The organism is Calorimonas adulescens (assembly GCF_008274215.1).
GTDB lineage: Bacteria > Bacillota > Thermoanaerobacteria > Thermoanaerobacterales > UBA4877 > Calorimonas > Calorimonas adulescens.
The window spans coordinates 115,344-173,014 of sequence record NZ_VTPS01000003.1 but is presented as its reverse complement, the minus strand read 5'-3'; the positions used below and the strand labels follow the sequence as shown (position 1 = coordinate 173,014).

General features: G+C 42.0%; 62 protein-coding genes (2 of these 62 cut by a window edge). 4 read left to right on the top strand and 58 right to left on the bottom strand.

Annotated features, from left to right (window positions below):
* Positions 1-535, bottom strand: the 5' portion of a protein-coding gene (locus FWJ32_RS03475; protein WP_149544578.1) for a radical SAM/SPASM domain-containing protein. The gene continues 812 nt to the left of window position 1, outside the view; only the first 535 of its 1,347 coding nucleotides appear in the window; its start codon is at positions 533-535; its stop codon lies beyond the left edge, outside the window.
* Positions 536-683: 148 nt separating this feature from the next.
* Positions 684-1,322, bottom strand: coding sequence for a methyltransferase domain-containing protein (locus tag FWJ32_RS03470; protein WP_149544577.1), 639 nt, complete (start codon positions 1,320-1,322; stop codon positions 684-686).
* A gap of 223 nt (positions 1,323-1,545) precedes the next feature.
* Here FWJ32_RS03470 and FWJ32_RS03465 point away from each other — a divergent pair, with 223 nt between their 5' ends.
* A complete protein-coding gene (locus FWJ32_RS03465) occupies positions 1,546-2,235 on the top strand; it encodes a rhomboid family intramembrane serine protease (protein ID WP_149544576.1) in 690 nt (229 codons plus the stop codon).
* 310 nt (positions 2,236-2,545) lie between these two features.
* Here the strand turns inward: FWJ32_RS03465 and dhaM are convergent, their stop codons facing one another.
* The 26 genes from dhaM to eutM all read right to left on the bottom strand — a co-directional run bounded on the left by dhaM (position 2,546) and on the right by eutM (position 26,787).
* Positions 2,546-2,944 carry a dihydroxyacetone kinase phosphoryl donor subunit DhaM gene (gene dhaM, locus FWJ32_RS03460; RefSeq protein ID WP_149544575.1) on the bottom strand — a complete coding sequence of 133 codons (399 nt, stop codon included), beginning with the start codon at positions 2,942-2,944 and terminating at the stop codon, positions 2,546-2,548.
* 10 nt (positions 2,945-2,954) lie between these two features.
* Complete coding sequence (gene dhaL, locus FWJ32_RS03455; protein WP_149544574.1) at positions 2,955-3,590, bottom strand: dihydroxyacetone kinase subunit DhaL; 636 nt, start codon at positions 3,588-3,590, stop codon at positions 2,955-2,957.
* A gap of 6 nt (positions 3,591-3,596) precedes the next feature.
* Entirely contained in the window at positions 3,597-4,601 is a 1,005-nt protein-coding gene (gene dhaK / locus FWJ32_RS03450) for a dihydroxyacetone kinase subunit DhaK (protein ID WP_149544573.1), read from the bottom strand.
* Positions 4,602-4,714: 113 nt separating this feature from the next.
* The gene (locus FWJ32_RS03445) at positions 4,715-6,754 is read right to left on the bottom strand and encodes a sigma 54-interacting transcriptional regulator (protein WP_149544593.1); all 2,040 of its coding nucleotides are present in this window, start codon (positions 6,752-6,754) and stop codon (positions 4,715-4,717) included.
* Positions 6,755-6,772: 18 nt separating this feature from the next.
* Positions 6,773-7,132, bottom strand: a complete 360-nt coding sequence (locus tag FWJ32_RS03440; protein WP_149544572.1) for a DUF1667 domain-containing protein — start codon at positions 7,130-7,132, stop codon at positions 6,773-6,775.
* Between the two features lie 5 nt (positions 7,133-7,137).
* The gene (locus FWJ32_RS03435) at positions 7,138-8,397 is read right to left on the bottom strand and encodes an NAD(P)/FAD-dependent oxidoreductase (RefSeq protein WP_149544571.1); all 1,260 of its coding nucleotides are present in this window, start codon (positions 8,395-8,397) and stop codon (positions 7,138-7,140) included.
* Complete coding sequence (locus FWJ32_RS03430) at positions 8,390-9,853, bottom strand: NAD(P)/FAD-dependent oxidoreductase (protein WP_149544570.1); 1,464 nt, start codon at positions 9,851-9,853, stop codon at positions 8,390-8,392. The genes FWJ32_RS03435 and FWJ32_RS03430 overlap by 8 nt, the downstream gene beginning before the upstream one ends.
* 130 nt (positions 9,854-9,983) lie before the next feature.
* Positions 9,984-11,477, bottom strand: a complete 1,494-nt coding sequence (gene glpK / locus FWJ32_RS03425; RefSeq protein WP_149544569.1) for a glycerol kinase GlpK — start codon at positions 11,475-11,477, stop codon at positions 9,984-9,986.
* 23 nt (positions 11,478-11,500) lie between these two features.
* Complete coding sequence (locus FWJ32_RS03420) at positions 11,501-12,220, bottom strand: MIP/aquaporin family protein (protein WP_149544568.1); 720 nt, start codon at positions 12,218-12,220, stop codon at positions 11,501-11,503.
* Positions 12,221-12,312: 92 nt separating this feature from the next.
* Complete coding sequence (locus FWJ32_RS03415) at positions 12,313-12,879, bottom strand: glycerol-3-phosphate responsive antiterminator (RefSeq protein ID WP_149544567.1); 567 nt, start codon at positions 12,877-12,879, stop codon at positions 12,313-12,315.
* 204 nt (positions 12,880-13,083) lie between these two features.
* Entirely contained in the window at positions 13,084-13,632 is a 549-nt protein-coding gene (locus tag FWJ32_RS03410) for a BMC domain-containing protein (RefSeq protein ID WP_149544566.1), read from the bottom strand.
* The gene (locus tag FWJ32_RS03405; RefSeq protein ID WP_162523483.1) at positions 13,629-14,978 is read right to left on the bottom strand and encodes a 4Fe-4S dicluster domain-containing protein; all 1,350 of its coding nucleotides are present in this window, start codon (positions 14,976-14,978) and stop codon (positions 13,629-13,631) included. The genes FWJ32_RS03410 and FWJ32_RS03405 overlap by 4 nt, the downstream gene beginning before the upstream one ends.
* Before the next feature lie 14 nt (positions 14,979-14,992).
* A complete protein-coding gene (locus FWJ32_RS03400) occupies positions 14,993-16,435 on the bottom strand; it encodes an aldehyde dehydrogenase family protein (RefSeq protein WP_149544564.1) in 1,443 nt (480 codons plus the stop codon).
* A complete protein-coding gene (locus FWJ32_RS03395; RefSeq protein WP_149544563.1) occupies positions 16,419-17,393 on the bottom strand; it encodes a cob(I)yrinic acid a,c-diamide adenosyltransferase in 975 nt (324 codons plus the stop codon). Before FWJ32_RS03395 ends, FWJ32_RS03400 begins: the two co-directional genes overlap by 17 nt.
* Positions 17,394-17,409: 16 nt before the next feature.
* Positions 17,410-17,694 carry a EutN/CcmL family microcompartment protein gene (locus tag FWJ32_RS03390; protein WP_149544562.1) on the bottom strand — a complete coding sequence of 95 codons (285 nt, stop codon included), beginning with the start codon at positions 17,692-17,694 and terminating at the stop codon, positions 17,410-17,412.
* Between the two features lie 12 nt (positions 17,695-17,706).
* Positions 17,707-18,450: a flavoprotein gene (locus tag FWJ32_RS03385; protein ID WP_162523482.1), complete on the bottom strand. Its 744-nt coding sequence runs from the start codon at positions 18,448-18,450 to the stop codon at positions 17,707-17,709.
* 14 nt (positions 18,451-18,464) lie between these two features.
* Entirely contained in the window at positions 18,465-19,277 is an 813-nt protein-coding gene (gene eutJ / locus FWJ32_RS03380; protein WP_203227561.1) for an ethanolamine utilization protein EutJ, read from the bottom strand.
* A 5-nt stretch (positions 19,278-19,282) separates the two neighbouring features.
* Positions 19,283-19,933: a phosphate propanoyltransferase gene (locus FWJ32_RS03375; RefSeq protein ID WP_149544560.1), complete on the bottom strand. Its 651-nt coding sequence runs from the start codon at positions 19,931-19,933 to the stop codon at positions 19,283-19,285.
* Positions 19,933-20,550, bottom strand: a complete 618-nt coding sequence (locus FWJ32_RS13825) for a BMC domain-containing protein (protein ID WP_149544559.1) — start codon at positions 20,548-20,550, stop codon at positions 19,933-19,935. Before FWJ32_RS13825 ends, FWJ32_RS03375 begins: the two co-directional genes overlap by 1 nt.
* A gap of 12 nt (positions 20,551-20,562) precedes the next feature.
* Entirely contained in the window at positions 20,563-20,982 is a 420-nt protein-coding gene (locus tag FWJ32_RS03365) for a glycerol dehydratase reactivase beta/small subunit family protein (protein WP_149544558.1), read from the bottom strand.
* Positions 20,982-22,805: a diol dehydratase reactivase subunit alpha gene (locus tag FWJ32_RS03360; RefSeq protein WP_149544557.1), complete on the bottom strand. Its 1,824-nt coding sequence runs from the start codon at positions 22,803-22,805 to the stop codon at positions 20,982-20,984. The genes FWJ32_RS03365 and FWJ32_RS03360 overlap by 1 nt, the downstream gene beginning before the upstream one ends.
* Positions 22,806-22,817: 12 nt before the next feature.
* Positions 22,818-23,339 (bottom strand): diol dehydratase small subunit, encoded by a 522-nt coding sequence (locus FWJ32_RS03355; protein WP_149544556.1) that lies wholly within the window; start codon positions 23,337-23,339, stop codon positions 22,818-22,820.
* 11 nt (positions 23,340-23,350) lie between these two features.
* Positions 23,351-23,998 (bottom strand): propanediol/glycerol family dehydratase medium subunit, encoded by a 648-nt coding sequence (locus tag FWJ32_RS03350; RefSeq protein ID WP_149544555.1) that lies wholly within the window; start codon positions 23,996-23,998, stop codon positions 23,351-23,353.
* A gap of 14 nt (positions 23,999-24,012) precedes the next feature.
* The gene (locus FWJ32_RS03345; RefSeq protein ID WP_149544554.1) at positions 24,013-25,680 is read right to left on the bottom strand and encodes a propanediol/glycerol family dehydratase large subunit; all 1,668 of its coding nucleotides are present in this window, start codon (positions 25,678-25,680) and stop codon (positions 24,013-24,015) included.
* A gap of 18 nt (positions 25,681-25,698) precedes the next feature.
* Complete coding sequence (gene pduB, locus FWJ32_RS03340) at positions 25,699-26,490, bottom strand: propanediol utilization microcompartment protein PduB (protein WP_149544553.1); 792 nt, start codon at positions 26,488-26,490, stop codon at positions 25,699-25,701.
* A gap of 18 nt (positions 26,491-26,508) precedes the next feature.
* Positions 26,509-26,787 carry an ethanolamine utilization microcompartment protein EutM gene (gene eutM / locus FWJ32_RS03335; protein ID WP_149544552.1) on the bottom strand — a complete coding sequence of 93 codons (279 nt, stop codon included), beginning with the start codon at positions 26,785-26,787 and terminating at the stop codon, positions 26,509-26,511.
* A 218-nt stretch (positions 26,788-27,005) separates the two neighbouring features.
* On the opposite strand from eutM, the gene FWJ32_RS03330 reads away from it, so the two are divergent.
* The gene (locus tag FWJ32_RS03330) at positions 27,006-28,241 is read left to right on the top strand and encodes a sensor histidine kinase (RefSeq protein WP_149544551.1); all 1,236 of its coding nucleotides are present in this window, start codon (positions 27,006-27,008) and stop codon (positions 28,239-28,241) included.
* A gap of 2 nt (positions 28,242-28,243) precedes the next feature.
* Positions 28,244-28,990 (top strand): response regulator transcription factor, encoded by a 747-nt coding sequence (locus tag FWJ32_RS03325; protein ID WP_149544550.1) that lies wholly within the window; start codon positions 28,244-28,246, stop codon positions 28,988-28,990.
* 171 nt (positions 28,991-29,161) lie between these two features.
* On the opposite strand, the gene FWJ32_RS03320 is transcribed toward FWJ32_RS03325, so the two are convergent.
* The 14 genes from FWJ32_RS03320 to FWJ32_RS03255 all read right to left on the bottom strand — a co-directional run bounded on the left by FWJ32_RS03320 (position 29,162) and on the right by FWJ32_RS03255 (position 40,853).
* Complete coding sequence (locus FWJ32_RS03320) at positions 29,162-29,314, bottom strand: stalk domain-containing protein (RefSeq protein WP_149544549.1); 153 nt, start codon at positions 29,312-29,314, stop codon at positions 29,162-29,164.
* Complete coding sequence (locus FWJ32_RS03315; protein WP_149544548.1) at positions 29,302-29,439, bottom strand: PTS sugar transporter subunit IIA; 138 nt, start codon at positions 29,437-29,439, stop codon at positions 29,302-29,304. Before FWJ32_RS03315 ends, FWJ32_RS03320 begins: the two co-directional genes overlap by 13 nt.
* Positions 29,439-30,350, bottom strand: coding sequence for a 1-phosphofructokinase (pfkB, locus tag FWJ32_RS03310; RefSeq protein ID WP_203227559.1), 912 nt, complete (start codon positions 30,348-30,350; stop codon positions 29,439-29,441). Before pfkB ends, FWJ32_RS03315 begins: the two co-directional genes overlap by 1 nt.
* Before the next feature lie 12 nt (positions 30,351-30,362).
* The gene (locus tag FWJ32_RS03305; RefSeq protein ID WP_238988777.1) at positions 30,363-31,118 is read right to left on the bottom strand and encodes a DeoR/GlpR family DNA-binding transcription regulator; all 756 of its coding nucleotides are present in this window, start codon (positions 31,116-31,118) and stop codon (positions 30,363-30,365) included.
* Between the two features lie 116 nt (positions 31,119-31,234).
* Positions 31,235-33,142, bottom strand: coding sequence for a BglG family transcription antiterminator (locus tag FWJ32_RS03300; RefSeq protein WP_149544546.1), 1,908 nt, complete (start codon positions 33,140-33,142; stop codon positions 31,235-31,237).
* 220 nt (positions 33,143-33,362) lie between these two features.
* Positions 33,363-33,623: an HPr family phosphocarrier protein gene (locus FWJ32_RS03295; protein ID WP_149544545.1), complete on the bottom strand. Its 261-nt coding sequence runs from the start codon at positions 33,621-33,623 to the stop codon at positions 33,363-33,365.
* Between the two features lie 107 nt (positions 33,624-33,730).
* Positions 33,731-34,816 (bottom strand): DUF871 domain-containing protein, encoded by a 1,086-nt coding sequence (locus tag FWJ32_RS03290; RefSeq protein WP_238988776.1) that lies wholly within the window; start codon positions 34,814-34,816, stop codon positions 33,731-33,733.
* A gap of 299 nt (positions 34,817-35,115) precedes the next feature.
* Complete coding sequence (locus FWJ32_RS03285) at positions 35,116-35,640, bottom strand: GrdB-related putative oxidoreductase (RefSeq protein WP_203227558.1); 525 nt, start codon at positions 35,638-35,640, stop codon at positions 35,116-35,118.
* Positions 35,641-35,659: 19 nt separating this feature from the next.
* Positions 35,660-37,018, bottom strand: coding sequence for a PTS sugar transporter subunit IIC (locus FWJ32_RS03280; protein WP_203227557.1), 1,359 nt, complete (start codon positions 37,016-37,018; stop codon positions 35,660-35,662).
* 63 nt (positions 37,019-37,081) lie between these two features.
* Positions 37,082-37,402, bottom strand: a complete 321-nt coding sequence (locus FWJ32_RS03275) for a PTS sugar transporter subunit IIB (protein WP_149544544.1) — start codon at positions 37,400-37,402, stop codon at positions 37,082-37,084.
* Positions 37,403-37,460: 58 nt separating this feature from the next.
* A complete protein-coding gene (locus FWJ32_RS03270; protein ID WP_149544543.1) occupies positions 37,461-37,790 on the bottom strand; it encodes a PTS sugar transporter subunit IIA in 330 nt (109 codons plus the stop codon).
* 573 nt (positions 37,791-38,363) lie between these two features.
* Entirely contained in the window at positions 38,364-39,029 is a 666-nt protein-coding gene (locus FWJ32_RS03265) for an MgtC/SapB family protein (protein ID WP_149544542.1), read from the bottom strand.
* Between the two features lie 77 nt (positions 39,030-39,106).
* On the bottom strand, positions 39,107-40,015 hold the full coding sequence (locus FWJ32_RS03260; protein ID WP_238988775.1) for a DUF7916 family protein: 909 nt from the start codon (positions 40,013-40,015) through the stop codon (positions 39,107-39,109).
* A 13-nt stretch (positions 40,016-40,028) separates the two neighbouring features.
* A complete protein-coding gene (locus FWJ32_RS03255; protein WP_149544540.1) occupies positions 40,029-40,853 on the bottom strand; it encodes a Cof-type HAD-IIB family hydrolase in 825 nt (274 codons plus the stop codon).
* Between the two features lie 428 nt (positions 40,854-41,281).
* On the opposite strand from FWJ32_RS03255, the gene FWJ32_RS03250 reads away from it, so the two are divergent.
* Entirely contained in the window at positions 41,282-42,034 is a 753-nt protein-coding gene (locus tag FWJ32_RS03250; RefSeq protein WP_149544539.1) for an arginase family protein, read from the top strand.
* 44 nt (positions 42,035-42,078) lie between these two features.
* Here FWJ32_RS03250 and pyrE read toward each other — a convergent pair whose 3' ends face one another.
* The 16 genes from pyrE to FWJ32_RS13820 all read right to left on the bottom strand — a co-directional run.
* Entirely contained in the window at positions 42,079-42,648 is a 570-nt protein-coding gene (pyrE, locus tag FWJ32_RS03245) for an orotate phosphoribosyltransferase (RefSeq protein ID WP_238988774.1), read from the bottom strand.
* 2 nt (positions 42,649-42,650) lie between these two features.
* The gene (locus FWJ32_RS03240; protein ID WP_149544537.1) at positions 42,651-43,400 is read right to left on the bottom strand and encodes a dihydroorotate dehydrogenase electron transfer subunit; all 750 of its coding nucleotides are present in this window, start codon (positions 43,398-43,400) and stop codon (positions 42,651-42,653) included.
* Positions 43,375-44,214, bottom strand: a complete 840-nt coding sequence (pyrF, locus tag FWJ32_RS03235; protein WP_149544536.1) for an orotidine-5'-phosphate decarboxylase — start codon at positions 44,212-44,214, stop codon at positions 43,375-43,377. The genes FWJ32_RS03240 and pyrF overlap by 26 nt, the downstream gene beginning before the upstream one ends.
* Complete coding sequence (locus FWJ32_RS03230) at positions 44,180-45,439, bottom strand: dihydroorotase (protein WP_149544535.1); 1,260 nt, start codon at positions 45,437-45,439, stop codon at positions 44,180-44,182. The genes pyrF and FWJ32_RS03230 overlap by 35 nt, the downstream gene beginning before the upstream one ends.
* Complete coding sequence (locus FWJ32_RS03225) at positions 45,402-46,349, bottom strand: aspartate carbamoyltransferase catalytic subunit (protein ID WP_203227565.1); 948 nt, start codon at positions 46,347-46,349, stop codon at positions 45,402-45,404. The genes FWJ32_RS03230 and FWJ32_RS03225 overlap by 38 nt, the downstream gene beginning before the upstream one ends.
* Before the next feature lie 362 nt (positions 46,350-46,711).
* Entirely contained in the window at positions 46,712-47,926 is a 1,215-nt protein-coding gene (locus FWJ32_RS03220; protein ID WP_149544533.1) for a family 4 glycosyl hydrolase, read from the bottom strand.
* 205 nt (positions 47,927-48,131) lie between these two features.
* Entirely contained in the window at positions 48,132-49,322 is a 1,191-nt protein-coding gene (locus tag FWJ32_RS03215; protein ID WP_149544532.1) for an anhydro-N-acetylmuramic acid kinase, read from the bottom strand.
* A gap of 139 nt (positions 49,323-49,461) precedes the next feature.
* On the bottom strand, positions 49,462-50,763 hold the full coding sequence (locus tag FWJ32_RS03210) for a 6-phospho-beta-glucosidase (protein WP_149544531.1): 1,302 nt from the start codon (positions 50,761-50,763) through the stop codon (positions 49,462-49,464).
* The gene (locus tag FWJ32_RS03205) at positions 50,764-51,081 is read right to left on the bottom strand and encodes a PTS sugar transporter subunit IIA (protein ID WP_149544530.1); all 318 of its coding nucleotides are present in this window, start codon (positions 51,079-51,081) and stop codon (positions 50,764-50,766) included.
* 8 nt (positions 51,082-51,089) lie between these two features.
* The gene (locus tag FWJ32_RS03200) at positions 51,090-51,401 is read right to left on the bottom strand and encodes a PTS sugar transporter subunit IIB (protein WP_149544529.1); all 312 of its coding nucleotides are present in this window, start codon (positions 51,399-51,401) and stop codon (positions 51,090-51,092) included.
* A gap of 20 nt (positions 51,402-51,421) precedes the next feature.
* On the bottom strand, positions 51,422-52,174 hold the full coding sequence (locus FWJ32_RS03195) for a carbohydrate deacetylase (protein WP_149544528.1): 753 nt from the start codon (positions 52,172-52,174) through the stop codon (positions 51,422-51,424).
* Between the two features lie 17 nt (positions 52,175-52,191).
* Positions 52,192-53,460 (bottom strand): PTS sugar transporter subunit IIC, encoded by a 1,269-nt coding sequence (locus FWJ32_RS03190; RefSeq protein WP_238988773.1) that lies wholly within the window; start codon positions 53,458-53,460, stop codon positions 52,192-52,194.
* A 156-nt stretch (positions 53,461-53,616) separates the two neighbouring features.
* Positions 53,617-56,370, bottom strand: coding sequence for a sigma-54-dependent transcriptional regulator (locus FWJ32_RS03185; RefSeq protein WP_149544527.1), 2,754 nt, complete (start codon positions 56,368-56,370; stop codon positions 53,617-53,619).
* A gap of 606 nt (positions 56,371-56,976) precedes the next feature.
* The gene (locus FWJ32_RS03180) at positions 56,977-57,378 is read right to left on the bottom strand and encodes a type II toxin-antitoxin system HicB family antitoxin (protein ID WP_149544526.1); all 402 of its coding nucleotides are present in this window, start codon (positions 57,376-57,378) and stop codon (positions 56,977-56,979) included.
* Between the two features lie 46 nt (positions 57,379-57,424).
* Entirely contained in the window at positions 57,425-57,607 is a 183-nt protein-coding gene (locus tag FWJ32_RS03175; protein ID WP_149544525.1) for a type II toxin-antitoxin system HicA family toxin, read from the bottom strand.
* A 35-nt stretch (positions 57,608-57,642) separates the two neighbouring features.
* Positions 57,643-57,671 carry the 3' end of a DsbA family protein gene (locus FWJ32_RS13820; protein ID WP_149544524.1) on the bottom strand. 106 nt of this gene lie beyond the right edge of the window, so the window shows 29 of its 135 coding nt (coding positions 107-135); the start codon falls outside the window, past its right edge — the gene reads right to left on this strand; the stop codon is at positions 57,643-57,645.

The following is a 57,671-nucleotide window of genomic DNA, read 5'->3' as shown; positions in this document are numbered from 1 at the left end:
AGCCGTTTGTCACTGCGGCTATTTCATATCCCTTTTTGGCAGCATTATACACTATATATGATATGGCCTCCTTCTGATGTGCCGAGTTAATAAAAGGTTCTCCGCCAAAAAGGGTGATATATGGCCTTACCTTTTCATCCCTCAGTCTTTCCTCGATATCATAAAAAAAGGCATCCACAGCCTCTTTTGATATGACATCATGCCTTCCTGGTATTCCTCTCTCATAGCAGTATATACATGAGAAGTTGCAGCCATAGGTTGGTATAAGCAGTATCTGCGTCTGACTTGTCTCCATTATATTCAGAAATTCCCTATACGCATCTTCTACCCTTACATCTTCATCCTCTTTACTCTCATAGATATACCCCCGGGATATGCCATAGTCCAGCAGGTCAAGATCGTCCATCAGCTTACCTGGTTTTCTAAGCCTCTCTATCTCATTTTGTGATGCCACATCAAAACTGCCCGAAAGTGGATTTATTATGGCATATTTATCCTCAAAAGGCACTATAATATTGTATCTGCTAAAATACATCAAATCCCCCCATGGATGTGGCGGTATACCCGCCACATTGGTTAATCATGACATCCAACAACCAGTTTGGAAGTCTTGGAGCAGCACTGAGCTACTCCCTTAGACTGTACGTTGCAGCAATCATTTTTCTTTTTTGTCACTGCCTTCATCAATGTTCACCTCCTTTACAGGCTCTTATAGTTATGCTCGCCACCATATATCCCTTTTTCAGATACTCTCTCCTCTTTAAATACTCAATGTCCTCAAATCCCGCATCTCTTATGATGCTTATATACCTATCCCCTGGTATGGCACCCCCAAAGCAGTCTGCCCATTCTTCAGGGTCATTCACTATCTCATCGGGAAGTTCTTCCAAAGAGACCACATCGGATATGACAATCCTGCCCCCTGGTTTTAAAACTCTGTAAATCTCTCGATACACCCTATCCTTATCCCTTGAATGATTTATGACACAGTCACTTATAACCACGTCAAACCTCTCATCTTCAAATGGTAAATTTTCTGCCTCAGCCAGTATAAATGAAACATTCCTAACCCCGCTTTTCTTCATGTTCTCACTGGCCGCTTTCACCATGGCCGGGGTAACGTCTATGCCGACAGCATAACCACTTTCACCTATTGCCCTCGCCGCATTCAGAATATCCATACCCCTGCCACACCCTATGTCAAGGATAGATTCACCCTTTTTAAGCTCTGCCAGTTCTATGTTTTTCCCTCCACAGCTCAGGTTATCGTTGCCTTCAGCCTCTTTTTCGTATCTTCCAATTACACTGTATTTCAGATCCAAGCTATCACCTCACTTACACCCCTATGGTATAGGGGGTATGTTATAAAAAAATAATACCACACCCTCATTGATTTGTAAATATCCATTGAAGGTTAACATCGTTAAATTACTTGTTAAATGGAATGTCTTCAAATTTCTTGTCCAAGGCCCATAATTATATGTATAACAGGGTAAACCCATGTTATAATTAATATATGTTAACTAATATAAAGGCGGTGCTTAAATGTTACCATTGAGAGATGAAATCCGAAGCAGGAGATGGCCTTTTGTCACTGTATTGTTGATATTTATAAATACTGCAGTATTTCTCTATTCCATACTCTCACCTGATGTTCAGTTTAATGAATTTGTCTACCAGTATGGTATGATACCCGCATATTACTCAAAGCTGCTCAGGAATGGGGGACCTATAGCCCTCAACGATTTCTATCCTTTCATCACCAGTATATTTCTGCACGGTGGATTTTTTCATCTGATAAGTAACATGTGGGTACTGTGGCTCTTTGGAGATAATGTAGAAGACAGGATGGGACATTTTAAGTTTCTCTTATTTTATATTTTGAGCGGCGTTATAGCTGGAATCATCCATTTTTTATTCAATCCCCTGTCACCTTATCCAACTGTTGGTGCATCAGGTGCCATTGCCGGGGTCATGGGGGCATATTTTATACTTTATCCTGGTGCAAGGATATTGACTTTAGTGCCATCCATATTTATTATACCCATCATCGTCCACATACCTGCTGTTGTATATCTTTTGTTCTGGTTCCTCTCCCAGCTATACTCAGGTACAATCCAGACACTGGCTGGAGGAGGGGCCGTATCCGGAGTGGCATGGTGGGCACATGTAGGTGGTTTTATCTTTGGTGCTGTATGTCATGGTTACTTTGAGAATAAACGGTACTGGAGATAATATACAGGTCTTGTATGTGACAGCTATAGAAAAATATAAAAACCTATTGCTTTATATAAAACCGGATGATTAACAAAAGGAGAATTGATTACAGACATTTGTTAGCGTATAACTCTTGTAGGCAGAAAAGACAGTAGATACAGCCTATTTGGTTAAAAAGCAAAGAAAACTATATTGATGGAAGTGTAATGAAAGCCGGGATATATATTAAAGGAAAATGGTGCTGCCGGGGCTATACAGCGTATAGAGTTTGCAATTTAACTCTAACCAGTTAAAAATAGATATGAGAGGTCCTATGGACCTCCCATGTCTATTTAAATATCTTTTTTAATTCTTTTGCACCTTCAGCTGCCTCTTTGACTTTATTGAGGTCACTTCCCAGAGAGGCCTCTACAGCTGCGGCTACTCCACCTTCCACAAATGGGGCATCGGCAATTACTATCTTGCTTTTCTTATTTTCATCCAGCATCTCGATGGCCATATCTGAACTCAGTATGGCACTCCCCAGGTCTGCAATGATAAGGACACCATCGCCGCTGTCAGCCTCCTGTATTGCATCCATTATTCTCGTGGCATCAGTGCCCAGACTGCCGTCTTCCATTCCTCCAGCCGGCAATATTTTTACTTTTCCTTGAGAAAGTTGATTTGTAAGCTCACACAGACCTTCAGCCAGTTTTCTGCTGTGTGAAACAATAACCAATCCTATCATATATTGCCTCCTAAAGCGAGTTCACTACCCTTGCTGCTGCCTGCAGCAAAAGATAGCTGGATGTGGCACCGGGGTCCTGATGACCTATACTCCTCTCACCCAAGTAGCTGGCCCTACCCTTTGTGGCGATTATATTCTTAGTATATTCCATGCCCTCCTTGGCTGCGTCTACAGCCCTGTTCAAGGCCTCGGCCAGGCCGATATTGTTATCTACAGCATCCCTGTATGATTTCAAAGCCGGCTCTAAGGCATCTATCATGGTCTTTTCCCCGGCTACCGCCTTGCCGCGCTCTTTTATGCCCTGCAGTGCGGCCTCAAATATGGTGAGAATATCTTTCTCATCTATCTCATTTTTCCCAGCAACGGCCTGGCCAGCCCGCATGAACGCCGTACCATATAGTGGTCCTGAAGCACCGCCCACTGTGGATACCAAGGTCATACCCACTGTTTTCAATATTGTGCCAATATCCTTACCCTCCAAAGACGGTAATTTTGTCAACACAGTATTAAAACCCCTGTCCATGTTTATCCCATGGTCCGCATCACCTATGGCGGAATCCAGTTCTGTAAGATATTCTTTATTCTCTGCCAGTGTTTTTGCTATAGATTTTATTATGTCGATAACAATGGCGCTATTAATAGTCATTTAAACTTACCTCCCAAAGTCTTTAAATGCAATCGTATCACTTGGAGCATCAAGAAGTCCCTTTAATTCATCATCCAGTTTCAAGAGTGTGATAGAAGCTCCCTGCATCTCTAAAGAAGTCATATATTCCCCAACAAATGTCCTGTAGACCTTGATACCCTTTTCCTTTAAAACCGATGCCACATGCCTGTTAATGACAAAAAGCTCCATAAGAGGTGTGCCACCCATACCGTTTACCATCACAGCCACTTCGTCGCCTGACTCATATGGCAGATCCGCTAAAATTTTATTTAATAGCTCATCTGCTATCTCATCTGCCGCTTTAACACTTTCCCTATGGGTGCCAGGTTCCCCGTGGATACCTATGCCTATCTCCATCTCATTCTCTGCCAGGGTAAAGCTGGGTTTCCCTGCAGCTGGAACTGTACAAGGGGTGAGTGCCATACCCATAGACCTGACGTTGGCAATAACCTTTTCCCCAACTCTCTTAACCTCTTCTAATGTCATCCCTTTGTCTGCAGCAGCGCCGGCTATCTTGTGTACAAATACAGTACCTGCTATGCCCCTCCTGCCAGTGGTCCAGGTGCTGTTTTCAACCGCCACGTCGTCATTTACCACTACACTGTCAACCTTTATTCCATCCATCTCTGCCATCTCTTTGGCCATATCAAAGTTCATTACGTCTCCGGTATAGTTCTTCACCACAAGAAGTACACCTGCTCCACCATTCACGGCTTTAATAGCCTCATAAATGGCATCCGGAGTTGGTGATGTAAACACAGCACCTGCCACTGCTCCGTCCAGCATACCTTTGCCCACATAGCCGCCGTGAGCCGGTTCATGGCCACTGCCTCCGCCACTCACCAGTGCTACTTTCCCGTTCACCGGGGCATCGGCTCTTACAAGTACGTTAAAGCCTTCCAATTTTCTTACATACTGAGGATACGCCTGCACTATACCCTCCATCATTTCTTCAACAACCGTATTTGGATCATTGATTAACTTTTTCATGGTTGACCTCCTTCGTTTATATTTTTCACCCTATATATTAGCAAAATTCATACCAACTCCAAAATAGAAAAACAGGCTTTTTTAAAAAAAGCCTGTTGATAAAAAGTATCAAGCTATTTCAAATCCTGCTCATTACTATCTACAATACCATATTTTCTGGCCTTTGCGGCAACGGTCTTATGTGTAAGCCCCAGAGCCTTACCAGCTTTGTTAAAACTTCCATATTTTTTCAGGGCTAACCTGATTATCTCTTCCTCATATTCCTCCATTGTAGCCAGATCACCACCATCAAAATTAATCAGCGTACTGTTTTCAGGTTTATAACCAACTATATACATGGGCAGGTCATCCATATCTATAAAGTCTTTATCTGTCATTATAATGCATCTCTCCATAATATTTTGAAGCTCCCGGATGTTTCCAGGCCATTCATATCTTACAAGCGCTTTCATGGCCTCATTTGTTACATATTTGATGTTTTTCCCCATCTTCTTATTCATTTCGTTTAAAAAATGTTCTACAAGAACAGGTATGTCATCCTTTCTCTCCCGAAGCGACGGGAGAAAAATAGGGACAACATTAAGCCTGTAATACAGGTCCTCCCTAAAGGTATTGTTCTTTATCATGTCCTCCAGATGTCGGTTAGTAGCAGCTATTATCCTGACATTTACCTTTATAGTTGTTATGCCCCCAACCCTTTCAAACTCCTTTTCCTCTATAACCCTTAAAAGCTTTACCTGCATGTCCGGCGGGAGATCCCCAATCTCATCCAAGAATATTGTTCCACCATTAGCCAGTTCAAATTTCCCCGGTTTTTGATTTACCGCACCTGTAAAGGCGCCACGCTCATAACCAAAGAGTTCACTCTCAAGAAGATTGGACGGTATGGCAGCACAGTTTACCCTAATAAAAGGCTTATCCTTTCGTTTACTGGCAAAGTGTATGGCCCTAGCAACCAGTTCCTTACCCGTACCGCTCTCTCCTCTTATGAGTACCGTCGCATCAGCTGCTGCAGCCTTTGATGCAATAGACAGTGCCTCCTTTAATTTTCCGTTTTTTCCAACGATGATATTAAAGGCTTCATCCAGCTTCTGACTCCTTTTTAATTCCTGTTCAAGATACTCTGCCCTTGCCTTTTCCTCGTTTAATCTATTGGTAAGATCCTGTATCTCAGTCACCTCTTTAATGACTGAAACAACACCCATAAATCTATCCCCATAAAAAATCGGGTTAAGGTCCGCCACATATCTCACACCATTAGGCTTTGTCCCAATCACCCCAAGGATCGGCTTTCTTAACCTCAATGCGGTCGCCCTGGCACCCCCAGGTGAAACATCGTAAACTGACTTCCCAATAAGCTCATCATACCTTTCCCCTGTTATACGTTCATATGCAGGGTTTACGTAAGCAATTATTCCATCACTATCTACCAGACATATCCCATCATGCACAGACTCCAGCATGTTATGATACCTGTTTTCCATCTCCTTGACGGAGTCGAGCTCATTGGACAGCTTATCTATCTCCCGCATATCCTGTAAAATGGACACTATGCCTATCATCCTGCTCGTTGAAAATATAGGTGAAATATTAACAAGGACAGCAGCGCCATTCAGTTCCAATCTCATCCCCATATATGTCTTTCCCTCGGCATAAACCTCCTCCAGGGGCCAGTTGGGAAGTACAGTCTTATAGCTCATACCTATAACCATGTCAGCAGATAAGCCAGATATCCTCTCTGCTGCCTTATTGAATAATGTAATCACCCCATTCATATCCAATACAACTATACCGCTGGGCACATTCTCAAATATCCTTTCATAGGTTACCGAGGCCTCCTGCAAAAGGCTGTCTATCTGCATGGCATCTTCGGCCTCAAAACAGGATTCAATAAATTTAGTCATCTCATCCAGCACCTTTTCAGGTTCGTCGCCATCTACCATGACCTCAATCCTGTCTCCATCTCTGACGGGCGTAGAAAGCATGGCCAAAAAGCTGGACATGGGCAGACGATTGCCGCTGCCCTCAAGGCTTATATATAGCCTGGCCCCATACGTCCTTTCCATTTGACCGGCCTTCTGTGAAATCATTGCTGCCGCTCTTGTATGAAACCCAAGAGGATTTTTAATCTGAATATATCTGGAGGAATACATATATCTCACCACTTTTTATTAATTCATATCTCTTGTTGCAACCACGTCAACACCTGTGTCCAATATATTTGAGTATATCACCTGCCCAACAGTCACCGGTGCTTCAACCTCTATCCCTGCAAGAACCTTCATCGCCTCAAAAATCTTTCCCTTCGGTATAGGTCTCTTTGTTCTTACAGGGAGGAGCGGCAGCTTAGCTTTCCTTATCCTTACTGTCGTAGTGAGGACCCTTGTAGGATGAAACACCTCGTCGTTTGCGTATCCCGGCCCTTTCTCGCATCCGTTATTTTTTACTGAGACTATCTTCCCGTCATCGATCTGGACCTTCAGGTTGCACCCCTGAGGGCAGAGAATACATGTAATATACCTTTCCTGCATTGGTCCTACCCCCTTTCGACCTTTATAGTAATCTCTCTGATATCAGGGAAGCGGTTTAAAAGCCTCTGTGTCACATTTATATACTCCATCTCACCTGGAGACAACCGCCTTTTATTTATTGCAAAAAGCCTTCCCTTGTCGGAGTCAACCACCAGCTTTGCATTTTCATATACATCCGTTACCCTTAAAAACATCTTGAAGGCACCCTCTACCCTGCTCTTTTTCACTCTCTGTGGCACAACATACCTTACACCATCACCAGGATTTATATTTATGGGCTGGGGTTCGGTCTTTTCACCCTCTTTTAAAAACCTGACTGCACCGTGGGCTGCTATGCGGCTCTCATCTGTGACGTTATCCACTAAGTCGTGTACCTGAAGCACATTGCCACATGCAAAGATGCCTGGTGTTGTGGTCTCCCTGTCATCCCATACATAAGCGCCGCCTGTATTTTTATCCAATATTACACCAGCCTTTTTTGAAAGCTCGTTTTCTGGAATAAGGCCCACCGAAAGCAACAGAGTATCACATGGGATATACTTTTCCGTACCGGGTATGGGTTCTTTTTTGTCATCTACCTCAGCAATGGTAACGCCTTCAACCCTATCCTTCCCATGAATCCTGACTACAGTGTGGCGAAGCAGCAGAGGTATCCCAAAATCGTCAAGGCACTGGACTATATTTCTTTTAAGACCGCTGGAATATGGCATTATCTCGCATACGGCCTTTACCTTGGCCCCTTCCAGCGTAAACCGCCTGGCCATAATAAGCCCTATATCGCCGGAGCCAAGGATAACCACCTCCTTACCAGGAAGATAACCCTCCATGTTGGCAAACCTCTGGGCTGTCCCTGCGGTAAATATTCCTGCAGGCCTGCTCCCAGGTATGTTTATTGCACCCCTTGGCCTTTCCCTGCAGCCCATGGCCAGTATTACAGCACCTGCCTCTATCTCAATAAGGCCATCGTGGCTGTTTACAGCCGTAATCTTTCTGTCTGGAGTGATATCCAGTACCATTGTATCCAGTTTATACTCAATGCCCAGCTCTTTTACCTGTTTTATAAACCTGTCGGCATACTCTGGGCCTGTAAGCTCCTCATTGAACTCTTGAAGGCCAAATCCATTGTGTATGCACTGGTTTAAAATACCGCCCAGTTCCCTATCCCTCTCCAGTATAAGCACATCATCTATACCAAGTTTCTTTGCCTCTACTGCAGCTCCAAGACCAGCCGGGCCGCCGCCTATCACAACGATGCTCCTATACATTTTTTTCACCATCCTCTTTTAAAAGCTCCTTAACTCTGTAAAGGAGCAGTTTAGAATTGCCCCCAAATTTAGTCACGTCACTCAGTGTCATATTGAGTTCTCTTGCCAGTATTTCCGCAACCCTGGGGGTGCAAAAACCGGCCTGACATCTTCCCGTCTGAGCCCTGGTCCTGCGTTTTATACCGTCTAAGGAGCGCGCTCCCACAGGCCTCCTTATGGCATCAATTATCTCACCCTCTGTTATGGTCTCACAACGGCATATAACATGGCCGTAGGCAGGGTTTTGCTTTATGACCTCTTTTTTCTCTTCATCAGTAAGTTCATTAAACCTTATGACCGGTCTCCTTTTCGGGTTAAAGTCCGGCTTTTCTTCCATATGAAGTCCAGCTTCTTTTACTATGTCCACTACCATCTCAGCTATTGCAGGGGCCGATGTAAGACCTGGAGATTCAATACCGGAAGCATTTATAAACCCGGGCACAAGTTTTGACTCACCTATTATAAAGTCTTCTGTATCCGGCACCGGCCGCACACCTGTAAATGTAGTTATTACATTTCTTAGGTTAAATGCCCTGGTAGTCTTCATAGCACCCTCTATTGCCTTTTGAATTCCCTCTGGAGTAGTTTCCCTGAACTCCTTATCTTCAATATCCTCGGCAGTAGGGCCAAGCATGAGGTTGCCGTGGACTGTCGGGGTCACAAGTATACCCTTGCCCATCTTTGTAGGCACCTGAAAGATCACTGTATGGGCAACATCCCCCTCAACCTTATCCAGTATAAGATACTCTCCCTTGCGGGGGCGAATCTTAAATGGTTCTCCACCAACCATATTGTTTATCTCATCGGCATATAGACCTGCAGCATTTATCACATACCTTGCCTCAAAAACGTTATCCGGCGTATGGACTGTGAAATACCCTTCATGTTTATCTATACCGGTAACAGGGCTGTTAAAGAAAAACTCCACGCCGTTCATGGCAGCGTTTTCAGCCATGGCAATAGTAAGGGTGAATGGACATATCACGCCTGCCGTTCTGGCATAAAGTGCACCTATTGCATCGTCGCTGATATTTGGCTCCAGCTTCTTCAACCTTTCCCTGTCTATTATCTCCATATCAGGAACGCCATTTTTTATACCTCTGTCATACAGGTCTCTTACCTTTTTCATCTCTTCCTCAGAAAATGCAACCACCAGAGAACCATTACGTTTAAATGGTATGTCAAGATTTTCACATAGTTCATCAAACATTGCATTTCCCCTGACATTCAGCCTGGCCTTCAATGTGCCGGGCTCAGGGTCATAGCCTGCGTGGATAATGGCGCTGTTGGCTTTGCTGGTACCCGTGCATACATCCTCCTCCTTTTCAAGAAGGCAGATATTCAGCTTATACCTTGACATTTCACGGGCTATTGCTGAGCCAGTGACCCCGCCACCAATAATTAAGACATCATACATCGGTAGCCCTCCTTGTTAAATAATATGCAAAGAAAAGAGCCATACCTGAACACGCCTTTTGTCAAGGCCATCAGGTATGGCTCTCCAGTTCTCCGCCAATTATAAATATTTTATTTGCTTTTATTATACACTATTCCTCTGCCCAGTTCAAGGACCTTTCTACAGCTTTTTTCCAACCTTTATAGAGTTTTTCTTTCTTCTCTTCATCCATGGATGGTTTAAACTGCCTATCCACGTTCCAGTTGGCTGCTATCTCGTCCTTGTCTTTCCAAAAACCTGTGGCCAGGCCGGCAAGATATGCTGCCCCTAAAGCTGTTGTCTCTATTACCTGAGGCCTGTCAACAGGTACCCCCAGTATATCGGCCTGGAACTGCATGAGGAAATTGTTTGCACATGCGCCGCCATCTACCTTTAGGGCAGCAAGATTAATACCTGAGTCTTCCTGCATAGCCTCTAAGACATCCCTGGTCTGATAGGCAAGCGATTCCAATGTAGCCCTGATGAGATGCTCCCTCTTGGCACCCCTGGTGAGGCCCACAATCGTCCCTCTGGCATACATATCCCAGTACGGTGCCCCAAGACCGACAAATGCAGGGACAACATACACACCTGCTGTATCCTCTACCTTTGTAGCATACTCCTCACTCTGAGGAGAATTGTCTATTATCCTCAGCTCATCTCTAAGCCACTGTATAGCTGCGCCAGCTATAAATATGCTCCCTTCAAGGGCATACTCCACCTTTCCGTCAATCCCCCAGGCTATGGTTGTTAAAAGGCCATTGTGAGACGGTACAGCCTTCTCACCTGTATTCATCAGCATGAAGCAGCCCGTGCCATAGGTGTTCTTTGCCATGCCAGGTTTGTAGCAGGCCTGGCCAAACAGCGCTGCCTGCTGGTCACCGGCAGCTCCGGCAATTGGTATCTCCACACCAAACAGTTCCTTGTCCGTCACACCGTATACATGGCTGGACGGCATAGGTGTGGGGAGCATCTTCTCAGGTATGTTCAATTCCTTTAATATATCCTGATCCCATTTGAGCTCATGGATATTAAAGAGCATTGTCCTGGAAGCATTGGAGTAGTCTGTTACATGCACCTTACCGCCTGTGAGGTTCCAGATTAACCAGGAATCAACATTTCCAAACAAAAGCTCGCCCTTTTCCGCCTTCTCTCTGGCACCTTCCACATTGTCCAGTATCCATTTTATTTTAGTTCCCGAAAAATACGCATCCACTATCAGACCTGTCTTCTCAGTAATTTTCTTGTCAAACCCAGAGGCCTTCAAAGCATCGCATATAGCTGCAGTCCTCCTGCACTGCCATACAATAGCATTATAGATCGGTTTACCAGTATTCTTATCCCATACTATGGTCGTCTCTCTCTGATTGGTAATGCCTATAGCAGCTATATCAGATGGGTCCACACCGGCTTTTCTTATCGCTTCCTGGGCAACACCTATCTGAGAACCCCAGATCTCCATGGGGTCATGCTCCACCCAGCCCGGCTTGGGATAAATCTGCGTAAACTCCTTGTTTGCAACACTTACTATCCTGCCGCTGTGGTCAAACAGAATAGCCCTGGAACTGGTAGTCCCTTGATCCAAAGCCATTACATACCTTGCCATCAAAATTCCCCCAATCAATTAATTTATATAAACATCTGATATATGAAAGCGCCCAGAATTCCGCCTATTACAGGTCCAAAGATTGGTACTATCAAACCATACCCCCAATCTGAACTTCCCTTGCCCGGTATAGGAAGAATGGCATGGGCTATTCTTGGTCCAAGGTCTCTTGCCGGATTAATAGCATATCCAGTGGGTCCTCCAAGAGATAGACCTATGCTGAATACCAAAAGTCCAACCAGCAATGTCCCTAATGAGCCTACATTTGTATTGGAATTGGTTATACCAAGTATTCCGATGACAAGCATTGCAGTGCCTATTACCTCTGAAATGAAGTTAACTGGTATATTTCTTATAGCAGGAATTGTCGAAAAGACTCCCAGTTTTGAACCAGGATCATCAGTAGCAGCAAAGTGGTCCATATACATAATATATACCAGGACTGCGCCGACAAAAGCACCAGCCACCTGGGCCACTATATAGCCGGGCACCAGGCTCCATGAAAATTTTCCAATTGCAGCCAACCCTATCGTCACTGCCGGATTAAGATGGGCTCCGCTTACCCAGCCTGTGATGTATGCCGCAACTGCAACTGCAAAACCCCATCCTGCTGTTATTACAATCCACCCACTATTTTGACCTTTTGACTTATTTAAGACAACGTTTGCAACAACGCCATCACCGAGAAGCACTAATATCATTGTACCAAAAAATTCTGCCAGATACTGAGTCATTGGTGACATTTCATTTCTCCTCCCTTATAATTTAATAAAATATTGCAGGATCATATAAATAATTTTTTTACCACCCCCAGCAGTAAATTTATCATTAAGGCCTACTCCAAAAACCATAACTCCCTCTTGCTGGTCGATATGGCTATGGCTCCAGCCTTTAATGCCATGATTACATCATCCTTTTTCTCCACAAGTCCACCTGCTATAACAGGCTGTCTAACCTGTGATGCAATAATACCGGTTTTATCGTGTATAATCCCCGGCAACACCTCTATCGCATCTGGCATGGATTCCCTTACCTCATGAACACCCGTAGTAAGCCCCTGGGAATCCACAAGAAAAAACCTCTGTATAGAGAAAAGCCCTACCTCCTTCGCATATTTTATGCTGGATGACCTTGTGCTTATAATCCCGTCAGGCTTTATTGTCTTAGCTATGTACTCCATTGCAACCCTGTCCCGGCCAAGACCGTCTATCAGGTCAGCATGGACAAAAGCAATCTTGTCTTGTGCCTTAATCTTGTTGACCACATCACCGATTGAGAAAATATCACCACCAAGCAGAAAAATAACGTTTGCCTGTGAATGCAGTGCCTCATCCAGATACTCATAATGCCTCAGGGCTGCTATTATGGGGAAACTCCTTATGATCTCCACTATTTCATTCATATTTTGGCTACCACCCATCTATAATACTAGCAATTATCATGCCAGATGAGATGGCCATTAAATACAGGCCATACGGTTTCGATATATGATACTAACTACCATAGGCATAATATTGCTGATATTTTTTATCATATACTATGATAACATAAGGAGCACACTAAAGCGAAAAAAGATTGTAAAAATATAAGACGCAGCACGCACGTCTTATAAGATAAACTTATAAATATCCCTATGTGGCGATGGGATAACTGTCTTGTTTACAAGATAGCCGTGGCTTTGGATATATTGCGCCGCTTTCTCGACAGAGTCCATTACGTCACTGACTCTACCGGTAAGGGTAAAGAATGATTTGCCACCTATACCCATTCCAACCCTGATCTCTATAAGTGTAATTTTGCTCGCCTTAGCCGCAATATCAGCACCCATAATCAGCGATGCCACTGTATAACATTCAACAACACCCAATGCCTCGTATGTTTCAACCTGAACACTCCCCGTTATTGCCGGTATGACATCATGGTGGACATTTGGTATAAGCAGGTAGTCGACCATTGAGTTTCCGGCTATGTTTAACCCTGTATTTATCGAACTATTCACTGCATCTACGTCGCCGCACACCAGCGATATATATTTACCGGGGCAAATTGTTTTAGATACAAGCAGCTCCACATTGGCAGCTTTGATCATGTAATCTGTGGTTTCAATACCCTTTGCAATGCTTGTAAACTCGATCAAACCGAGGGACTGTTTCATTTTTTCACCCCCGTATTCTCTATTGTTATATACTCATCGGTTATCTGAGTTACAGTTCCAGCCATTGAAGCGTGGACAGGAACCCCAAGGGCATCATCGTCAACATCAGCTATTTTCTGCCCTTTGAGCACCTCATCTCCCTGCGCTACAATTGGCCTGGCCGTGCGTCCCGGACCATCCCTTAGCATTATCTTTACGCTTTTAATATCCTCCACAGTACCATAATATTTAACGTCCTGACTGTATCTATCAAGGTTTAAACGCATAACAAGCCTATAGACAGGCACTCTCCTGTAATCAATCATATCGTTGACCTTTAATAGATATCCACTGTAATCATATCTAACCCCTGCTTCTCGCAATTTCGATTTGAATACGCTGTTCATGGTCCTTGGGTTAATACCCATAGGACATGCATACAGCTCGCATACATTACATTCAGAGCAGAGCAGAGTCATTCTCATGTCTGCCGCATTTTCGACATTAGACACCGTTCTCATTACAAGATGTGGATACAACTGATGGCCAAGCAGATTTCTCGGGCACATATCACTGCAATAGCGGCACTGTATGCAGGCAGCCCTCGCCCGTTTAACAGCAACGCTCTCTGGAATTGTCTTTTTAAATATGAGGGGATGGTCAACTGGAAGCACAATTACACCACCGGTTGTTTTTCTTACTGGAAGGTCCAGCGCTTCCTTTCCATCAGGATATATCCTACCCATCATGGGTCCACCAACTATTACCGAGAAGTCCTTCAAGGTAGCGCCACCCACCCTTTCTATGCAATCCCTAAGTGTTGTACCTATAGGGACGCATATCACACCAGGAGATCCTACCTCACCATTTACAGTAACGTATTTATAGGTCACTGGTTCTTCATTGAAAATGGCATTGTATGCATTATACAATGTGCCGACATTTGCCACACAGACACCTACATTCAGCGGTATCCCAGCAGGAGGTATTACCCTGCGGGTCACCTCATACGTCAGCATAAATTCATCTCCTGCCGGATAGTAATCCCTGAGTGGGTATATGATGACACTGGCTGAGAGGTTCTTAATTGCCCCATCTATTTTTTCAATGCATTCTTGGTGCTTCTGTTTTATCGCTATATATATGTTTTTTGCCCCCATACTCTTACCCACAGTTTCCAGTGCCATTACGACCTCTTGAGGGTGCCTCATCATAATGGCCTGATCAGTGTTTAACAATGGCTCACATTCTGCCCCATTCGCTATAAAGGTATCGACATGGGCATTGTATTTTGCATATGCGGGGAATCCAGCTCCACCTGCCCCCACTATACCTGCCTCTCTAATTTTTTTAATCCATTCTTCCATATAACATTCTCCCATCATATTATCCTAAAGGAGTCCACCATTACACAGCGCCTTTGTCTGGTAAATGTTGCAGCGTTTGTAAGGCCTTCACCTGTTGGCCCTGCTATAGTGAATGTGGTGAAGCCCTCGCCACCAAACCCTATCCCCGCATAGGACGGTGCATTTTTAACAAATATTGTAGTATTTATAACCCTTGCCATTTTTGTCAAATTATCCACATTTTTTGAATGCATCATCGCGGTGTGGCGGTTGCCATGCTCATCCTTTACTGCAAGTTCAATGGCATGGTCTATATCTTTGGCCCTAACTATTGGTAAAACCGGCATCATCAATTCTTCCTGTACAAACGGATGGTCATTATCTGTCCTGCATATAAGACATTCCACACCCTTAGGAGGATTGACACCTATGTTTTCCAGCAAAACTGCGGCATCTTTCCCTACCCATCTCTTGTTAACCCCATACTTGCGTGGTCGTGGGACGATATCACAACCGCTGGTAGCCTCCTGCTGTTCCTCGGTAAGTATAAGCCTCATCAGTTTTTCAATCTCATGTTCATTGAGTTCATATACATTGCCATTGTTTTTCATTTCTTCAATGATCTCATCATATACATCACCCACAACTATTGCCTCTTTTTCAGCTATGCATGGAAGATTGTTGTCAAAACTGCATCCTGCTATTATATCTCTTGCCGCTTTTTTAATATCTGCCGTCTCATCTACAACCACTGGAGGATTCCCAGCGCCAGCTCCAATAGCTTTCTTGCCTGAAGAGAGTACCTTTTTAACAATACCAGGCCCACCCGTAGCAACCACAAGCTTTATCTCTGGGTGATTAATAAGGGCATCCGTATTTTCTATAGATGGTTTTCTTACACTGGTCAACATATTACGGGGTCCACCAGCTTCAACAATAGCCTTATTTAGCAGCCTTATCATTTGCAAAGAACAGTTTACAGCCCCCGGATGGGGAGAAAACACCACAGAATTACCAGCAGCCACCATGCCAATGCTGTTGCAGGCAATAGTATCCGGTGGATTTGTAGATGGGGTAATAGCAGCAATAACCCCATAAGGCGCCATTTCAACCAGAGTAAGGCCTTTATCACCCGTGTAGGCAGTGGTTTTAAGCACCTCAGTGCCCGGCGTCTTTTCCGCCACCAGTCTTAACTTTAAGTACTTGTGATTGACCCTGCCCATACCTGTCTCACTCACTGTCAATCTCGAAATCTCCATAGCATTCTCCAATACAGCCTTCCTCATCGCTGCTATGAGTTTCTCCCTTTGCTCTAAAGGCATCTCCATGAGTTCTCTTTGCGCTTTGCTTGCAGCATCGACGGCCTCATCCACCGTATTGAATATTCCATCACTCTCGTCTGGTTTAATCTCTTTCTTGCTTAATTCTTGCAATACTCTCCTTACAACATCAGAAATTTCATCATTTCTTAGTTCCATGAGATACAGCCTCCTCAAACACTTTTATTCCCCATTTCGCTATTTCCATATCCTCATTTACGGTCCCACCGCTGACACCTATACCGCCAACCATAATGTTCCCTATCTTCAGTGGAAAGCCCCCACCAAATGTCAGAAGACCGGCAATGTTGTTTATACCATAGAGTTCTCCATCTGGCCTGGCCAAATCATATAACTCATGGGTAGGCATTTTTAAAGCAACAGAAGTGTATGCCTTGTCCTGTGCTATTTTTATGCTGGCCAGGAGTGCCCCGTCCATTCGTTCCATAACTATTATGTTACCAGCATCGTCTACTACACATATTACCATAGGTGGCATACCCACAGCCTCAGCTCTTTTAATGCACTCTCCCACCATATACTCAGCCAGCTCTCTGTCAAGTTTATCTTTCATCATACACCGCACCCTCAGTTCAACGGCTTCCTTCGCCTTTATAAAATCCAAATACCTGGCCAATACATAGATTAAATCAGAAAGCCTGTTCATATATTTCATAAGGTCCTCATTTATCTCAAAATTTTTCTTAAGTTCTACAATATACCTCTCTGACCTCCTGATATCAGTCCTTGCCATATCTAAAACTGACGATTCGCAGGTCTCGCCAGGAACAGCAAACCCCTTTTGTTCTGGCTTCATTTCTTGAAACCTGTCAATCAGCCTCTCCAGCCCTGAGACATCCTCTTCCACTATCCTTTTCTTATACTCTCTGGTACCCACAGAGGCAAGTTCAGCCGCAACCACAAACAGTTTCTTTTGTATTCCCAGTATTATATCTGAAATTTCCTTTTCCCTTATAAGGCTCCTTGCAAGCCCCAGAGTTGAGTTTGCCTCATCAACTGTACCATATGCCCACACCCTCATGTCTGCTTTAGATGTTCTATCTCCGCCTAAGAGGCTTGTATCACCCTTATCCCCCGTCTTTGTATATATGCTCATAAATTATCATCCCCTGTCATGTATTGGTAGCAGCATTGTCTATCTCAATATAGTCAATAATTCCAACAATAGATGCATCAATAGGAGCATTGTCTTCTCCTGCAGAATATCTGGCAGAACTGCCCGTTATGACTAAAACTGTCTCACCAATACCGGCTCCAACCATATCTACGGCAACCACTGGATAATCCACACACTGTCCATCCACATTCAATTTCTGAATGATTAAAAGCTTGTATCCTATCAATTTCTCATCCTTCTTTGTAGATACGACATCACCAATCACCTTGGCTATAAACATATTCACTCTCCTCTATTTTATATACCTTATTTCAATCCCATTGTCCTCAATATAATCCATAGCAAGGGGAGTTATCACAGAACCATATTTTATATATAGGGGTTCGCCCTTCTCAGCCATTACCGAAACGTCGTTCCTTGTCACAACTCCAGAAACCTCTTTTTTCTTAAATACCGCTTCGTCTTTTTTTTCTGATGCTGCCCTGCCAATAAACTCTTTAATCTGAGATGAGTGTATAAATGTAACACCCATATTTCCCAACCTCTTCATGTATTCAAGAAGCATCTGATTGTATGCAGCATTCTTCGTAAACCCCAATGCAACATTAACCGGTTCATTGGGGTCACAACTGTCCTTGACGGCAACGATTTTTTTGCCCATCATGATAGCTTCCTGTATACCAAGGGTCACCAAATTATCCGAAATTCCAAGTGCTGCTTTTGCAAGGGTATTTCTTGTCAGCACAGGTATGAGAATTATATTTGCCTCTTTTATAACACTGGTCATCTGTGACTTTGAAGTAATAACCTCAGCCCTCAGACTGTTTAAAAGTGTCTCAGGAATAACATTGCTAGCCGATTCCGATATCACTGCATCGTAAGCATATCCATCAATTTCAGACAGTGCATTAAATATCTCATTTATGTTTACAGCTCCTCCTGTTATGAAGAGCAGAGCCTTTCTGCTTTTTTTATCATTTAAGATACTGTTTACTACCTCTCTAACAATTTCCTTTACACGCTCTTCAAACTCCACAATAAACACCTCTTTCAGGCGCCTATGGCTATACCTATAGGCGTAACAAGCAAAGGATTATAAGGTTTGACTACCCTTTTGCCGGTATAGCTCTCCACAATATTTTCAATGCCATCTAAACATGAGGTACCTCCCACCAGATATATGGTCTCTACGTCAAACCCCTGGATGTGTTTTAATATTATGCTGCTCATCTTTTCTACCACAGGCCTGGCCATTGGAAATACAATATCATGTTTAGACTTATCCAGTTTTATTTTTTCTGCTTCTTCATAGGTCACTCCCAACCCTCCTGCTATAACCAGCGTCATATGCCTGCCACCTGTGGGTTCATCAGCAGAATACACTGCCACACCGTCTCTAAGTACTGATATGCCTGTAGTACCTCCGCCAATGTCTACAACAGCACCATCTTTTATACCAAGCACCCTTGATGCAGCCACAGGCTCATCAACCACATTGCTAACTGCAAATCCCGCACCCTCTACAACATTTTTTATCACCCTGACATTTCCGGGTATTATACCGGGCGGTATGGCTGTAGCCGCTGTATCAAGCCTCACATTGATTAAAGACTCAATCTCCTGTTTTAATTTTCTCAGTATCTCAACCGCAGCAATATAATCCACAACTATGCCATCTCTAACCACATCTGCAGGATATATTCGCGCAATGACAGGCGTGTCATCATCTTTTAAAACAGTAATGACAATATTGGCCGTACCAAGGTCAACACCAACCTTTATACGAGCACTTTCATTCGGCTTTATTGGATTTGCTATGCATTCTTCCATCTTCTTTATGAGTTGGTTGGCCTTATCAAGCAATTTAATCACCTGTTTATACCTATAATTCTCACCATATCACCATTCTTCAGGTCTGCCGCATTAGCCTCATCTGTGTCAATATGAAACTCCAATGCAAAGTTCTCAGCCACCCTTATGAGCACATTCCTGTATATAATCCCCTTATCAGTCAAAGCCTCTACATCCACCATATCACCATTTATAACACCAAACCTATCTGCATCATCCGGTGACATGTGTATATGCCTCTGAGCACATATCACCTTTTCTTCGAACACCTTCATACCTGCAGGCCCAATCACACACAGCGATTCTGAACCTTTTAAATCGTTGGAATCCCTTACTGGAGGGTTTATGCCCAACGTAAAAGCATCTGTTCTGGATATCTCTATCTGGCTGTATCTTCTCACAGGGCCAAGGATGCGCACTCTTTCAAAACAACCTTTAGGTCCGGCTATGCAGACCGTCTCGTTTGCCGCAAATTGTCCGGGTTGATTCACATGGTTCTTTATTGTCAGTTCATATCCCTTCCCAAAGAGTATATCCATATCCTCTCTGTTAAGGTGTATATGTCTGTTTGATATACCCACAGGTATGGCCCTGCCGCCTTCTTTAATTCTAATCCTGCTTATAACATCCTTCACCACTGCGTCTATAATCTCATCCTTAATATCCATTATTTATGATCACCCCTATATACCTCATTGTAGTGTATGCAGAGATTTCTCGGTTGACCTTTTCTACGTGGGCATAGAGGGTCATGGCATATATTGCATACCTCGCCTGCCTGAGGTGCATTATCTTTTAAAACAAAGATATCTTTTTCTATCTCAACAGGGTTATTATCCTCAATATCGCTTATCTGCTCTTCCTGCTCTCTTTGATTATTATCAAGACCCGTACTATCCAAACTCATGTTAATCTCAGTTTCTCTTGACTGGACAGAGTGACTATCTTCAACCCCTTCCTTCTGTGCAACTGTATCTTCTTTCCCGTCACTCTTGAGTCCCACAGTGCTCTGTGTGGTTACCATCATCTCTGTTCCATCACCAGGCCTTGGTATGACAAGTGTCGCATACACCCTGCCAACCTTTGAAGCATTTGCTTTAGCAGCTACCAATGCTGTGTTGACAGCCGATACGTCTCCTTTTATCTTCACAGTAACCATACCGCCACCCTTGGTAAGTTCATAGCCTATAAGTTCAATATTTGCCGTCTTTAAAGCAGTATCAGCAGCCTCTATCGCAGCAGCCAGTCCCACAGTTTCAATAAATCCGAGGGCTTCTCCATCCATACAATCCCTCCTTTACAGCGGCTTTGCCTTCAAAGCAGCAATTACTCTTTCCCTAACCATATCAACGATCTCTTTTATAGTAATATTAGGTCTCATGTCCTTTAATGGCATTACCTTATATAGTCGCGCAGCGTTGTTGCCAATACGTCTGGCCCTTTCCTTTTCGTAACCATTTAATTCACCATCAAATAGTGGCCCAAAACCTCTGCTCTTACTGTAATGCAATATAATCCTGTTTTTCCACACCCCTACTGCTACGCCCAGTTTTGACAGTTGCGAAGCCTTAAATGTCTCATTCAAGGCTTCCCCTTCAAAACTGCTCACTGTATATGGTATCCCTTCTTCTTCAATACCGGCAAGGAGTTCTTTTAGCAGTGCCTGTTCTGGTTCCTTAACTATAACAAAAATAGATACATTTCCGTTATTACCCATTAGGCTCTTCCTTTCAAGCTTTCATAATAAGACAAAACCAGACCGGTAGCCACAGCATTCCTCGGCCCCTCCACCCCTCTTATATTTCCGCTGCCGCATACTATCCCATAATGGGAGAGCTCGTCTGAAATCATTTCTGGTATTTCAAAGTCAAGGGCTGAACCACCAACCAGCACCACAAAATCTATACCCCTAAGCTCCCTGCCAGGGGAAATATCCTTCAAAGCTCTAATCGCATTGGTTACAAATACCTTCTTCTTGGCTTCACGTCTAACTGCCCTTATTTTCTCCAATGAATGCTTTGTGGGAATAGGTATCATTTCATCAGGTTTTACAATTATATTCCTTGCAAATAAAGAAGCATCCAAGGGCTTATCAAAGAATTTTATATTACCGTCTTCATACCTCAGGTTGAAAAGGCTCTCAACGTGTGCAAGGGGATATTTCTTTATATCTTCCGCCAGATTAAAATCATCAAGACCCAGCTCTGAATTGATAAGCATTGTGACCATGTCTCCTGCACCCGCATGATGTATAGATGTAACCTTTCCTTCCCTATCAATATAGGCTGAGTCTGTAGAACCGCCGCCCAGGTCAAGTATGATGAGCGGCTTATCCGTCCCGGGTGTCGTAAGAGCACCTAATATGGCCATGTTTGCCTCTACTCCGCCTATTATCACCTTTATGTGCAGTTCATTTTCAAGCATCTTGGCAATTATATTCATGGGAAGTCGGTTTGTCTTTACCATAGCTGCAAGGGCTACGGCGTTTTCAAGTGCAAATTCCCCAGCCAGTCCTCCTTTTACTTTTTGAGGTACAAAGGTATCAACTGCAAGGATATCCTGGATCTTTATGTCCGAGATACCCTGTCCTGTAAGCTCAGACATGACCTGTCTTACCCTCTCCATCATCCCACCAACATTGGTTCCAGGCTCACCGCTAACATCATTCAGCGGCCATATCTCCTCCAGGGAAGACATTATCTTTTCAGCACCTTCCTCAATGCCTACCCTTCTCTCCCTTGCGCCGTACATGATTATCTTACCGGCAGGTATAACCCTCTCCTTGACGTCGCCCTCTGGCGTCCTTATGACGACTGCCGAGCGGTTACCTATTAAGGCCCGGGCTATGGGGATGACATTTTTTGTCTCATCAGGTGAGAGGTGAAACACTGTAGCCAGACCATAAGGATTGGAGAGCACCCTTATTGTCTCACCCGGCGCAGCAACCTCCACCGCCGCCATCATCCCCATAGGCACCCTGTCAATGTATGTCACCTCATCAACTATTGGTATTTTCTTCTTCAGCCGGTTAGATATAAGGACTCCGTCGTCTCCCTGCACAATTGCACCATTTACTTTTACTCCAGTCTCTGTCGCCCTATTGAGAAGTTTTGCGGCCATTTCAAAGTCCGTTGATTTAGGTATTACACAGATCACTTCTTCATTTGAGTGAATATTGTCTAATTCATCCAAGAACACTGTTTTCCCTATGCCAAGCCCTACGCCTCCCGGTGTGTCTGGATTGTGCCCTATCATAGTTGATTCTGTGATAATTGTCTCTGTTATCGTCTCCATCGCCACATCGCCGATAACAGGTGTGGCTTCATTTAGACATATAAAATCGAGATCTGAAACAGTTATATTTATCTTATTACAGGCCTCCTCAAGCCCCTTTTTCACTCCAGCAACATTGTCGGGTGTGCCTTTTATCCCTGTAGTTTTAACCAGACTGCTTGATAAAAACCTGGGCCTATTCTCTATATCAGCAATTGCCACCTCTGTTGTTGAATTCCCTATATCCACACCTGCAATAAGTCTCAAAGATATCGCCCCTTACTTCTTTAATCTTCCCCTCTTTTCATATACCTCCGCTGCTTCCCTTACAAGAGCAGCATTTAGCACCGCATTATATTTTTTCTCCAGTTCATCGGCTATGCTCAAGAGTTCCTCTTTTGTTGAACGATATGGTCGTAATGCATTATATATCTCCAGAATCCTATTATCCGGTACTTTTGTAAGCTCCGCCGCTCTTTTTAGGTTTTGTGCAAATTGATGTCTGCCTACAGACTCAGCAATCTGAGACTGATAGAGGAGCACATCTGATGTTATCCTTATATCCTCTGGCCTTATACTCCCATTTATCACATTCTCCATATTAATATCATCAAACCCTTTACCTGAAGCTGTTTTTATGAGGTCTTTCCTTTTTTCTGCCAGCGGATAATCTGCCTTAGATAGTGTACCATTATAACTGTCTGCTTTAGTCTTATCTTCCTTCTTCTCAATGGGTTCTCCAGAAATATCCAGTGACTTTAAAACTTCTTTCACAATTTCTTCTATCATGGCGTTATCCATATCTTTCACCCCTATTCAAAGACTACTTTTAGCTCAACGGGCTTTGCATTGGGCACTACATGTTCTGTCTCCTTAATGTGGAGAACTGCAGCTTTCGCCTGGTATTTGGGCCTGGCCATCTGATCATTTCTCACAGGTACAGGGTTTGGAGACTCACCCTTTGCATATTTAGCCGCATTCTTCCCTATGGCCCTATACGTTTCCCTATCAATAAGAGGCGCCTGCGGAAACAGCTCAAGATTATTAAGCGGCTCTAAATCCTTTTGATGAATCACTGTTGTGCCTTTTGACTGTATACCTATGCCCACACCCGAACCACTCAGTGTAGCTGCATCATGTCCCATAAAAGCAACATCTGAAGTCCTAAGTACGCGGATAACCCTTGGTGTCAGCCCCTCTTCCTCAATCCCAGCCATGACTTCTCTGAGCACATCCTCATGGGGGATGCCGATAATAGTTTTTGTTTGATACTGTCCAAATGCCGGGCCAATAGCTATAACAACCTCGTCGCTGCGACTTCCCTCTTTAGCCTCACCCGATTCTATAAGTTTCATTTTTCCTGAACTTGAGACTGGTTTCGGCTTTTCCACCTTGAGCTGATTTAATACTTCCTGCGTAATCCTCTCAATTAACTCCTCACTTATCTCAACCCCTGCCATTTATACCACCCCTTTTATACCATCTTATCAGGATCAAGAGCCTGATTTATATTCTTAACCTCTTCCCATCTTTTACCCTCAAGTCTATACCCGGTACCGGGGCCCATATAATCATTGCAATCATTTACGGCTGATATAACATGGAATTTATCATCAAAAATTGATGACGTATGCAGATAATCCCCTGCAATCCTCTGCTTGAGCATATTTAACACCCGTTCTGCAACATCACTAAATCCTGTCTTTGCCAGCGCCTTGACTATATCGAGCCCCGTTACACCACGCTTCAAAAGGTCCTGGGCTGCCTTGAGGTCTTCCACCACATTTCTTTCAGGAACATCATTGCTCCCATGGGCATATGTTGCCGCCTCTACCTCCTCATCGGTTATAGGTGGCAACCCCAGCTCCTTAAATACCGCCTGAAGAGCCCTTGCGGCCTTGTTCCTTACTGCAATTGCCTCCTCTTCTTTTATCGGCCTTAATCCCCCGTCCACCTTAAGATCTCTCTGCAAAATAAGATAATCATCATAATCCTCGGCATCAAAATTTGAACCTGCAAACATATTGTCGTAGTTTGGCACGGCACTGTATCCTGAAAAGATAAAATCTGTCCCTGGCAAAAACTGCATCATCGTCCTGGCAGTCTTACGAATAGGTGAATGGGTAAACGTTTGGTCATTGCCGGAAGCCACCTCCAAATCAAGCATCGTGGTGATTAGATTTTCACCCAATACCGCTCTTATACCACCTGAAACAGCACCGGGCACACCTATGCAGCTTATAGAACCGTTCTGTAGCCCCTGTGCACCGGCACCTTTAGTTATCATAATGCATCTTGCTTCAAGGTACAGCATGGATTTACCCTCTGCATAACCCATCTGCACCTCGGACCCTGTGCCCGAAGTAAACCTCATCTTTAATCCCCTTGATGCATATGCTGAGGCTAAAAAACTCTTTGACCACGGTGTATCGTCCCCGTCAACAAACACCTGCTCAGTCCCATAGACAGATATTGTCTCTGCATAAGTGGTATATCCCATCATGCCTAACCGCAGTTCTGTCGCTTCCTCAAGTGAACACTGCGTTAATACGCCGCCTCTACCGGTCTGCGCACCGATGAGCAGAGAAAGTGCATTGAAGGGGGCATACCTTACTATCCCAACCGTAGTTTCCATCTCATCAAAGCCCCGGATCGCTGCCTCAGCCGCATCTGCTGCTATCAGCACAGGGTTGTCTTTCACGTTTGTAACGTGGCACTGATTGGACGGTGTCCTCCTTGCCCTCATCTTTTGAAGGGCCATCATCATCTCAACGACATTGAGTTTATCCACTACATCCACTAATTTGGCAGGTGTCAGGGCAGTCGTTATTTTAATGATCTCACTTCTCGGCACATTCACATCTGTCAGCATCCTTGCTATCTCCAGGGAATCCATAGACATAGCCTTCACTGTATTTTCAATGTTTATGGAGTGGTCCGCAATGAATGCATCTATGAAGTCAAACTGTTCCCTCGGTTTGCCGTCCATTTCAACAATTTTCCCGTTTTCAACCTTTACACTGGGCTTCGGGTCATTTGGACTGCCTATAGCAATAAGACCCACCTCTGGCCAGTCTTTTACAAAACCGTCTTTGTTCACGTCTCTCTTTTCAAGAATCTCAAACCTTTTTGATCTCTTCATCATACCACCACCAATCTTTTAGATATACGGATTAGTAACCGAGACAGGCGTCTGTCCCATAGCCTTAAGCACTTTAAAACCAATTTCCCTGGCTGCGATTACCGCCTGTCTTACTGCACCTGAATCGCCGGTAACCGAGATGATAACCTCATTGGTATGCGCCGTGCCTGCCGAAGGACTGGCATAGGACACTATCTCAACATTGGCTGTCTTTACAGCGGTATCAGACATGAGAACCCCTATAGCAGCAGGTGCACCCACAATAAGTCCAAAGGCTTTCCCTATCGGGGCACCAAAGGCCTTGTTTATGGCCAGGCTTGCCCTTGCAGTATACTGGAGCTCTAGATGTCCAGCATCGCATGTATATACATCTCCAAAAGTCCTGTTCAACTCCTTGAGTGCCACTTCTATTGCCCTCCTGGCGTCGGAGACCTCCTCAGCACCAAATATAATAAGAGAGCCATGCCCTGCTCCTCCCTTTGTGTCTCTTGCCATCTCAATAGAAACAATTTCAGTATTTGTAGCCTTTACGGCCTCATCTGCGGCCATAATCTGCGGCCCGGCGCCTGTCCTGGCGCCCAAAATACCAATTGAACGGAACCTCTTGTCAATCCCCATCTTCTCATGAAGTGCATAATCCACATTTGCTATAACAAGACCGACTGAGTCTCCAACCGCAGTCCCAACAAACTCCGTAACTCCAACGTTATCCATACCTTTATCCTCCTCTCTTTCCGCATTCATATTACCGCCATCATTCAACCTCTTTTTTACTTCCTCAAGCACCTTTGCGAGAATAGCATCGTCCACTTACATCTTCCCCCCTATCTATTCATTTTTGGGGAGTATCTTCTCTACATCCGTATGCGGCCTTGGAATTACATGAACAGAAATAACCTCTCCAACCCTTTTAGCTGAGGCAGCACCTGCGTCAGTAGCGGCTTTTACCGCTCCCACATCGCCGCGGACCATAACAGTGACCAGTCCAGAACCTATCTTCTCATAACCAATAAGTGTCACGTTCGCTGCCTTTACCATAGAGTCCGCAGCTTCAATAGCTGGCACAAGTCCTCTCGTTTCAATCATACCTAATGCTTCTTGTCCCATAATGGCACCTCCATTTTAATTTTACTTTGCATTCTATTAATTCAACTTTTTTTAAATAATACCTCTGTAATTCCTTATCGTGTTTGTGTACTATATTTACCCTCTTGATATGGATTTTTTTGATTTTTTTATGTTTAAATTTTACTATATCAAATATAAAAGAGGGTTTTTTAACTAAAGATAGAATTTAATTATATAGATGCATGGAGGTGATTCCAATGAACGCCCAGCATACGTATGACCTTAAAGATGTCATCGACCTGCAATCCCTGCAGGACATTCAGGATAGATATGCAAAAATAATGAAGGTTGCATCCATTACCGTTGATGAAAACGGTATCCCAGTTGTACACCCGAGCAATTTCACAAAGTTCTGCAACCTTATAAGAAGTACTAAACTTGGCTTTGACCGCTGCATGAAATCCGATGCTTACGGTGGATTTAATGCTATGAAAGCCGGACAGCCGATAGTATACCACTGCCATTCCGGCCTGACCGACGTGGCAGCACCAATCATTGTAAACGGCAACTATATGGGATGCATGTTATGCGGGCAGGTAATGATAAACAATATAGACTACAGCAAACATATTAACTTGATCAAACTTTCAAGGGAACTTGGATTGTCAAAAGAAGATTTAGAGGCGGCATTAAAGGAGATACCAAAGGTTAAATATAATGAGATAAAAGACGCTGCCGATTTTTTATACCTGTTTGCCAATTTCATCGCAAAGATGGGAGTTGCTAACATAGCGCAATCTGAACTGGTTGAAGAAATGAAAAAACGAATGGACCTTGAACGGTTATTAAATGACATGGAGCTCAAAGCCCTTCAGTCTCAAATCAATCCCCATTTCCTTTTCAATACCTTAAATACAATAGCCAGAATGGCTATGATAGAAGATGCACCAAACACTGAGGAACTTATATATAACCTCTCTGACCTATTAAGATATAGCCTGAACAACATTAACCGACTCGTGGATATTGAGACCGAAATCAATAATATAAAAAAATATTTATTTATCCAGACAACAAGATATGGTGACAGAATAACCTATGAAATCAACATAGAACCGTCTATATTAAAGTGTAAGATACCTGTTATGACGCTCCAACCCATCGTTGAAAATGCCATAATTCACGGTCTTGAGCCAAAAAAGGATGGTGGCAAGATAATTATTACAGGTAAGAAGGTGGATGATAAAAACATAATGATTGAGATTACCGATAACGGTATCGGTATAGATGAGAATAAGCTCTATGACCTAACAAAGACACCTGAAAACAACCCGGAATATTCTACAGGATTGGGTATGCAAAATGTAAGAAGCAGAATTAAACATTGCTTTGGAAAAGAGTATGGTGTTGACATAAACAGCAGCTACATGCAGGGAACATCTGTGTATATAACTATACCATACCAGAGTTATATGCAAAGTGAGGTAGTATAAAAATGTATAAACTACTAATAGCTGAAGACGAATCACTGGAAAGAAGGGCCGTAAGGATTATCATTGAAAAAAACTTAAAGAATATAGAAATAGTTGGTGAGGCAAAAAACGGAGGTGAGGCCGTTAAGATTGCCAAATTATCCAGGCCGCATATAATACTGATGGATATAAAAATGCCAGAGCTAAACGGGCTCGAGGCATCAAGGGAAATAAAATCGTTATTCCCCAATACCAAGATTATAATACTCACTGCTTATGATGACTTCAAGTTTGCACAGGCAGCAATAAAACTTGGTATATCGGACTATATATTAAAGCCTGCCAAACCTGCAGAAATTGTATCCGTCATTAGCAAAACCATATCGTCTATCGAGGCATCCAGTGGAGATAACACAGACAACATGGACAAAAACACTCTAATATCTGATGCTATCGATTACATAAACAGGAACTTTAACAGGAATATAGATTTAGAATCCGTGTCAGAGTATATTCACCTAAATCCGCAATATTTCAGCAGATATTTCAAAAGCCATATTGGGATGACCTTTATAGACTACATTACAAAGCTGAGAATAAAAAGAGCTAAAGAGCTGCTAATAAAAACAGATAAAAGCATTAAAGAGATATCCTTAGAAATCGGTTACACTGATGCTGCCTATTTCAGTAAGGTGTTTAGCAAACATGAGGGTATTTCTCCATACAAATACCGGATTGATAACAAAAAGACCACTATAACCCGGCTTTAAGTCTACCACATTTTGGCTTTTAATGACATTATCATCGGCATTGATATGCCTGCCAAAACCTCGTCCAGCGATACCATTAAAGAGGGCCTGACTATGTGGCCAGGCCCTCTATTTTATTTAACAGAATCGGCTGTTTCTTTTAAGAGCAAAGGATCATTGGTAATAATCGCATCAACACCAAGCTTCAGGAACATCTCCATTGATTACTTTAGCTGGAACATCAAGCTCTATCTTAGAACCGTTCTTATAGGCTGTCTTATTCCTAACGGTTAACTTCACGGTATCACTACCCTTAGTTGCTGTTACTGTATCTAGTAGTACCATAGTGAACCTGTCCTTTGCAAGGACTGTGGCCAGGGCCAGGCCAGCTCCTCTATAGCCTCTCTCTTTCCTCTTGCCTTTAATTCAAAATTCATAAGTTCGGGCTTTAATACTTCAGATATCTCCATCACTGCCACCTCTCTATTCTTATCCTCTCATAAAATTCCCTTATTCTCTTAAAATCTGATATTATCCGGCAAGACGAGGAGGCTGCCGCAAACCTCGCTGTGGACTCCCCGTCGAACCCCCTGTCAACCGCATACAGGAAACCTGCCACCATGGCATCACCGGCACCAACAGTGCTCTTCACATCCAGTTCCAATGGATAAGCCCTATATACGCCTTTTGAATCTGCATATATACTCCCCTTGCTGCCCATTGACACTATGACCACCTCAATGCCACTGGATATAATCTCATTGCATACATTCATAACCTCCCTCTCATCATCCAGTGGATGGCCGACCAAATTTTTCAGTTCATGAATATTGGGCTTGATCATATAAGGCGCCGATTCCAATCCCTTTCTCAGTGACTCTCCGTCAGCATCCAGTATAGTCCTTGCACCCTTCTCCTTGGCTATCTGAATAAGTTCCTTGTATATATCCTCATTCAGCCCCTGTGGAAGGCTTCCCGAAAACGTGATATACTCGCACCTCTCTGCCCAGTATAGCACCCTTTCTTTAAGTTCATTCAACCACTCGGGAGTTATCCACGGCCCGGGTTCATTCACTTCTGTAGATGCCGCATTGCTGCGGTCTATAATCTTAATATTGGTCCGTGTGTTCCCCGGCACCTCAATAAAATCAGGTGTTATACCCATTTCTTTAAGTTCGTCAGATATATGTCCGGCATTCTTGCCAAGAAAGCCCAGAGCTATACTCGATATCCCCAGCTCTGCCAGTACCTTAGATACATTTATCCCTTTGCCTCCAATAGAATATTCAGAGTCTGCTGCCCTGTTGAGACTGCAAGGCACAAACCTTTCCACATAAACCGTATGGTCTATGGCCGGATTTAAAGTAACTGTAGCTATCATTTCTACCATCCTTCAAACCTTTATTATGTCTATCCCATTTCCTGAAAATTCATTGTAAACGTCCTCCGGCAGTTTAGAGTCCGTTATTATACAGTCGACCTCGTCTAAGTCTGCAAACCTCATGAAAGACGCCTTATTAAACTTTGTGCTGTCCGCCACAATGTAGACCTTTTCTGCGTTCCTTACCATGTTCCTCTTTGTAGCCGCCTCTACCACATTAGGTGTGGTAAAACCATCCAAGGTAATGCCGTTGGTACCTATAAATGCCTTATCAGCTTTAATCCTTTGAATAAGTTCATCAGCTATAGGTCCCACCAGGGCCTGCGTCTCGTACCTTAGCATACCTCCAGTCAATATCACCTCAATGCCCTGTCTATACTGAAGCTCTATTGCTGCATGGGGCGAATTGGTCACAATCTTTGCTCTGTTTACACTCAGGTTTCTTACTATTTCCATGGTAGTAGTACCCGAATCTATTATTACTGTATCCCCATCCTCAATCAAAGAAGCAGCCTTTCTGCCTATTGCTTTCTTCTCATCTATCATTTCTTCTTTCTTTTCCAAAAATGTCGGCTCATAATTGGTGGGCAATGGATTCATTGCTCCTCCATGAGTTCTGTGTATAAGCCCTTTCCCCTCAAGGTATTTTAGATCTCTTCTTATGGTAGACTCAGATACATCCAGCATCTTGCTGAGCTCTTCTACTGTGACCGTTTTCCCTGAGTTTATGATGTCCATTATCCTTATCCTGCGTTCCTCTGAGAACATCCTATCACCTGCTCATTTTTGATTGTATATGCTTTTATATGCTCTAATATGATTATATATGAGCAAAGTAAAAAAGTCAATAAAAAAAGACGGACAGTATAGACCGCCTTATTCCTTTATTCAATAATACTATTAATAAATTCATCATAACTTTTTGCTTTCATGAGAGAAGATAGCTTTTTAGAATCACTTACTACATTGCTTAGCCAATCAAAAAAAATCCGAATTATTCTCTGATTATCTTCTTTTATGGCTAAGAGCAGAACCAATTTCACTTGAAATTCTCCCCATTGTATTGGCTTTTTTAGCAATGCCACTGAGATTTTCGATTCTTTGCTGATTGCTGAAAGTGGATGAGGGATTGCAAAAGAATAGATAAACGATGTAGGAGAAAGTTCCTCTCGTTTTAATACTGCTTCCTTGAAATCTTTCTCAACCAAACCAGCATTATAGAGCTCATCACTCATAAAACTTAAAACTTTTTCTGGGGTATCCAAGTCAAGATCAAAATAGAAGAAGCGTGGTTCTATCATAGTCTTGAAGCTCATAACAAATTTCTCATTAAATCTATCACTATCAAGTGAATTTAAAGCTTTAAAAATTTTGATCTCATCCTCCGAGTTGACAAAAATCGAAATTTGCACTGTTAAAATATTTAAATTATGTTCTAATGGTACAGTAGTCAAAATCAAATCGGGTTTTGCCTTAAGCACTTCTTTCTTCTCAAAATAATTAATAGATCCAACAATTATCATGCGTTCATGAAATATACTCTCTATTTTTTTTATACACAAACTTGATAAAGCCTGATTATTTGGATTTATCATGATTACTCTATATTTGTTTTTAGAATTCATTCTCTCTAGAGCACCACCTAAATGCTCTTCAATAAAACTGATATCATTCTCATCGATTGTTATATTTAATTTGTCTCCAATCAATTTACCTACTCGAATAGCCATTTCGAAAAAGAATGGGTATTTATACTTTAATTCATCTAAAAACAAATTGGAAATATGAATATTTTTCTTTTTTCGCTCAAGAAGCAACTGAATATGGGCAGATAGTCCCTTCTTTAAATCCTCATCCTTCCTCAAGTCTACATCAAACTGAATATATATGTCTTCTAATATGTCATTTACCAATTGATTTACTGTATAATCATAATTTAGTAGTAGTACCCTATTGTCAGTATCAGCCTGTCTTTTTCCACGCAATATTAAGGCTAAAATAGTGATTTCATCCTCTTTAATCTCCATATGTAACGTTTTCGATACATCTTTATAAAATTCCCATGCTATAGAAAATTCTACGCTGTTAGCAATGTTTTCATTTCCCCCACCTGCCTGTATGTACTTATGACAAAGCATACGTTCAATTGCAGTTCCAATATAAGCTATGATTACCGGAAATTCCATTTCTCTCCCATGGTAATTATACTTTTTAAATATCTTCTCCAATAATTCTTTTACTGCAAGGATATCAAAATTTGGAAATAGAGTTGCCAAAAGGTCAAAATTTAAAAAATTCCCCTTTATCTTTTTCACAAGTAAGTTTACATAAAGCTCTCTTTTGTCCTCTTCATTTCCCCCTAAAGATATATAATTCTTCCGTCTAACAAGTTTAAGTGTCGGATAGGGTTCTAAAATTTTTTTTATTTCTTTTAAATCATTTTCTATTGAAGAGTAGCTGACAAACACTTCATCTGCTGCATGTACTAAATTGAGTTCGTTTTTTTTGAACAATAATTCATGAATAATATAAAAACATCTTTGAAAAGATGTTTGCGGAATCATCTGATCTGAATGAATATTCAAGTTTGATAATGCTTCCATATTTAAGCGATAGCCATTTTTAACATTTGACTCAATAAGCATATCATTATAGTACAAATTTATGTATGCAATATCAGACCTTATGGTGCGATCTGAAACATTTAAAAATGCAGAAAGCTCTTTACCCGTCATCCAGTTTTTGTTGTTCCTAAGTATAGCTATGATTTTTTCTTGGCGTTCGTTCAGCAATTTAATCACCTCCGATCATAGTTTTAAATATAACAACAGGTCGTATTGCTTTCACTATATAATTTCTAATATTAGTTTGATTTTTATCATTATTTTCTGTAGCAGAGCAATATGCCATCTTTTAGGCTAAAAGAATGATTTTAAAGACCTCACCATACTTTTGTTTTGACTGTTTTGGCGGTGAGGTCTTTTTTATCTATCTACCTGAGTTAAAAAAACATCATAAATTCTCTTTTATAAATTCTTCTATCGCTTTAACGGCCGTCTCTTCCTCTTCACCATCAAAAGTTATGGTGATTATATCACCTTGTTTAACACTAAGGCTCATTAAAGCAAAGATTTCTTTTGCATTTACTGTTTCTTTCTCCTTTTCAATAACTACCTTACATTTAAATTGGCTAACTCTATTAACCAGCATTCCTGCCGGTCTAGCATGGATTCCCTGTGGATTTTTAACCTGATACGTAATTTTCTTAACCATATATTTCCACCTATAGTACCCAAAGGAATTAAATTAGGCCACAAAACACTTCTGTGCCTCGCGCATTCATATTCTTGCACTTTACTGTTTTAATCGGCTAATTGAATCTATTCCATTTTGATAAACCCAAAAAGATATTCCGGTTTCAATAGTTCCAATAAAATTAGTTCCTGTGTTGGTATTCTGCCCACAAAATTTCTTTCACCATCGTTAAGTATATCTTTTTCAACAATTTCTAACTCACCACGATAATGAGCTAAATTATCATTAACTATTACCACATCGCCCCTATGGAATAATTCTTTATCATATTTGCGGTATGGAATTGTCTTATTTCTGTAATCTTCCCGCGGTACACTGCTTCGTATAATATAGTCAGAGGCGTCACCTCTTCCAAAATGAGGATAGCTATATATAATGTTTTTCTCTTCGTCTGTAACGCCTTCTGCCAGTTCCAGTTTGAAAGTGATTTTTGTTTTATCAATTTGAGATATTGCTTTTAGTTCATCTTCTCTGGCAAAGGCATTTCCAATCAAGATGTCATCGATTTTATTAGTTGCAAGGAGGTGTCTTACTTGTAGATCAATAGGCAGCCCCCTATGCATTTCACAAGTAGGCAATCCTTTATATACAGGCCAAGGACCAAAGGTATTTTCATTGTTACTGGAAACAAATGCAGCGACAGACAAACCTAAAGCCTTATATTTATTAGTAAATTCCATAAACTTATTCCACCCAAGTCCTGTATATTTCTGCGGATAGAAATTATGGCAAACAATCATATTGTGCGTATTGGCACCTCTTTCAATCATTAAATCCAGGGCTGTATTTGAACTGCCATTAAACTCGATAAGAATTCCATATGGGTTATGTGTGATTGCTATATCTTCTCTATCACTAAAATGTCCGTCAAGACGAATAATATCCACCTTCATATCAGAAAATGGTTTTAAATCAAGCGGTGAAGCCCCTAAATGGGAGAATACAGTAGGATTTGTATCCACCCCCACGATAAAACCAAGCTCATGTGCTTGCTCTATAAACCTGGTGAATTTATTTATAATAATTTCCTTTGGTTCATTTACTGACAGCAAACACGTAAAAATTCGAGTGAATCCATATTTCGCAGCTAACCTCATATAAGCGTAGTCCTTTTCTTCTGTTGAATGTTCTGGATAAACAGATATGCCCATTCTGTGCATTGCAACATTCCTGCCTTTCAACTTATAAGATTTTACTCAGAAGTAGCAGAAACCTGATGGAATCTGCTACCCTTGAGTCTTCATCGACTATGGTTGCATGACCTCCGCTTCATAAGCTTAATAGCTTGTTGTCTTCACAGGAGTTACTTCGGATAATCCCTGTCCACCTTGTATCCTTCATCATGACTGAAGTCACAAGCATACGGATGTTATTTCATTAAATTTTGTGCTTCTTATCAGTATTACATTTTGTAAAGAGCATAATGGGGTACTTTCTTAGTATCCTATTTTTAGAAACAATATTCCTTAATATTTGCAATATTTTTATCATGAACAGCAAGCGCTTTTGCAGCCTGACATAAGTTTTGCAGTGCACTATTTAAACCAGCTTCGCCTTTTTTAGGGCATTTCACAATGTATATCCGGTCCTTATACTTGTTTATTATTTCCTCATTTTCAGCAGACATAGATGCAATTGCAGGTATATCGGTTGAATCGTTTATGCTTTCCGTGATCTCAGCACACATTTGCGCATAGTCCTTATAATCAAATGCCGGTCCGCAAATCACCACATCTGGATGTAGTTTTTGTACCATATCACATAGTTTTTTACTTACCATTTCTTTATTATTTAAGTAAGTCCCAGTCCCGCAATACAGGCAGGCCACAATTTTGGCATCAATCTGTTTTAAAAAAGGTGTCATCATGATGCCAGGGCCAATAGGAACATTTTTCCCGCCGAGGGGCAGCATCTTATCATCTTTTGTTCCCATCCCAGATTGAATTTGATCATAAATTGTTACTATTTTCAGCATAGCTAAATTCTCCTAACTCTTAAAATGTCAAATCATCTAAAGAAATGTCATCATCCTTTGGATTGTTTTCGACTTCAGCCTCATCTCTTATATATTGTTTATCTATAGTTTTAATGAAAGGATAATAGATAACTACTCCAAGAGCAATCAGGAATACCTGCAGCAATGCCCCCTGCCATCCGGACGACAAGAATCCTGAAATAATTGGTGGTGTTGTCCATGGCATAATAACGCCGTTACAAACTGGAACCATTCCAATTGCCATAGTAATATAGGAAACAAGGATATTAATCATTGGTACAATAATAAACGGGATGGCTATCGTAGGATTTAATACGATTGGCAAACCAAAAATAATAGGCTCGTTGATGCCGAAGATACCAGGGATAATCGCTATTCTCCCGAGTTCTTTGATTCGTTTTGATCTGCAGAAGAAAAACATGGCAATCAATAGAGAAAGTGTTGAACCAGCACCTCCATAGGTAGCAAACAAGTCCTGAAACTGCGTATTTATAATATGGGGTAAAGGTTTACCCGCCTGCAGGGCTGCTAAATTCTCTGCAGATAATGCGTAAAGTATGGGTCTAAAAACTGAATCTGTAATATTTGTCCCATGAATACCAAAGAACCATAAAATATGTGCAAATAAATAAATCCCCATCATTGCACCGAGAGAATCTCCAACTTTTTGCAGAGGCATTTGTAAAATTTTATAAATGAAGTCAAAGGCATTTCCCCATGGTGTTAATGTAAAAAGAACTCGAATAAAGAAAAATACAACAACGACTGCACCAATTGGAAACAGCGCCGCAAATGATTGTCCCACAGTAGGTGGGACACCGTTTGGCATCTTGATGGTCCAGCCTTTATCCTCCACCCATTTGTAAATCTTAACGGATAAAAATGCACACAAAATTCCTATGAATATTCCTTTTGACCCCACCCAGTCTAAAGGAATACTGGTAACTTGGACTGCTTTTGAAGCACCTTCCGGCGTATACATCGTGGTAAATGGCATGAGCATAAACCAGCTTAAAACAGCAATGGCTGCTCCAAAAATCATATTTGTGTTTTCCTGTTTTGCATAATTATAACCAATGCCAATCACAACAAATATTGCCATAATTGAAAAGGTTGCATTTGTCACATTTGAAAAATAAGATGCGATTGATGTACCTGCTAATGTTGTGTTTTTTAATAAATCAATCCAAGGTTGAACTGGAAAATTTGAAATAAGCATAAAGATTGAACCAACCACCAAAAGCGGCATGCTGATTAAAAAGCCGTCACGAATTGAAATAAGGTATTTATTTTTGCTTACATACTCTGCAATTGGCATAAGTCTTGATTCTAGCTTATCCATAAAACCCTTTCTCATGTTACATCTTCCCCCATCTCTTTTAATAATATAATTATTGACACTGCAGATTAAAACAATTTCTTAGAGACCCTGCTTCATTAACTTTATCGCTAATTTTAAAACACGTTCCCCGTTGATAGAACCATAATCACTGGCATCGATTAGCCCAACCGGAATGTTCAGTTTATTATAAGTCTTTTTCGTTTCCTCGTAGGCAAATCTCACCTGTGGTCCTAGTAAAATACAGTCTGGATGCTCTTTTTCATAAATATCTTGAAGATTGGGAAGCGAAAACGCCTTAACTTCAATCGGAAGATTATGGTCATTGGCAACTTTTTGCATATTACTGGCAAGTAAGCTTGTGGACATTCCAGCACTGCAAAATAGGTATACTTTTTTCATTAAAACCTCACCCCCTCCCATCCATAGAATCAAATCCTATTGCTTGAGGCATAAAGATTTAGTTGACCTTCCGCTCTAATTCAGACATTCTGCGGCAAGTATCAATAAATTCTTTTGCTATTATTTGGAACATTTCCGCACTCATAAGCTGATCCTCTGCATGCATCACCAATATTGAGCCATCTGTGTTCCCACCATTTGTTCCCTGTGCAAGTATTGTATTATGTATTTCATGGGCATTTAAAAACAGGCCTTCGCCTTCCTTCATTAATTGTTCTGCCTTCTCAAATTCTCCTTTTTTAGCCTCTTGTATGGCTTCAATATTACAGGATCGCGCTGTTCCAGCAGCAGAAATAAGCTTAAAGCAAAGTAATTCTAATCCTTCCATTATACCCTCCTGTTTCGTTAGTAGTGTATTATTACAACATCAATTATACATAGGTCTATAATAAATGCTTCTAATATTTCTTCCTATTGTTAGGAAATAGTTTGCATTAATATAAAGATAGGCAAAATATAAAAAGATATGTACAAACATAATTGGTTAATAACTCAACATTCTAACAGTTATTAATAAGTGCTTACCCATATTATATGGGTTCAGATTAACAGCAAACCCCACTTTTTATGCACATAAAAAGTGGGGTTTGCTTTATGGCTGCACATAATTGTATATAACCAGCTAAATATTGGATAAAAATCATGAAAAGGTGAAAGGGACTGATTTGACATTTTTCTCACATTATTCTGGCATTGCAGTCAAATTATGGTGATACCTGCTATTGCTATTTCAAATAAGTTTAATATAATTTGATAAACTGGCTATCAGAAGTACCACCAGCAGAAGAAGTAACAGCCACTTCCTCTTCATCAGCCAAGCCTCTTTATTTCCCATATTTAACTTTAATTCTCCTGCCAAACGGCTTAATAAAATTTCATATTATCGACAGTATCCCGTCTCTTATTTTCTTAGCTTTACCTCATACACACCACTTATTTCTTTGAGTGCAGAAATCATATCGTCCACAGTAACAGATGGTGGAATCTTAACAAACAATGAAAGGGTTAACTGTTCATCTTCTTCCTTCTCGAATTCAATATTTCTTATACTTATATTCTTCTTACCCAAGGCAGTAGTGACCATCCCTATCTCTCCCGGTTCATCCTTCAGGATGAGTTTTAATTCATAGATATGGCCTCCTATGCCTATAAGCTTTTCCACTCTGGCAAAGAACACGAGTACAATCAATGTTATTAGGGTAGAGGAGACAGCCAGAAAATAAAGGCCCGCTCCTGTGGCCAGGCCAATGGCGGCTGTCATCCACATGCTGGCAGCAGTAGTAAGCCCCTTCACTGAGGCCCCGCTGGTCATAATCGTCCCAGCGCACAATATCCCTACCCCGCTCACTACCTGTGCAGCTATCCTGGCAGGGTCCATTGAATCAGTCTGAGTCTTAAAAATCTCAAACATAGAGATAGAGACCAGCATAATCAAAGCCGAGCCTGCGGATATAAGGGTGTGGGTCCTGAAGCCAGCTGCCTTATTCGCTCCTTCTCTTTCAATGCCTATTATACCGCCCAGTACTGTAGATAAGAACATCCTTATTGCCATTTCTGAATAACTCATATTATCAACCCCCCTGTTTCTCAAACTGCTATCCTACATCATCAGCAACACATGGCAGAGGGTTTTATAAAAAATTTTTATCTCTTAGCCATCCTGAAATAGGTGTGCTTCTTACCTCTGATAGCAATAGAGTATGCCATTATATTTTCTGGCACTGCAACACCTGTATATCCAGAGTCACCTATATGGTGTATATCTACACCAACCATCTTATTGTAAAGTGCTATCTGTTTTATGGTCTCTTCACCTGCGCCCTCTTGCGACGTACCTATAGCTGACATGGCCATGATACCAAGGCTATGGATGTACTCCACCGACTTATTCACACATTCCAAGGTGATACCCGGCACAGTTCCTGGTGAGGGTACCATTATACAGTCACAGCCAGCTACAGCCAAGGCGTCTATAACCTCACGGCTTATTATTTTGCTTCCAGACTCCTTTACCATGCCGGCTGCATGCATCTTTCCTGCCATAAGTATAATGTCATCACCCATCTCCGCCTTTATATACCTGGCAGCTTCAATTATACTTTCATTGGTGACACCGGTCCTGGGGTTCCCTGTTAAGACAATGAAATCAGCACCCTGTTCTTTTGCTTTAACAGCATTTTCTATCGTACCCAGTCTGCCCTTTGGCAGTTCCTCCCTGATACCAATAACCTTTGCCTCCGGGCTTACAGGTTCAAGGTTTATCCCTACCGGCCTGCCTGTCAGTTCTTTTACAGCTTTAATGACACTATCTGACTTATTGTCAAGGCCGTAGAGGACAGGATTGTCAACATCATAGAAGTTCAAAAGTATCATGTCAGCTCCAAATGCTGATACCAGTTCCGCATTGGTGGCTCCATATATCAAGGGCTGTGTCGTAGTCAATATCTCGGCCATTATCACCCTGCCCTCGCTGGCTTTTATGCTCTCTAACAGGTCTTTGGACGACATTGCCCTTATATCTTCAACAGTAGAATCTATAAACCTCTTAACCACAAATAACATCTCCTTATAGAATTATTTTTTCATTGGGAACCACGAACTCATTTACTATTTTCAAGAGACCGTTTTCAGTATTTGGCACTGTAATGTAGTCGGCGTGGGCCTTGATCCGCTCATCTGCATTACCCATGGCTATGCCAAGCCCCGCATATTTCAGCATAGATACGTCATTATGCCCATCACCAATACATATTACATCATTTCTATCTATTTTAAAAGCCTCAGACAAAAATTTCACCCCGCTGCCCTTATTGACGCCCTTTAGATTTATTTCAAGATGCCCTCCTCCTGCATAGGTCACCTCAAAGTCCTCTGAGAGGTCATCCACCAGGTCCTCAGGCACTGTAGCATGTTCATCCAGCTCCCCTATCCCAAATATTTTTGGTGTAGATATAGATGTGGTACTTACATATCCTTCCAGGTTGCCAACAACCTTATATTCAATGCCCCTATTTGCCTCTATATACCATCCTGTCCTATCATTCAGCTCATCAATAAGCAAAATATCATTATGATATATCCCTATTTCATAACGATATTTTTCCAAAATCTTTATGCCCTTTATTAAAACCTCCGCAGGTATGTATCTTTCTAAAATCTTATGTCCTGTATATATGTCAATGATCAGAGCGCCATTATAACATATGAGAGGGGCATTAATCATTATCTCCCTGGCCACAGGTTCGGCTGTAGCAAGCATCCTTCCTGTGGCAATTGTGGTTATAAAGCCGCGCTCTCTTAAAGCCCTCAATACAAGTTTGGTTTCCTCCGGGACCTTGCCTTCTCTATCTAATAGTGTACCATCTACATCGGTTACAAGCATATGATACATTAAAGTCCGACCCCCTTTCGGTTATCTCTATATATTATATACCAAATTTAATGTTAAGAATGTTAAATGTTAAATAAATTTGATGTCTGATAAATACTCTCTAAATGTGTCAGGCATGACACTTCCATGTGCACAAAACATACTGTATAATAAAAGATGGAGCTGAACAATAAATTTCATGAGTTGAAGGAATGTCAATCATTGGCAGAAAAAAGGCATTAAAAATTTTAATTGCCCAAATGTGTTTGAAATATTGACAATGAAGTGGTGTATCACGCCATATCTGACCACAACACAGCAGGCGGTGTAAATATAAGGACTATGCTTAACTGGCACTTAATGCTATGATAGAAATTGACGGAGTTTTGGAATTACAGCACAATTGATAGTTAATATGGTTTAAAAGCAAATATTTGGGAGGAGTAATTATGGCTAAGGTTGCCAACCTTATTGCCTTAAATCTCGACCCAGCTTTGACAGTGCAGCAGGAAGTAATGTCCAAAATCAGCAGGTTAATAGACCTTACTGCTATCGGCAGTTTGAGGCTTATGACAGATATAGACAGTTTTAAAAAAGCTTCATCTGTGTTTTCCTTTACAGGCCCATCCATAACACTCATAGGCAGCGGTGACTTTCACCACCTGAGCCTTGCTATTCTCATGAAAATAAAGACCCCATTCACCCTGATACTCTTTGATAATCACTCTGACCTTATGGACATGAACAGCGGGTATATATCCTGTGGCTCATGGGTAAAAGAATCCTTCAGTTTAAGTAACCTTAAGGGCATAATAATAGTCGGGGTAAACCCAAAAGACGAGGCCTTAAAGTTTGTAAACCCATTTTCAAAACCGATTCGCATTATTCCTTCCTCAGGACATTATGAAAATAGGTTTATAGATACCCTTATAAATGAGATTGATACAAAAGACATCTATATAAGTATAGACAAAGATGTGCTTGACACGAAATGGGCAATGACTAACTGGAACCACGGTTCTATGGACCTCTCTGAACTTTTGGACTATCTCCATATACTCTCAGTAGCCAGAAGGTTGATAGGTGTAGACATATGTGGCGAATGGAAGGTATATGATAGACTCTTTATGACGCACGATGATCTGGAGGCGGTTTTAAAAAATGAAAAGACAAATTTAAAGATCCTGGATGCTGTTTCATAATTGCTCCAGGATCTCTGTCTTAGATGAAGCCTGCCGGACTCCTTCTAACTAAGTATTTTCCTGCTGCCCGGTTTTATATATGGTATGCCTCTCTTACACAACAGACATTCATCAGGATTATAGGTATTAAAGTCCACAATAACAAGTGGCTTAAAAGTCACTCCGAAGTCTATTTTGCCTCCGCTTCTATCCACTATCGAGGTAACTCCCACTACAATGCCGCCATGGCTCCTTACTAAGTCAATAACCTCTCTTGTTGTACCCCCTGTGGTGGTAACATCCTCCACCACCAGAACCCTCTCTCCTTCTTTTATCTCAAAACCCCGTCTTAATGTGAGGATTCTGTTTTCTCTTTCGGCGAAAATGCTCTTTGCTTTAAGTTGCCTTGCCACCTCGTAAGATTCCAGTATGCCTCCTATGGCCGGGCCAATGACCACATCCACGCCCTCATCTTGAAAATTCTTTGCCATAGCCTTGCATATCTCCTCGCAGTACTCAGGGTACTGGGTTATTTTTGCACACTGGATATATCTGTCCGAATGTTTACCTGATGTGAGAAGGAAATGTCCCTCTAAAAGAGCCTCCGTCTTTCTCAATATTTCCAATATATCCACAATTATACCCTCCCAAATATCACTTCACTTAGATTAAACACAGGTCCATCCTTGCAAACCCTTGCATACTTAGGGCCACTTTTATCCTTTAGCGGTATGGAGCACACCATGCATGAACCCAGAGCACAGCCCATACGCTCTTCAAAGGAGGCCTCTCCCACCATCCCGTACTCATTGCACAGCCTTTTCACTTCTTTTATCATCGCCTTAGGCCCGCAGGCATAGACACAGCTATATCTTTCGTCATTTAGTGCAGCCTCAAAAAGTTCTATCACGTTCCCCCTATAGCCAGAGCTCCCATCCATCGTGGCTACCCTTATGTCTATCCCCGGGTTACGGATCAGGTCTATGCCAAAGGGTTTACCGTTAAATCCCAGAAACATACTACCTCTTTTTATTGTATTTGCCAGGTATACCAGAGGGGCAAGCCCAATGCCCCCTCCTACGATAGCCACACTGCCGTCCATTTCATCAAACCCCCTGCCAAGTGGTCCAATGATATCCATGCTGCTGGCCGGTATCATTCTGGACATTATCCTCGTACCTACTCCCTTGACCCTGTATAATATCTTGATTGTTTTGCCATCAGTGTCACATATGCTGAAGGGCCTCCTCAGGATATACCCCTCACTGTCCACAAGGACATGTACAAATTGTCCAGGCCTGGCCATTTGAGCCACCCTTTCAGACCTTAGCTCCATTAAATAAATGTCATCCGAAACCCTCTCATTGTACTCTATCATTGAAAGCATCCCTTAACTCCTCCTTCATCCTTAATACCTTGTTCCTTGCTGCCTCTCTATAGTCTTTATTGCTCTTTCTATAAGCTAAGAGGACCTTCCTTGATGAGTTTATCAGAATCCCGTTAATATCTCCATCCAGCGCCCTCGCTATATCCTCTGCTGTCCCTCCCTGCGCTCCGTAGCCGGGTATCAGCAGATAGTTATATCTCATAATGCCTCTTATCCTTTTTAATTCATCAGGATATGTTGCTCCAGCCACCCCACCTATCCTTGAATAACCCCCATCCATATGAACTGCTCCCCATCCTGCCACCTTATCTGCAACAACCTCATAGAGTGGTCTTCCCTCTACTATAAGGTTTTGTATATCACCTGAGCTCTTGTTGGATGTTTTCACCAGTATAAACACACCTTTATCGTATCTTTCGCTGTCCTCGAAAAATGGGGCAAGGGAATCGTATCCAAGGTACGGATTTAAAGTTATAAAGTCTATACAATCCCTTGACAGGTATGCCTTGGAATAGGATACTGCGGTGTCCCCTATGTCTGCTCTCTTCACATCGGCTATTACCATAAGCCCTCTTCCCTTTGCATACTCCGCTGTCCTGTAAAATTCCTCTATCCCTTCCACCCCTCTCTCCTCATACATGGCTATTTGTATCTTCACTGCCGCCACTACATCATATATACTGTCTATAATTCCACTGTTAAACTCAACAACGCTTGAAACGCCATGGGGCAGGTAGTCAATCTTGGTATCCAGGCCAACTACAAAAGGATTGTTCAATTTACCTATACTTTCTTGAAGTTTCTGCATTATCATTTGACATCCCCCTTTCCCATGCTACCTCTCCGGAGGATATAGTATACATCACCATGCCTCTTAGCCTTTTCCCGACAAATGGGTTGTTATCCTCAGAGTGCATACTTTCCAGAACATATTCTCTCTCCGGGTCGGCTATCACTAAATCGGCCTGATTTCCCTTCTCTATCCTTACAGGATTAAGTCCGATGACCTGTAATGGCCTTGTTGACATAAGCCTTGCCATATCCTTAAACCCTATAGTCCCATCACCTAAGAGGTACGTAACCACCAGAGAAAATACAGTCTCAATCCCTGATATGCCAAAGTCCGCCTTTGAGAATTCCACGCATTTTGCCTCCTTTGGCCTCGGTGTATGGTCTGATGATATAGCATCAATAAGCCCTCCCCTGACTGCATCCTTCAATGCCCTGATATCCTCCCTGTTCCTCAATGGAGGATTTATCTTCAGGTTTGTGTCATATGAAGCAAGTTCGCTTTCATCCAGTATTAGATGATATGGCGTCACATCGGAGGTGAGCTTTATACCATTATCCCTTGCCTGCCGCAAAGCCTCCACAGCCCCTTTTGTACTTATGTCCATTATATGGGCATGAACACCATGCCTTTTTGACAGTATAGAAAGGTTTACTAAAAGTATTTCTTCCATCTCTGGCGGTATACCCGCAAGACCATACACGGTGGAATAGTATCCTTCATTCATCAGGCCACCACAGTCGTCTGGCTTGAACATGAGTGCAGTCCTCATATCCCTTGAGTATCTCAGTGCCCTATCCACAAACATCAGGTCCTTTATCCCACTAACATCAGAAAAGGCTACTGCACCTGATGACTTCATCCTTCCCATCTCCGAAAGCTCTTCACCTTTAAGGCCCTTTGATATACTGCCGATAGGACATACCTTTATTGGAAGACACCTGTACTTATCTCTGATGTATCTTATGCCCATCTCACTGTCTATGGGTGGATTTGAGTCTGGCAAAAGTGCTACCTTGGTGTACCCACCTGATAGTGCTGATAGAGAGAGTTTATCCGGGGTATCCCCCTGGTGGGCGTGGATTTCTGCAAAGGCAGGCATAACAATCATTCCCTCCGCATCTATAACCTTCTCTGCCCCTGCATCTATATTGCCCACCTCAGCTATGACACCATTTTCTATCAGAATATCAGTCTTTAGTTCCTTCTCATCATCTACAGCATAGCCGTTTTTTATAAGGATACGCATCTATCTCCCTCCCTATAAGCTTTAGTATCGCCATCCTCAGGGCAACACCCATAGTGACCTGTTCTTCAATTACAGAGGCTTGGGATGAGGCTACGCCATACTCTATCTCCACCCCACGGTTCATTGGTCCAGGGTGCATTATGATTGCATCGGGCCTGGCCATACCTACCCTTTCCCTTGTAATCCCGTAAAACCTCGTATACTCTGAAAGGGACGGTATGAACCCTCCTGACTGCCTCTCCATCTGTATCCGTAGTGCCATTACTACATCAGCATCCTCTAAAGCCTCTTCAACCCTATCACATACCTCCACTCCCATTGACTCTATACCTGAGGGAATCATGGTAGGCGGCCCTGATACCCTAACATTAGCTCCCATCTTTGTAAGGCCAAATATATTAGACCTTGCCACCCTGCTGTGCAGTATATCCCCTACAATACAAATATTGAGCCCCTCAATCCTCCCCTTCTCCTTCAGCATGGTAAGCATGTCCAGAAGCGCCTGCGTGGGATGCTCATTTATCCCGTCTCCAGCATTAATCATTGATACTGTGGAAAATCTGGCGGCCAAATGCGGCGCCCCGGTCATAGGGTGTCTCATGGCTATATAATCGACCCCCATGCTCTCCAGTGTCCTTATTGTATCTATCAGCGATTCCCCTTTCCTGACACTGCTTGTAGAAGTTTCTATAGATATCACCCTTGCCCCAAGATTTTTGGCTGCAAGCTCAAACGAGGCCCTCGTTCTGGTGCTGGGCTCATAAAAAAGCGTCACCAGTGTCTTTTCATTTAGTTCATTCGAAAAATCCCTGTTTATAAGGCTCTCATACTGCCTAAATCCCTCATCAAGTATCTCCTCTATCTCTCCCCTGCTCATGTCCCTTAAACCTAAAAGGTCTTTCATTACAATACCCCCAATCATAAAAAAATAGGACAGATTTACTCAAGGTAAACCTATCCTATTCAAGGGTATTTTTTCACCATAATAACTACCTCCTTTTTAGCCTCTCAGGGCTAAATTAAAGTCAGGTAAGTCTAAATAAGACCTACATATTCGTTTAGTGAAAGTATAGCATACAACAATATAATTGTAAACAAAATTTTTACCTCCGGTTACAGCAACCCACATTGTCTCCCATAACCGTAAGAGCCTCTCTCAAAGTAGCCTCAGACCATACAGTTACTACATTTACAGTCATGTATAGGATAGCACTATAATAAATATTTATCAAACCCTTATATGCACCCATTATTCTAAAAAGGTAATGGCTGCTAATTGGCGGCTATTACCTTTTCTACAACGACTCTTGCAAGTTCATAATCTCTTATCTCCGGATGAATCATTAAAGCCTTTATCATCCCATAAGTATCCTTACTTATTATAGCCTTCTGTGCCCTTTCTTCATATTCGTTTATCAAGCTTATAAGAGGACTTACCTCATCTGAAACATTGCCCATATGTATTGGATGTACACCATTCTTATCCACATGGCAGTAGGCTTCCACCACGGCCTCATCGGGCAGAAAGTCAAGTAAACCATCATTTACTACATTTAAAAAGAAGTAACCCGGCTTTATACCTTTTAATGCGGCCATAAGACCTACCATTACCTCATACCATGGTGTAGCTCTGCGCCTGTAATATTCCTCTATCCCGATATAATCTTTCTTTTTTAGGCACGTGATAATCTCTTCCTCCACGCCTGCAAGCTCTGCACCTCTCGGTTTACCGGCCTGGCCCTTTAAAACCTCATGGGGATGATAGTATAACCTCAGGGTTGGAAGTGGTATGACACCAAGACTTCTGATAAAATCAGGGTTTATACCAAGCTCTAGTTCTTCCACATTTTTCAAAACCTCAGAGGTCATGTCAGCACCGTTAATAATTATCCTGTCAAAAAATCCAAGATGATTTAACCCGTAGTAGCTCACAAACATATCCTCTGTACTGCACCCCATCACCCCAGCAATCTTTCTCATGGTCACCACAGGCATATCACATACCGCTACCATTTTTATTTTAGCAGCATCTCTCGATGCCCTCATAACCATACCGGCCGGATTTGTAAGGTCAATGAGGTATGCATCCGGCGCATATTCTGCTATTTCCCGGGAAATTTCGACGGCAATCGGCAGTGTCCTCACTGCATCTGAAAATCCTCCCACACCGTATGTTTCATCCCCTATAAGGCCGAGTTCCCTGGGAAAACTCTCATCGAATGCCCTGGCCTTCATACCCCCTGTCCTTATCTGGGATATGATAAAATCTGCATTCTTTATAGACTCTATCCTATCTGTGTTTGTGGATACCTGAATTTTTACAGCGGAATCTTTAACAAGCTCCCTGCAGTATTCAGCCACCAGTTCCAGCTTTTCTTTTGTTCTGCCGTTTAAAATCACCTCATCGACTGGCAGGTTATACCTTATTATCTCTTTAATCAGGTTGGGCGTATACACGCCGCTGCCACCTATTACAGCTATCTTCATATGAATATCCCCTTTCGCATGACGTTAAATTAAATCGGCTTACCAAAAACCTCTAAAGCTATTATAGCATGCTATCATGATTTAGGTATAACCTGTATATTATCCACCTTATAAAAAGAATAACATGATGGCACTGTACTGCAAAGGCTAAAGTATAAATATGAGTGTTATGAACCTGAGATATGCGTAAATGATGGCCCAAAAGCTACATAGAAATCTTCCCCATTACAACAGGATGGTCTGCACCAGTAGCTTTGACAGCATTGTTGCAGTTACCGTTTATAGCCTCATTTGCAAGTACAGCAAAGGCAACAGCCTCTTTGGCATCGCTATTAAAGCCTATATCCTCCTGCGTTAAGACTTCCACTCCATCCAAATACCCTCGTATCATGTTTACAAGGGTTTCATTGTAGCTGCCACCCCCTCCTATTATGACCCTGTCTAAGCCATATTGATTCATTATAAAGTCTCTATAGCTCAAAGCTATTGATTTTGCTGTGAGTGCGGTAACAGTCGCTGCAAGATCATATCCCCATACATTGAGTTCTGATGCCCTCTTTATTACCTTATCAACATACTGCGAGCCAAAGTACTCCCTGCCTGTTGTCTTGGGAGGTGTCTTCTTAAAATAATCATCGTCAAGGAGCTCTTCGAGTAGAACCTGGTCAACCTTGCCTTTCCCCGCAAGGGCTCCGTTTTCATCAAACCTCATCCGGCCATCTGTAAGTCTTTTCACAATCTCATCGATTACCATGTTACCCGGTCCATTGTCGAAGGCAATGATATCATCCAGTTCACAACCAGCAGGCAGCACCGTGACGTTTGCTATACCCCCTATGTTCTGCAGAGCTATTGTCTTGTCCTCTTCTCGATACATTATATACTCAGTATAGGGTACCAGAGGTGCTCCCTGACCTCCAGCAGCCACATCCCTTACCCTGAAATCAGCTACTGTTACAATACCTGTCCGCTCAGCAATGACAGCCGGTTCACCAATCTGAAGTGTAGACCTTACCATGTATCCGCTATCCTCGATAGGTGAAGGTATGTGATAAATAGTCTGTCCATGGGAGCCTATCAAATCTATCTTATCTGGTGTTAGTCCCGCTTTCTTTATAACACCAAGCGCAGCATTTGCAAACAGCTCTCCAAGGATAAAATTCATATGGCAAATTTTATCCACAGTACCCGTTTCCGGGCTGAAGAGCTTAAATATCTTTTCCCTCATTTCATCGCTGTATGGATAGTTTTCAAACTCCAAAAGGTCAACCTCTGTATCTGTGCCTTTACCTTTAATCCTTACCAACGCCGCATCTATACCGTCTACCGATGTGCCTGACATTAAACCAACAACAAGCCTCTCTTCTTTATTATATATTTCAATAAGTCTATCCATTTATTACACCTCTCATTTATACATAAATATATTATTCCAATGTAAGAACCTGATAGAGAATGATAGTGAGCATCAAATGCAACCTTAAAGCGAGTCGATGATACTCTTAAATCAATAAATACTATATAAAAAAGGCTCATTATGAGAGCCTCTCTACAAATTGTGGTAGATAATCCCTATTTTCTTTTAGTATGTCCTCCAGTATCATCCTGGCCTTTTTAGCCGACTTTACCAGGGGGTGTATGGCAAGGGCCTGAAGCGCCCTGTCGTAGTCTCCATATACACCTGCCTCTATAGTTAACTCCTCATAGGCCTTCACCACTTGTATCAGTCCCCTTATCTCCTGCGGGATATGGCCTATGTTTATGGGATGCGCACCCTGTGAGTCTATCACACAGTTTGTCTCTATTACCACATTGTCCGGAAGGTCAGATATTGCACCATTGTTCAATGTGTTCACAGGCTGTATGTCCTTCTTATCCGTATATATGGATTCAATCAACATGCAGGCGGCTTCGGAATAGTGAGCCCCACCTCTCTTTGATAGCTCCTCAGGTTTTACGTCAAGGTTTGTGTCTTTGTATTTTTCAAAGAGATCTTTTTCTATCTTCTTTACTACCTCTGCCCTCGTGCCTTCTCCTTCTGCTGCTTCTAACTCCTCTTTGAGCATCTCATCGGTATTGTAGTAATACCTGTGATACGGACACGGTATCATCTTCAGAGATTTTAAGAACTCTTTTTCATACGGAAACTCTGAAAGGTCTCTATTCGCAATCCCTTCTATAAGCATTTCTGTTATATCCTTACCATCTAAGTACACCCTTCTCCCCCATACAAGGTGGTTAAGCCCAACGTACTCTATATATATCCTATCTGCTTCCACTCCCAGTACATCAGCTATACCGTACCTCATGGTTATGGGGACATTGCAAAGACCTATGCATTTTACCTTTGTGTGCTTTAGTACAGTCTCTGTGATTATACCCGAGGGGTTTGTAAAGTTAATAAGCCAGGCATCGGGTGAGAGCTCTTCAATATCCCTGCATATATCCAGTATAACGGGGATAGTCCTCAGGGCTTTTGCAAATCCCCCTGCCCCTGTGGTCTCCTGTCCTATACATCCATATTTTAAAGGTATCCTTTCATCCCTCGCCCTGGCATCTAACAGGCCCACCCTGAACTGGGTCGTGACAAAGTCCGCACCCTCTATAGCTTCTCTTCTGTTTAAAGTTGGGTGTATTTTTATATTCACTCCGGCTCTTTTTACCATCCTTTCGGCCAGGCCGGCTACTATCTCCAGCTTTTCCTTTCCTTCTTCTATATCAACAAGGTATATGTCACTTACAGGCAGGGTTGATATCCTGTTTATAAAACCCTCTATGAGCTCTGGGGTATAGCTTGACCCACCACCTATAGTAGCTATTTTAAGACCATCACTCACTCAATCATCCCCTTTGCTGTTTATTTTATATAGATCAATCATTTCACTGATTAAATCCTTAGCCAATATGGCGGCCATTAGGTGGTCCTCAGCATGGGCAAGTAATAAGGTAACGTTCATCCCCTCACCATTGGCCTCTCTGGATATGAGCTTATTCTGTATCTCATGTGCCTTTAGTATCTCCTCAGCGGCCTCACTTAAAAGTGATGAAGCTGAATTGAAATCTCCTTTTTTGGCAGCTTCCAGTGCTGCAAAGGCTTTTGCCCTTGCGTTTCCAGCGCATACTATTACGTTAAATATTATCTGTTCATCACTCATGTTTTCACCTATTCCTTCTTTGCAGTGTTTAGCGCCAGATCTAAAGCCTTGGCTCCATCCACAAGGCCGTACACCTGCGGTGGTATCACTGCATAGGGTCTTCCGTGTCTTGCCGCCACCTCTTTTACCCATTTTTCCTTGTACTGCACCTGAGGCCCTAACAGAACCACATCGTATTTATCTATAATTTTATCAAGATTATCAACTGAATCTGCCTCTACTTTAAGGCCATTGATACCCCTTTTTTGTCCCTCTTTTGCCATCTTATTGACCAGCAGGCTGGTCGACATGCCACCTGAACATACCAGCAGAATATTCATAAGCCATACCTCCTGAAAATTTATTTCAAAAATTCATAGGACACCAGCTCTACATTGTTATCAGCCAGTATATCCTTAAATTCCTCTGATAGCAATACCCTAAGCTCATTTTCCCTGAATTTATTGTAGCTGCTTATGCTCTCAAGGTCGCTATCATTATATCCCGGATGGAGCATTATCTCCATTACGCCATCCCAGCTACCGCCAACAATCTCCTTCATGGTATCCATGGTGGCATTTTCACCATAAAATCTCAATGTAAAATGGTCCGTTGTCTTCACTTGCCTCTCCTTCAGTATGTCCTTTATCCTATCATCGGGATGCCGCATTGGGATTTTATAGCCTCTGCATATATCAATAAAGATCTCCAATATCTCCTCATGGAGCTGGATATGGTGATGTCCATCTATATGGGTAGGTTTTAATCCCGCATCCAAAAACTTTTCCACCTGGGCACGGAGTTCCTTCTCTATATCTTCCCTTGTTGCGTGAGCCATCATTTCGGGTCTTCTATGATAAAACATGCCATTACCATCCACAAGACTGGGGACCTCATGTGGCGGTAAAACTGGCTTTCCGCAGGTAAGGTTTAAATGTATCCCCACACAACCTATATTGTTGTCTTTAACCCATTTTATTGCTCCCCCTGCCAGCGGCATGTTTACCATAAGGGTTGTGCTGGAAATTGTACCGTAATTTATCCCCTCTATTATTGCCCTATTTACACCCACGGTAAGTCCAAAATCATCAGCATTGGTAATCAGATATTTCAATGTCAAGCATCTCCCTGTTATACTTCTTCTTGTACGTCGCTTTCTTCCTCTGCGAGCATCTGCCTCTCATAGGCCTTAAAAAATGGATAATATATTATACCCGTAATTATAATATTGATCAGGCAAAGGACTATTGCCCTCCAGTCTCCTCCTGTAGTAAGATAGGCACCTATCGGCGCAGGAAGGGTCCATGGAGCAAGTATATATGGCCTTGCCACCAGGTTAAAATACATGGCAAGATAAGATATTATACCAGTAACAATGGGCCCTACTATAAATGGTATTGCCAGGATAGGATTTAGCATAATTGGTGCACCAAATATTACCGGTTCATTTATATTACATATCCCCGGAAGTATAGCTACCCTGCCAAGATTTCTAAGATACTTTGATTTAGAAAACAGCATCAAAATCACAAGACTAAGGGTTGCGCCAGAACCTCCTATCCATACGAACCACTGGAAAAAAGGCTCTGGGGCTATATGCGGCAGTATGGCAGCTCCCGCCGCTGCAGCCTGGGTATTGGCATCCAGAAGCGTCATCCATATTGGCCTGGCCATGGTACCCACAACCGATACCCCGTGGATACCGGCAGACCAGAGCAATGTGATGAGTAAGATTGGCACAAGTACACCTATCAGTGTATCTCCTGCCGTTACAAGGGGACTGAAGACTGTCATTATAAACTTTTGTATGTCAAAGCCAAGCATCACTCTTACTACCCAGACCACAATCATAATGACTGCAGCAGGGATTAAGGCCTCAAAAGACCTGGCCACTGATTCAGGCACACCCTCCGGCATGGTTATCTTTATATTTTTTTGATATAGGAACCTCTGTACCTCTACAGCAAAGAAAGCCATGAGGATTGCTACAAACAGGCCGGCACCGCCAAGATTGCCCATAGGAAGAGTCCAGCCTAAATCTTTAATGTTCTGAGGAATGTTTGTCATTATAAATGCGGCAAGGGATAATAGACCTCCGGATACAGGGTCTATATCATAGGATTTTGCCAGGCTATAGCCAATGCCATAGGTGGCATATAATGCCATAAGTCCTACACTGAGCCTGAACGGTATAAGTATCTGGCCTGCATAGGGTGCCACAGCATCAGCCCACGACTTTACAGGCGGTGATGCTATTATAAGGAAAAAACTCCCTACGATTATTAGTGGCAGAGTACCGACTATGCCATCTCTTATTGCCCTCAGGTGTCTCTGATTTGCCAGGGCAGCCATAGGCGGCATAAACTTTTCCTCTACCCATTTTAAAATGGATTCCATCATTTGCTTTCTCCTCCTTCAATTAATCTCTCGTGGAAATATGAAGCAAAAATCATGCCAATCATTTATATATGCAACCTATGGCCTATCTATATTATAAATGTTTTCTATCTTTTACAGGAAATAGCCTGTAGTGTTTTGTAAATCAAACACTTAAGTCTACAAAGAAAACACTATCTTGGCTACTGCCCAAGCCTCTTCATCCGGTATTGTAATGTTATAAATCTCTTCTATAGGTCTCATCAGATTTTTTATCACCTCTATTTCCCTCCGATGTATTTCGGCATTTCCCCTGTCATACTCTTTATATACCAAATTCCCATCTGACTTTATGATTTTTTCAATTGAACATGCCATGTGCAGGGCCAGGCCGACAAGCCTGTTCATCGGTATATCTGCTCTATATACCGTTTCTGCTTCTTTTACAAACCTCTTAAACTCCTTAATAAAAACATCCACATATGGTATATCGACGTTCTCTTGAATAACTTCTCCTAACGTATCCATTATATTGACCGAACCAGAATACTTATCAATGATGTCCTGCAGCTTCAGGATCGTTTTATCTGTAAAAATCTTGTCAACGGTAATAACAGGCCACTCTGTTTCAGAAAACTCGAAACTGGATATAATTGCTAAGATATCAAAGCTTTTCGCAAGAGTCTCAATCCTCTTTGATATAAGGGACGGTTCAAATTCTATTGGCATCACATTAACAAAGTCTGGTATTTTGAGATTGTCTTCAATATACTTTTTTATCACCACCGCCGTACCCTCTCCTGTGGTACAGCAGCAGAGTATAAGACCATTATGTTTTACAGGTACTGGATTCCTCCTTAACCTGCCTATAAATGGACTGAACATGAAGACTGAATCATAGACCTCATCCATGCTGTAACCTCTTAATGCCTTTTCAGCGGCTTCCAGCACCATTGGGGTAGATACCATGTCTATCGCTCTGACTCTTATACCGGTCTTTTGTGCTATGGAATCTGCAAAATAGCAGAGCGAACCCATATCCACCATAAGTATCGTACCCATACCTTTATCTTCTCTCCTTACTATTTCAGTAAGTTCATAAAGGGCATCCTCTGGCTTCTGGTCCAGCGCCATATCATAGCCCACCACTATGTCACTCAAAAGCAACCTATTTACCACCTCCGCTATGGAGGATGCTGCAGAGTTTCCATGCATAGCCACCACAATTGATACCCTGGAATCCCCATCATTATCATTTATAAAGAACTTCGTTATATAGCCTATCTCATCTTCCGGTAATAATAATGTTGTATACTTCCCCAGATAATCTCTTATCTTACATGCCACACTGTACTGATGGGGGTATTTCACCTTTATTTCGTTTAGTTTGACGTTTTTTATAGGAAGCCCCTTCTCAAGTCTGTTTATGGTAGAACTTACATGAATAGCAAGTCCGTAAAGGATCCCGGCCCCGAATCGCCTGTCCAATGCCCGTGATGCATAGTCCAAAAAGTCTTTTATACATTCTATCAGTTCCTTGTCAACAACGTTGTATAGATTTTTAAGCTGTGCACTGTCCTGTTCAGTACGGTACCTCTCAAAATACTCGTCAATCATCCTACCTATAGTCTCCTCTACCTCTTCATCACCAGCTCCACGTTTTTTAAGTTCGGCTCTTTTTCTCTCAATCAGTTCATAAAAGTCATCAACGCCTCTTTCAGCCGAATATACATTATCTGAATTTGCTCCAAATATGACCATATCACTATAGCCCAATAATAAGGCCTTCATCTCATTTTTCCTTCTACCACTGTCCCTAAAGCCCTGCCTCACTTTTTCTGTAAGGTCCATGGTATGCACCTCAATATATCCTGTCTCCTTTCCCAGGTTTTCTAAAAAAGCCTTGGCACATGCTATCTGGATATCATTTCTTAATTCTCCTACATTGCCTGTGCAGTTATAGAGCAGTAGTGCCCTTATGGAATCCAGCGTGACACCTATAGGTTTTTTTATTCTCAAAGATTCCTCATTAAAAAACCTGCTTATAAGATCAAATCTTTCTTTAAGCGGTCTATCATTTAGAGGTGGCATGCTTATAACCATAGGTATACGCCTTAAAAACGTCCTTAAAAGCGATGAATCTATTGACTCAGTTGTAGCACATATAAAGAGTACATCCGCCTTATTTACCTTACTCTCACCCATTGGTCTATATTCTCCATAATCTATTATGGAAAACAGCATTTCCTGACCCTCTGGTGGTAACCTGTGTACCTCGTCCAAGAAAAGTATGCCGCCGTTAGCCTCTTCTACAAGGCCAGGCCTGTCTCTATCAGCCCCTGTATACGCCCCCTTCTTAACGCCAAACAGGATTGATAGCAGGATCTGGGGATTATTTGCATAATCAGCACAATTAAACTTTACAAAGGGGATATCTTTTCCGCCCCTTATCTGGACAGCAAACCTATACATATACTCAGCAAGCAAAGATTTTCCAACACCGCTTGGCCCCGAAATAAGGGTGTGCAGCCCAAGAGGAGGATATGCTATGGCAGCTTTTGCCTGATCAACGGCTTTTTTCAAAGACCCATCGTAGCCTATTAGACCTGAAAATATATTCCCGGATTCAGACCCTTTACCGGCAACCCTATATCTAACAGGCCTCCCATTGACCTTTTCTAAGAATCCTTCCTCTACAAGCCTGTTAAGGTCAAAGCTCACATTGCTCCTCTCAAGGTGCAGCCTTTTAGCCAGCGTCATCGCATCGATTCCCGTTATGGTTCCACTATTTCCCTGTTCTTTGCATATATTGACTACTTCTTGATAGATCCTATCCTTCCTCATGGAAACTACCATTCCTTTCACAGTGTTTAAGGACATATCTTTATCTATAATTATAACCCAAAACCCAATCCTATCCCTATATCTTTCCATGACCTACATGGAAAATCATCTGCATAAAAATCCCTCCATAAAATTAATGCTAAACCAACGTGAGAATTATTTCTCACATTACTTTAGCATTAATTTTATCACAGGATTATTTAGTCTGAGAATTTTTGATAGTTTTGGACTAATTTAATTTGAGAAATAACAGTCTTTCAAAGTGATAATAAGTCAAGCACATATTTTAATTGGAGCCCGAAATGATGCGCTATATGGCTTATATTGCTCAAAAATATGGGATTTTAGAAATAGAAAATCATACATGGTTTTTAAGTGATATAATGATATATAATTAATAAGGAATGAATAAAGTAAATTCACCCCAGTTATCTTCCTAACTGGGTTATTATATTTATGCGTTCCTGCATAGAGAATGGTAGAAAAAAGTTACAATTTTCAGACGTTATTTAGTGATATAATTATGCTAGATAAAAATTAAGTCAATTTATCTAAAAGGAGGTGATAATAATGTTCTTTTTATTGCCGAAAGTACAGGCACGATTATTTTCCTGGCTTTTTTATGCCTGCATTTTCCATTCTTTATACAGGCTTCTGGAATATATATGGGCCAACCTTAAAAAATAGGGTAGGCCGTTATGATCTATCCTTAATGCCCAGATGATCTTTTAGAGCGGTTTGAAGTACCTGAGAGAAGTTTATATTTGCTTTTTCGGCTTTTGCATTTAACCAACTTGGTATGGTAAGGGTTTTTTTAACGGCTCGATTGTCATTTTCTTTGCGGTAGAAATCAGTATCTACGTCAATTAGATTAACAAAGCTGTTGGCATCATGCACAACATCTTTTATATCACTTGCTGGCGGAATTGGTTCTGATTTATCTTCGGCATCGCAGAGCCACATAGATATAGCATCACGTGCCATATCTATAGCGTCTGCTAAGCTATCACCATAAGTGAAGCAACCTGGTAAGTCTGGGACCTTTACGCTATAACCGTTATCTTCGGGTGTGAAAATTACTGGATAAACATACTTCATAATAATCCTCCCTTTACGATTTTATATAATGCCTTAAAAAGAAGGCCTATTTAAGCCCTGCAGCTTTCAGGATATTATGTAGTGTACCTGCTGGGATATCTTTTTTATGGCGGGGGATAGGGATTTTAATTCCTGGTTTATCTGGGTGAGTTGCAAGGTGATGTTTCTTACCCTCTGTTATAACCCAGCCGTTTTGATTTAGCAGTTTTAGAAGTTCTTTTTCTGTCAATTTCCCCCACCTCTTGGCTATATTATAGTACGTATTTATACGTATGTCAATAAGCTATAAAGGA

Bases quoted from the DNA above. Each gene is read 5' to 3' on its own strand.
- FWJ32_RS03465 (WP_149544576.1), top strand. From the start codon at position 1,546: ATGTTACCATTGAGAGATGAAATCCGAAGCAGGAGATGGCCTTTTGTC.
- dhaM (WP_149544575.1), bottom strand. From the start codon at position 2,944: ATGATAGGATTGGTTATTGTTTCACACAGCAGAAAACTGGCTGAAGGT.
- dhaL (WP_149544574.1), bottom strand. From the start codon at position 3,590: ATGACTATTAATAGCGCCATTGTTATCGACATAATAAAATCTATAGCA.
- dhaK (WP_149544573.1), bottom strand. From the start codon at position 4,601: ATGAAAAAGTTAATCAATGATCCAAATACGGTTGTTGAAGAAATGATG.
- FWJ32_RS03445 (WP_149544593.1), bottom strand. From the start codon at position 6,754: ATGTATTCCTCCAGATATATTCAGATTAAAAATCCTCTTGGGTTTCAT.
- FWJ32_RS03440 (WP_149544572.1), bottom strand. From the start codon at position 7,132: ATGCAGGAAAGGTATATTACATGTATTCTCTGCCCTCAGGGGTGCAAC.
- FWJ32_RS03435 (WP_149544571.1), bottom strand. From the start codon at position 8,397: ATGTATAGGAGCATCGTTGTGATAGGCGGCGGCCCGGCTGGTCTTGGA.
- FWJ32_RS03430 (WP_149544570.1), bottom strand. From the start codon at position 9,853: ATGTATGATGTCTTAATTATTGGTGGCGGGGTCACTGGCTCAGCAATA.
- glpK (WP_149544569.1), bottom strand. From the start codon at position 11,477: ATGGCAAGGTATGTAATGGCTTTGGATCAAGGGACTACCAGTTCCAGG.
- FWJ32_RS03420 (WP_149544568.1), bottom strand. From the start codon at position 12,220: ATGTCACCAATGACTCAGTATCTGGCAGAATTTTTTGGTACAATGATA.
- FWJ32_RS03415 (WP_149544567.1), bottom strand. From the start codon at position 12,879: ATGAATGAAATAGTGGAGATCATAAGGAGTTTCCCCATAATAGCAGCC.
- FWJ32_RS03410 (WP_149544566.1), bottom strand. From the start codon at position 13,632: ATGAAACAGTCCCTCGGTTTGATCGAGTTTACAAGCATTGCAAAGGGT.
- FWJ32_RS03405 (WP_162523483.1), bottom strand. From the start codon at position 14,978: ATGGAAGAATGGATTAAAAAAATTAGAGAGGCAGGTATAGTGGGGGCA.
- FWJ32_RS03400 (WP_149544564.1), bottom strand. From the start codon at position 16,435: ATGGAACTAAGAAATGATGAAATTTCTGATGTTGTAAGGAGAGTATTG.
- FWJ32_RS03395 (WP_149544563.1), bottom strand. From the start codon at position 17,393: ATGAGCATATATACAAAGACGGGGGATAAGGGTGATACAAGCCTCTTA.
- FWJ32_RS03390 (WP_149544562.1), bottom strand. From the start codon at position 17,694: ATGTTTATAGCCAAGGTGATTGGTGATGTCGTATCTACAAAGAAGGAT.
- FWJ32_RS03375 (WP_149544560.1), bottom strand. From the start codon at position 19,933: ATGGATATTAAGGATGAGATTATAGACGCAGTGGTGAAGGATGTTATA.
- FWJ32_RS13825 (WP_149544559.1), bottom strand. From the start codon at position 20,550: ATGGATGGAGAAGCCCTCGGATTTATTGAAACTGTGGGACTGGCTGCT.
- FWJ32_RS03365 (WP_149544558.1), bottom strand. From the start codon at position 20,982: ATGGGTAATAACGGAAATGTATCTATTTTTGTTATAGTTAAGGAACCA.
- FWJ32_RS03355 (WP_149544556.1), bottom strand. From the start codon at position 23,339: ATGGATAACGCCATGATAGAAGAAATTGTGAAAGAAGTTTTAAAGTCA.
- FWJ32_RS03350 (WP_149544555.1), bottom strand. From the start codon at position 23,998: ATGGCAGGGGTTGAGATAAGTGAGGAGTTAATTGAGAGGATTACGCAG.
- FWJ32_RS03345 (WP_149544554.1), bottom strand. From the start codon at position 25,680: ATGAAGAGATCAAAAAGGTTTGAGATTCTTGAAAAGAGAGACGTGAAC.
- eutM (WP_149544552.1), bottom strand. From the start codon at position 26,787: ATGGGACAAGAAGCATTAGGTATGATTGAAACGAGAGGACTTGTGCCA.
- FWJ32_RS03330 (WP_149544551.1), top strand. From the start codon at position 27,006: ATGAACGCCCAGCATACGTATGACCTTAAAGATGTCATCGACCTGCAA.
- FWJ32_RS03325 (WP_149544550.1), top strand. From the start codon at position 28,244: ATGTATAAACTACTAATAGCTGAAGACGAATCACTGGAAAGAAGGGCC.
- FWJ32_RS03320 (WP_149544549.1), bottom strand. From the start codon at position 29,314: ATGGTACTACTAGATACAGTAACAGCAACTAAGGGTAGTGATACCGTG.
- FWJ32_RS03315 (WP_149544548.1), bottom strand. From the start codon at position 29,439: ATGGAGATATCTGAAGTATTAAAGCCCGAACTTATGAATTTTGAATTA.
- pfkB (WP_203227559.1), bottom strand. From the start codon at position 30,350: ATGATAGCTACAGTTACTTTAAATCCGGCCATAGACCATACGGTTTAT.
- FWJ32_RS03305 (WP_238988777.1), bottom strand. From the start codon at position 31,118: ATGTTCTCAGAGGAACGCAGGATAAGGATAATGGACATCATAAACTCA.
- FWJ32_RS03295 (WP_149544545.1), bottom strand. From the start codon at position 33,623: ATGGTTAAGAAAATTACGTATCAGGTTAAAAATCCACAGGGAATCCAT.
- FWJ32_RS03290 (WP_238988776.1), bottom strand. From the start codon at position 34,816: ATGGGCATATCTGTTTATCCAGAACATTCAACAGAAGAAAAGGACTAC.
- FWJ32_RS03285 (WP_203227558.1), bottom strand. From the start codon at position 35,640: ATGCTGAAAATAGTAACAATTTATGATCAAATTCAATCTGGGATGGGA.
- FWJ32_RS03280 (WP_203227557.1), bottom strand. From the start codon at position 37,018: ATGAGAAAGGGTTTTATGGATAAGCTAGAATCAAGACTTATGCCAATT.
- FWJ32_RS03275 (WP_149544544.1), bottom strand. From the start codon at position 37,402: ATGAAAAAAGTATACCTATTTTGCAGTGCTGGAATGTCCACAAGCTTA.
- FWJ32_RS03270 (WP_149544543.1), bottom strand. From the start codon at position 37,790: ATGGAAGGATTAGAATTACTTTGCTTTAAGCTTATTTCTGCTGCTGGA.
- FWJ32_RS03265 (WP_149544542.1), bottom strand. From the start codon at position 39,029: ATGAGTTATTCAGAAATGGCAATAAGGATGTTCTTATCTACAGTACTG.
- FWJ32_RS03255 (WP_149544540.1), bottom strand. From the start codon at position 40,853: ATGTATCATATGCTTGTAACCGATGTAGATGGTACACTATTAGATAGA.
- FWJ32_RS03250 (WP_149544539.1), top strand. From the start codon at position 41,282: ATGGCTAAGGTTGCCAACCTTATTGCCTTAAATCTCGACCCAGCTTTG.
- FWJ32_RS03240 (WP_149544537.1), bottom strand. From the start codon at position 43,400: ATGCTTTCAATGATAGAGTACAATGAGAGGGTTTCGGATGACATTTAT.
- pyrF (WP_149544536.1), bottom strand. From the start codon at position 44,214: ATGATAATGCAGAAACTTCAAGAAAGTATAGGTAAATTGAACAATCCT.
- FWJ32_RS03230 (WP_149544535.1), bottom strand. From the start codon at position 45,439: ATGCGTATCCTTATAAAAAACGGCTATGCTGTAGATGATGAGAAGGAA.
- FWJ32_RS03220 (WP_149544533.1), bottom strand. From the start codon at position 47,926: ATGAAGATAGCTGTAATAGGTGGCAGCGGCGTGTATACGCCCAACCTG.
- FWJ32_RS03215 (WP_149544532.1), bottom strand. From the start codon at position 49,322: ATGGATAGACTTATTGAAATATATAATAAAGAAGAGAGGCTTGTTGTT.
- FWJ32_RS03205 (WP_149544530.1), bottom strand. From the start codon at position 51,081: ATGAGTGATGAACAGATAATATTTAACGTAATAGTATGCGCTGGAAAC.
- FWJ32_RS03200 (WP_149544529.1), bottom strand. From the start codon at position 51,401: ATGAATATTCTGCTGGTATGTTCAGGTGGCATGTCGACCAGCCTGCTG.
- FWJ32_RS03190 (WP_238988773.1), bottom strand. From the start codon at position 53,460: ATGATGGAATCCATTTTAAAATGGGTAGAGGAAAAGTTTATGCCGCCT.
- FWJ32_RS03185 (WP_149544527.1), bottom strand. From the start codon at position 56,370: ATGGAAAGATATAGGGATAGGATTGGGTTTTGGGTTATAATTATAGAT.
- FWJ32_RS03180 (WP_149544526.1), bottom strand. From the start codon at position 57,378: ATGAAGTATGTTTATCCAGTAATTTTCACACCCGAAGATAACGGTTAT.